The sequence below is a fragment of the Proteus myxofaciens ATCC 19692 genome (genome assembly GCF_001654855.1).
GTDB lineage: Bacteria > Pseudomonadota > Gammaproteobacteria > Enterobacterales > Enterobacteriaceae > Proteus > Proteus myxofaciens.
In genome coordinates this window covers 1-57,671 of the sequence record NZ_LXEN01000125.1, presented here as the reverse complement: position 1 = coordinate 57,671, position 57,671 = coordinate 1, and the positions used below count along the sequence as shown (strand labels likewise).

Here is a 57,671-nt window from a genome sequence, read left to right as displayed (position 1 = left end):
AAAGACTCCCCGTTTCATCGTCTTATTTAACCATCTCTTTATAGAGGATTAAACATCTGTAAAGAAATTATTTTAAAACCTTATAGATAATGGTTTTATTTCCAATAACTTTACCCGTTATTTGTTCAGCTATTTTATCAAAATCATCTATATTGCTGATAATTACTGGGCTTATCATTGATTTGGCATTTGCATTTAAATATTCAAGATCAAGTTCTAAGATAGGTTGACCTAACGTTACCTCAGCACCTTCTTCAACTAAACGTTTAAAGCCTTTACCACTCAGTGCAACAGTATCAATCCCCATATGAACAATGATTTCAACACCGTTGTCAGTTTCAAGACAAAATGCATGGTTTGTCTCAAAAATCTTCACAACAGTACCCGCTGCAGGTGCCATCACAATATTTGATGTTGGTGTAATCGCTAAACCATCACCCACAACACCACTTGAAAAGGCTTCATCTGGAACATCTTTTAATGCTACAACTTCACCATCAAAAGGCGCTACCATTTCAAGAATGACTTTCGCTTGAGCATTTGTCTCTTTTTCTGGTGCTTTTTCTTTTGTTTCTACTGGGGCGTGTTTTCCTTCATAAGCAGCAACAGGCCCTTGCGTTAAAACATCATTCATCGCACTTGCAACTAATTCAGCACGAGTACCGATAATAACTTGAACACTTTGTTTATTTAAACGAATAACGCCGGATGCACCTAAATGTTTCGCATATCCATCATTAACTAATGCGGAATCTTTAACGTTTAAGCGTAAACGTGTGATACAAGCATCAATCCCAGTTAAATTATCAGAGCCACCAATTGCCGCGATATAGTGACGCGCTTCTTGTTGAATTCCTTCTTTACTATTGCTTGGCGCTTTTATATCTTCATCATAGCCATCGGCTGTTTCATCACCAATAACGTCATCTTCACGACCAGGTGTTTTCAGGTTGAATTTGGTGATAGTGAAACGGAAAATACCGTAGTAGATAAAGAAGAACACAATACCCTGAACGATCAGCATATACCAATGGACGGCAAGTGGATTACGTGATGATAAGAACATATCCACTAACCCTGCACTAAAGCCAAATCCTGAAATCCATTCCATACTTGCTGCGATATAAACAGAAATCGCCATTAAGAATGCGTGGATAACATAAAGCACAGGTGCTACAAACATAAATGAGAATTCAAGCGGTTCAGTAATACCAGTGAAGAAAGCAGCAAAAGCACCTGCTAACATAATACCCGCGACTTTCGCTTTATGTTCTTTACGAGCACAGTGATAAATCGCTAACGCGGCACCTGGTAAACCAAACATCATAACAGGGAAGAACCCCGCTTGATAACGACCAGTTATACCTACTGTTGCTAAACCTGAATCAATTGCTTGCTGACCTGCAAGGAAGTTAGGAATATCGTTAATACCTGCCACATCAAACCAGAATACGGAGTTTAAGGCATGGTGTAGACCAACAGGAATTAATAAACGGTTAAAGAATGCGTAAATACCTGCACCCAATGCCCCCATATCTTTAATACTTTCACCAAAGCTGACTAACCCACCATAAATAACAGGCCAGATATACATCAGAATAAAGGCGACGATGATCATTAAGAATGACGTTAAAATAGGAACTAAACGACGCCCGCTAAAGAATGAAAGTGCGCGAGGTAGCTCAACACCGCTAAAGCGATTATATAGCTCAGCAGATAAGACACCCACAAGAATACCTACGAATTGGTTATTAATTTTACCAAATGCAACGGGTACTTCTGCTAGTGGAATACCTTTGATCATTGAAACAGCAGCTGGTGAACAGAGTGTTGTGACGACTAAAAATGCCACAAAACCCGTTAAGGCAGCCGAACCATCTTTGTCTTTCGACATACCATAAGCTACACCTATAGCAAACAAGACTGACATATTGTCGATGATTGCAGCACCAGATTTGATAAGTAGAGCTGCAAGGGCATTATCATTACCCCAGCCCACTGGATCAATCCAGTATCCAATCCCCATCAGAATTGCAGCTGCAGGTAATGTAGCGACAGGCACCATCAGCGCCCGCCCTATCTTCTGCAGATAACTTAAAATATTCACACACTCCCCCTCGGATAGCCCCTAGATTAGGATCTTTTGTATACTCATTTATATTCTATAATAAAATTTATTAGCTAATTAATTATTTCTATTTCAGTCTAAAAAAATTATTTTGTATCGCAAATTAATTAGTCATAATTTGTGACTACAATCACTAATATTGTATATTTTTTGACTAAAACGCTAGCTAAGTCAGAAAGCTTATTTTATGATTAAAAATATCTTTTCGAGAAACGGTTCATTCATTGGCTAAAAATGAAAGGAATTTCATGTTATAGATGAGCGACTGATAACCAGATTTTAATGATAATTCCAATGATTATCAGATTTGTCTTTTTTCTAAGAGGTTACTATGAGGTTAATCCCTTTAGCTACAGCAAAACAAGTTGGCACGTGGTCTGCTAACTATATCGTTGAAAAAATTAATGCCTTTAATCCAACGCCAGAATGTCCTTTCGTTTTAGGTCTGCCTACTGGTGGTACGCCACTTGCAACATATAAAGCGTTAATTGAACTACATCGCGCAGGAAAAGTTAGCTTTGAAAATGTCGTCACTTTCAACATGGATGAATATGTAGGTATTCCTTCTGATCACCCACAAAGCTATCGTACTTTTATGTATGAGAACTTTTTTAACCATATTGATATAAAAGATGAAAATATCAATTTATTAAATGGCAATGCAGCTGATCCTGATGCGGAATGTGCTCGCTATGAGGCCAAAATTAAGTCTTATGGAAAAATAAACTTATTTATGGGTGGTGTAGGTAATGATGGTCATATTGCATTCAATGAACCAGCGTCCTCACTGACTTCTCGTACTCGCATAAAAACGCTCACCGAAGATACCCGTTTGGCAAACTCTCGTTTTTTTGACAATAATGTTAATCAAGTCCCAAAATATGCGCTTACAGTAGGTGTAGGAACATTATTAGATGCTGAAGAATTGATGATTCTAGCAACCGGTATAAATAAAGCTCAGGCAGTACATGCAGCAACAGAAGGCGCTGTTAACCATTTATGGACAATTTCCTGTGTACAGATTCATCCTAAAGCAATTTTAGTTTGTGATGACCCTGCAACTATGGAATTACGCGTTAAAACATTACGTTATTTCCAACAAATTGAAGCGCAAGAGTGCCATAAATATCAAGATTAAGTTTAGTCACTAGTACCCATATATCGCGTGTGGAGGAAAAGATTAAACTCTCTTTAATTATCAGCCAGCCATTACTGGCTGATATCGAATTTTTATCAGGAGACTAAGGTATGTTCGCCTTAACAAATGCTGTTATTTATACAGGTTATGACCGTTTAGAAAATCATGCCATTATTATCAACGGATCCCGTATTGAGCAGGTTTGCCCACAGGACCAACTGCCGAAAGATATTACTATTCGTGATATGAAAGGCGCAATTGTTTCTCCTGGATTTATTGATTTACAAGTTAATGGATGCGGTGGTGTACAGTTTAACGACACGCCAGAAAATGTCACTGTTGACACCTTGGAAACAATGCAAAAAGCAAATGAACGCCTAGGTTGCACCAGTTATTTACCAACATTAATTACTTGTTCTGATGAATTGATGAAAATAGGCATTGAAGCAACTCGCTTATATATGGCCAAGCATAAAAATAAAGTGCTAGGCTTACATTTAGAAGGGCCTTACATCAATATTATTAAAAAAGGTACGCATGATCCGCAATTTATTCGTCAGCCAAGTGCTGAAATGATTGACTATTTGTGCGATAACGCTGACGTCATTGCAAAAATCACATTGGCACCTGAAATGGTTGATGAAAAATATGTTCGCAAATTAATCAATGCAGGTATCACTGTTTCTGCGGGTCATTCAAACTCAACCTATGAAGAAGCACGTAAAGGATTCCGTAACGGTATCTCATTATCAACACACCTTTATAATGCAATGCCGTATATTTCAGGTCGAGGACCGGGTTTAGTTGGTGCTATTTACGATACACCAGAAGTTTATGCTGGTATAATTGCTGACGGTTTACATGTTTCTTGGGCAAATATCCGAAATAGTAAACGTTTAAAAGGTGATAAGTTATTATTAGTTACAGATGCCACAGCACCTGCTGGACTTGATCCAGATAAAAACGAAATGAATAGCTTCGTTTTTGCAGGTAAAACCATATATTATCGTAATGGTCTTTGTGTTGATGCAGATGGCACATTAAGTGGTTCATCTCTCACAATGATTGACGCAATTAAAAATAGCGTTATCCATGTTGGCATTCCATTAGATGAAACACTGAGAATGGCAACACTTTATCCAGCACGCGCAATTCATGCAGATAAAGAACTAGGTACAATTGAAGCGGGTAAAATAGCAAATCTCACTTCATTTGATAAGGACTTCAACCTTTGTACAACTTATGTCAATGGTATTGAAATAACTAATTCATAATAGGTGTCTATGCTGATGAGTCATAACAACACTGAAACGCAAATTGGTAATATCGATCTGGTTAAACAACTTAACAGTGCGATTGTCTATCGACTAATTGATCAACTCGGGCCTATATCCCGCATTCAAATAGCCGAACAGAGCCAGCTTGCACCAGCTAGTGTGACAAAAATTACTCGTCAGTTACTTGAACGCGGATTAATTAAAGAAGTTGATCAACAAGCGTCGACGGGTGGTCGTCGGGCGATTTCTATTGTCGTTGAGCATCGTAATTTTAACACGGTCAGTGTGCGACTGGGACGTAATGACGCCACAGTCGCACTTTATTCACTCAGTGGCAAAGTTATTATCGAACAACACTATCCGCTTGAGCAAAGAACACAACATGAAGTTGAAATGCTTTTAATGAATATGATTGATGATTTTATTAAGCAAAATCAACGTCGCATTCGTGAACTTATCTCTATTTCTGTTATTTTACCTGGCCTTGTTGATCCTTTTAAAGGCATTGTTCGCTATATGCCACATATGAAAGTCAATAACTGGGCATTAGTTGATAACCTAAAAAAACGCTTTCATATTCCTTGCTACGCAGGCCATGATATTCGTAGCTTAGCGCTTGCAGAAAATTACTTTGGTGCAACAAAAGATTGTGAAGATTCGTTATTAGTTAGAATACATCGAGGTGCTGGAGCGGGTGTTATTATTAATAACAAAATTCTACTCAATGAACGTGGTAACTTAGGTGAGATAGGTCATATCCAAATTAATCCGCTTGGTGAACGTTGCCATTGTGGTAATTTTGGTTGCTTAGAAACTATTGCATCAAACCCCGCCATAGAATCAAAAGTACGCCACCAGTTAGAACAAGGCTATCCTAGCCAGTATCTTTCATCGACACAGTGTCAGATTCAAGATATTTGCAAAGCAGCACTTAAAAATGATCCGCTTGCAGTTGAAACTATTAAACAAGTGGGTTTACATTTAGGAAAAGCAATTGCGATCGCAATAAATTTATTTAATCCACAAAAAGTCGTTCTCGCAGGTGAAATCACTGAAGCGGCTGATATTTTGTTGCCATCTATTCAAAGCTGTATTAATTCACAAGTGTTAAAAGAGTTTAGAGAAGGATTACCCGTTGTTACCTCTCAACTTGACCATCGTTCTGCAATTGGTGCTTTTGCATTAATAAAACGTGCCATGCTTAATGGAGAACTTCTTCAACAATTACTAGAAAAATAACAGAACGCTTAGAAAAAAGTCTGTAAGGACTAAAATAGGTCGTTTTCATTATGTTTATCGTAAAATACACTTAAAATTCAAGTGATAAACTTTTTGAATAATTAAACACATCACAATTTTATGATGTGTTTAATTAAGTGTCTAACATTCCTTTTTTAAGAAGCTATTTTTTCTATCTATATTCTATTTATCCTTCTCTTTTTCCTTTTTATTCATCGGTTACGTGCTTATTTAGTTTGATATTTTTTTCAACAACAAGGTTGTTTTTTGGATCTTTTTTCGACAAAATGATTAACCAGCGAGCAAACGAACACTTTTCTCGTAAATTAATGCAAAAAGCAGTTGACGGAATTGTCTGTAATACGCATAATGCGCCCCGCAACGCCGACGAAGGTTATGCAAAAAAAGATGGCTATGTAGCTCAGCTGGTTAGAGCACAACACTCATAATGTTGGGGTCACAGGTTCGAATCCCGTCATAGCCACCATCTTTTTGCGGGAGTGGCGAAATTGGTAGACGCACCAGATTTAGGTTCTGGCGCCGCAAGGTGTGCGAGTTCAAGTCTCGCCTCCCGCACCATTTAACCTCGTCAGATTTTATCAGTTGGGATATCGCCAAGCGGTAAGGCACCAGGTTTTGATCCTGGCATTCCCAGGTTCGAATCCTGGTATCCCAGCCATTTTACTGATAAGATCGATTACGTTGACATTGAATTAGCAGTTGGGATATCGCCAAGCGGTAAGGCACCAGGTTTTGATCCTGGCATTCCCAGGTTCGAATCCTGGTATCCCAGCCATTTTCTGCTAAGTTCAATATGGCTATGTAGCTCAGCTGGTTAGAGCACAACACTCATAATGTTGGGGTCACAGGTTCGAATCCCGTCATAGCCACCATTTTTTGGGATATCGCCAAGCGGTAAGGCACCAGGTTTTGATCCTGGCATTCCCAGGTTCGAATCCTGGTATCCCAGCCATATTTAGAAAGAGAGATTGTAGTTAAGTCTTTTTTTCACAAGGTTGTTGCGGAAGTGGCGAAATTGGTAGACGCACCAGATTTAGGTTCTGGCGCCGCAAGGTGTGCGAGTTCAAGTCTCGCCTTCCGCACCATTGATATATCAGTGCTTATCACTGAATCAGCAAAGAAGACTCGCAAAGCGGGTCTTTTTTGTTTTTGTCTCTCAAGTGGTTTTTTTCGATATAATTATTCTTTTCCCTTAGTTTCACTCAACATTCCATTTTTATTAATTCCTATTTTATTACTACAAATCAGTAATTATTAGTCACTCCGCTCTCTTTTGCGCTCTCTCTGTACAAACATTCATACAAATACTATACTCCCCTATAGTATAAATAAGGATTATGGATATGCCACACTCACCGATAGAAAAAAAAGCCGCATTAACTCGTGTCAGAAAAGTCAAAGGCCAGCTACTTGCTCTTGAGGCAGCTCTTGAAAATGAAGTGGAATGTGGCCAAGTACTACAGCAAATTGCCGCCATACGAGGCGCAATTAATGGACTGATGGCGAGTGTGCTAGAAAGCCATCTACGAGAAGGTTTAATGGATGCTATCGCATCACCAGAAGAGCAAAAGACTTCCGTTGATGATGCTATATCACTGATCCGCACTTACCTGCGTTAATAACAGAAGGAAACATCATGAAATCTCGTGCAGCCGTTGCATTTGGCCCTGGAGAGCCTTTAAAAATTGTTGAAGTGGATGTTATGCCACCAAAAGCGGGTGAAGTTCTGATAAAAGTCAGTCACTCTGGTGTTTGCCACACTGATGCATTTACATTATCAGGCAATGATCCTGAAGGTGTATTCCCTGCAATTTTAGGCCATGAAGGCGCTGGCGTTGTTGTAGAAGTAGGCGAAGGTGTAACCAGTGTTCAACCTGGTGATCACGTTATTCCTCTTTACACAGCGGAATGTGGTGAATGTTTATTTTGTAAATCAGGGAAAACCAACCTCTGTGTTGCAGTAAGAGAAACGCAAGGTAAAGGCTTAATGCCAGATGGTACAACGCGTTTTTCTTACAATGGTGAGCCCATTTATCATTATATGGGATGTTCAACATTCAGCGAATATACTGTTGTTGCAGAAGTTTCTCTCGCAAAAATAAACCCAAAAGCAAATCATGAAGAAGTTTGTTTATTAGGTTGTGGAGTAACAACGGGTATTGGTGCTGTTCACAATACCGCCAAAGTACAAGAAGGTGATTCTGTTGCCGTATTTGGTTTAGGTGGTATTGGTCTTGCTGTGATTCAAGGAGCAAGACAAGCGAAAGCAGGTCGCATTTTTGCCATCGATACCAACCCTGAAAAATTTGAACTAGCACGTCGCTTTGGTGCTACAGATTGTTTAAATCCCAATGACTACGATAAACCCATTCAACAAGTCATTATTGAACTCACTCAATGGGGTGTTGATCATACTTTCGAATGTATTGGTAACGTCAATGTGATGAGAGCAGCTCTAGAAAGCGCACATCGTGGTTGGGGTCAATCCATTGTTATCGGCGTTGCGGGTGCTGGACAAGAAATTTCGACTCGCCCTTTCCAATTAGTCACAGGTCGTTCATGGAGAGGTACTGCTTTTGGTGGCGTTAAAGGCCGTAGCCAATTACCTCAGATGGTTGAAGATGCGATGAAAGGTGATATTGAGCTAACACCATTTGTAACGCATACCTTACCGCTCGATAAAATTAATGATGCTTTTGATTTAATGCATGAGGGTAAATCAATCCGTACTGTTATTCATTTCGATTAATCATTCTCAGGTCTATGTTGATATTGGCATAGGTCTGTCTTTGTTATTTAAGGAGTCAAAATGGAAAGGATTGAACGCCATGCCTGCTTTGGTGGTTGGCAAGAAGTCTATAAGCATCACTCTGACACACTAAATTGTCAGATGAATATTGCTGTTTATCTTCCCCAATTAGAAGCAGCAAAGAAATACCCTGTTTTATACTGGCTATCAGGTTTAACCTGTAATGAGCAAAATTTTATTACTAAAGCGGGTGCTCAACAATTTGCAGCTAAACATAACGTAGTATTAGTTATCCCTGATACAAGCCCTCGTGGTGAAGACATTGCCGATGATAATACCTATGATCTTGGACAAGGTGCGGGATTTTATCTCAACGCAACACAAGCACCATGGTCAACACATTATAAGATGTACGACTATATCGTTAATGAGTTGCCTTCATTAATAGAATCCCACTTTCCTGTAAATGATAAACGCGCTATTAGCGGACATTCTATGGGAGGACATGGGGCGTTAATGATTGCACTGCGTAATTCAGCGCGCTATTGCAGTGTGTCGGCATTTTCACCAATAGTTGCACCCAGCCAAGTACCTTGGGGACAAAAAGCCTTCAGAGCATATTTAGGTGCGAATACCGAGGACTGGAAACAGTATGATACAATTGAATTACTAAAAGAAGCCAAAAACGTATTACCCATACGTATTGATGTTGGTTTAAGTGATCCTTTTTATCAAGAACAGCTCAAGCCTGAATTATTCGCTGAAGTTTGTGATAAAAATCAGCTCTCTTATGCGCTAAATTTACACCAAGGGTATGATCATAGTTACTATTTTGTATCCAGTTTTATTGGTGAACATATTGCTTTTCATGCCAAACATTTAAATGCTTAATCTTCTTGATGCGATGATCAGCCGATCATCGCATCAGCAATGTCTACAATCCTAAAGCATATCGCAGTGCAATTTCTTTTGCTTTACCTGCATTTTGCGCCACCATTAAGCCTAAATTTCTGACCATTTTTAAACCCGGTAAAGGGTGACTAAAAGCATGATAAAAAAGATCCATTCCTGCTTGCATAGCAAGATTATCAGGCATACGGCGACGTTGGTATTTTTTCAATAACGCCAGAGAATTCCAAGGTTCATAATGTTCTTTCGCATTAGCGACTAATTTTAGAAAACAATCAACATCACGATATCCTAAATTAACGCCCTGTCCTGCTAACGGATTTATGGTATGCGCAGCATCACCGAGTAAAATAATCCCTTTATCAACATAACGGCTAGCGTGTTGACGTGTTAATGGAAACGAGCCCGCTGCAATTGGCGTGACTTTCCCTAAACGCTCAGGAAATGCATGTGAAATTTCTTTTTCCAACTGTACCATTGGCATACTTTGTAGCTTTCTAATACGCTCTGGTGAATCATACCAAACTAAGCAAGCCCAATTATCAAAAAGTGGCAAATAAGCGCGAGGACCTGAAGGATAAAAACGTTGCCATGTCCCTTTTTCTGGTGGTAATTCTGTTTTCACTGTAATTAACATACAAGATTGGCGATATTGCCAGCCATTACTGCCAATACCGGCAAGTTGTCTCACTTGTGAATTTGCACCATCAGCACCAACAACTAATTGTGTGCTGATATTACGACCATCAGATAATGTCATATTCCATTGATTATCAGAATAAGACATATTACTTAAGCTATTAGGGCACAAAAGCGTGATATTGCTGTTTTTTTCTATTTCTTTCCATAGTGCCAGTTGTAATATACGGTTTTCGACCATATAACCTAATTCAGGCAATCCTAAACTTTTAGCATCAAAAACAACATGTGTATTTTCTTCTTCCCATGTTTCAAGAGTTAGGTAAGGTGCGCAACGCATGTCTAAAACATGTTGCCAGACACCTAGCTGTTTTAATAAACTTATTGATGCGCAACTAATAGCGGAAATACGAATATCAGGATGAGATGAGGCATTAAAAGGTGCTGGTGATTGTCGTTCAATCATTGCAACACGTAGCCCTTCTTGCGCAAGCCCTAATGCAGCGGCTGCGCCAATCATGCCTCCACCTGCGATGATTGCATCAAAATCGGTTTTTACTTTACTCATCATTGTTATGCCATAACTCATTACTTAGAAAATAATAGATAAGCGCTACTTATATTGAACGCCATAAAGAATTAGCGCCGACTTACTCTAGTCACTGACCACACAAATGACTACAATAACCGTCTTATTGACTTATTACACGCAACGTTTTCCAGTGACTTGCTTATTGTCTCACTGAAAATACCGGATTTACACAATGTCGCCGATAAAAAAACTGTACATCAAAACTTGGGGCTGTCAGATGAATGAGTACGATTCATCCAAAATGGCAGACCTACTCGAAAGCACTCACGGTTACCAGTTAACCGATGTTGCAGAAGAAGCGGACATTCTACTGCTGAATACCTGTTCTATCCGTGAGAAAGCACAAGAAAAAGTGTTTCATCAGCTAGGACGTTGGAAATACTTCAAAGATAGTAGACCCGATATTATTATTGGTGTCGGTGGTTGTGTTGCCTCTCAAGAAGGTGATTATATCCGTCAACGTGCACAATGCGTTGATATTATCTTTGGACCACAAACATTACACCGTTTACCTGAAATGATTAATCAGGTGAAAGGAACGAAAAGTCCTGTTGTCGATATCAGTTTCCCTGAAATCGAAAAATTTGATCGTTTGCCAGAGCCTCGTGCTGAAGGTCCTTCTGCATACGTTTCCATTATGGAAGGCTGTAACAAATACTGTTCATTTTGTGTTGTGCCTTATACTCGCGGTGAGGAAGTCAGTCGCCCTAGTGATGATATTCTTTTCGAAATTGCACAGCTTGCAGCACAAGGTGTTCGTGAAGTTAATCTATTAGGTCAAAACGTTAACGCCTATCGTGGAGCAACATTTGATGGTGAAATTTGTAGCTTTGCCGAATTAATTCGCTTAGTTGCTGCGATTGACGGAATTGATAGAATCCGTTTCACCACCAGCCATCCTATTGAATTTACGGATGATATTATTGCTGTTTATGAAGATACGCCAGAATTAGCCAGCTATCTACATTTACCTGTACAAAGTGGTTCTGATCGCATTCTAACATTGATGAAGCGCAATCATACCGCTCTTGAATTTAAGAGCATCATTCGCAAATTACGTAAAGCACGCCCTGATATTCTGATAAGTTCTGACTTTATCATTGGTTTCCCAGGTGAAACCCAAGACGACTTTGAAAAAACAATGAAACTGATTGCTGATATTAATTTTGATATGAGCTTTAGTTTTATATACTCAGCGCGTCCAGGTACACCAGCCGCTGATTTACCTGATGATGTGACAGAAGAAGAGAAAAAACAGCGTTTACATCTTCTTCAACAACGTATCAATCAGCAAGCAATGAGTTTTAGTCGCGCAATGGTTAATACAGTACAACGTGTTCTTGTTGAAGGCCCTTCACGTAAAAATGTGATGGAACTTTCAGGCCGAACTGATCATAACCGTGTCGTTAACTTTGAAGGTACACCAGATATGATTGGTAAATTTGTTGACGTTGAAATCGTTGATGTTTATGCCAATTCATTACGTGGTAAAGTCGTTAAAACAGAAGCACAAATGAGCTTACGTTCTCATGAATCACCACAATCCGTCATTGCACGTACTCGTAAAGAAGATGAATTAGGTGTTGGTGTTTATCAGCCTTAATTTGTCAGACTTAACAAAGGAGAATCAGTGTCAGTAATAGCACATACACAGGTAGCGACCCAAGAAATTTTCTTAGAACCCGCAGATAATGCCCGTTTAATGAGCCTTTGTGGACCATTTGACGATAATATAAAACAACTTGAACGCCGTTTAGGTATCGAGATAAACCACAGAGACAACCGTTTTAGACTAACGGGTAAATCGTTATGTGTGAATGCGGCAACAGCAATTTTACGTCATCTGTATGTGGAAACCGCACCTATTAAAGGTGCTATCCCTGATATCAACCCTGAACAGATCCATCTTGCAATCCAAGAAAGCCGTGCGTTAGAGCAAAGTGATGAACATGTTCCTGAATATGGTAAAGCAACGAATATTCGTACTAAACGAGGTGTTATTAAACCTCGTACACCTAATCAGGCTCAGTATATTGCAAATATCCAAACACATGACATTACATTTGGTATTGGACCGGCAGGTACAGGGAAAACTTATCTGGCTGTTGCTGCCGCTGTTGATGCTCTTGAGCGTCAAGAAGTACGTCGAATCTTGCTTACACGTCCAGCTGTTGAAGCAGGTGAAAAATTAGGTTTTTTACCGGGTGATCTAAGCCAAAAAGTCGATCCGTATTTAAGACCCCTTTACGATGCGTTATTTGAGATGTTAGGTTTTGAAAAAGTTGAGAAACTGATAGAGCGCAACGTGATTGAAGTAGCACCTCTTGCTTATATGCGAGGCCGTACACTCAATGATGCCTTTATCATTCTCGATGAAAGTCAAAATACGACCATCGAACAAATGAAAATGTTTTTAACGCGTATTGGGTTTAACTCTAAAGCGGTTATCACGGGCGACATTACTCAGATTGATTTACCTAGAGGGAATAAATCAGGTTTACGTCATGCAATTGAAGTATTATCTGATGTTAACGATTTAAGCTTTAATTTTTTCCACAGTGAAGACGTTGTACGTCACCCTGTTGTTGCTAAAATCGTTGTTGCTTATGAGGCGTGGGAAGTCGAAGACCAAAAACGTCGTCAAGCGATTAAAGCAGAAAAAGAAAAGCTTCAGAGAGAAAATCATGAGTGAAGTTATCCTTGATTTACAAATTGTGTCTGAAAATACACAAGGGCTTCCAACAAAAGCCCAATTTATGCAATGGTTAGAAGCCGTTTTGCCACAATTTCAGCCAGTTAGCGAAGTGACTATTCGTATTGTTGATGAAGCTGAAAGCCACGAACTCAATTTAACTTATCGTGGAAAAGACAAACCAACAAATGTGCTTTCTTTCCCATTTGAAGCACCACCTGAAGTTGAATTACCCCTGTTAGGTGACTTAATTATTTGTCGCCAAGTTGTCGAAAAAGAGGCAGCAGAACAGGATAAAACTGTTGAAGAACACTGGGCACACATGGTTATTCATGGATGTTTACATCTTTTAGGCTATGATCATATTGAAGATGATGAAGCAGAAGAGATGGAAGGTTTAGAGACAGAAATTTTACAGAAATTAGGTTATGAAGATCCGTATTTAATCGAAAAAGAGTAACAGTTCTCTTGTTTTTATGATAAATACTATATTTCATTAACGCGACAATTGAGGAAAATAGTTTAAAACGCCATGAGCGACGACCAATCTTCGAGTAACGACAACCCTGGTCCTAAAAAAGGGTTTCTCACACTGCTTAATCAGTGGTTCCACGGTGAGCCTAAAAATCGTAATGAACTGATGGAGCTTATCCGCGATTCTGAACAGAAAGAATTAATTGATCCTGATACCCGCGATATGCTTGAAGGGGTTATGGATATTGCTGAACAACGAGTACGGGATATCATGATCCCTCGCTCTCAAATTGTTACATTAAAACGCAATCAAACACTTGATGAATGCTTAGATGTAATAATTGATTCAGCACATTCCCGTTTCCCTGTTATTAGCGAGGACAAAGATCATATTGAAGGCTTGTTAATGGCAAAAGATTTGCTGCCATTTATGCGTACTGATGCAGAGCCCTTTAGTATGGATAAAGTCCTACGTTCTGCGGTTGTTGTACCTGAAAGTAAACGCGTAGACCGCCTATTAAAAGAGTTCCGCTCTCAACGTTATCATATGGCTATTGTCATTGATGAATTTGGTGGTGTTTCTGGTCTGGTAACGATTGAAGATATTCTTGAGCTCATCGTGGGCGAAATTGAAGATGAGTATGACGACGAGGATGATATCGATATTCGTCCATTAAGCCGTCACGCTTACTCAGTTAGAGCTTTAACCCAGATTGAAGATTTTAATGACGCATTCGGTACACACTTTAGCGATGACGAGGTTGATACTATTGGTGGCTTAGTGATGCAAGCCTTTGGTCATCTTCCTGCTCGTGGTGAAACTATTACTATTGATAACTACCAGTTTAAAGTGGTTATGGCAGACAGCCGTAAAATAATTCAGGTTTATGTACACATCCCCGATGATGCGCCTATCCCTGAATTAGGTAATGATGCATAGGATATCAATGAATAAATTCTCTTTCTTAAACCGCCAGTGGGTTCGTGCCTTTCTGGCGGTTTTTTTCGGTGCAATAGGCACACTTGCTTTTTCTCCATTTGATTTTTGGCCTACGGCATTAATTTCCCTATCAGGTCTATTATTGGTAATCAGTGAGCGTACGACAAAACAAGGTACAGCTCTGGGATTTGCTTGGGGATTTGGATTATTTGGTAGTGGTGTTAACTGGGTTTACGTCAGTATTGCCGATTTTGGTGGTATGCCTTTTGCGGTAAATATTTTTTTAGTCGTACTATTAGCCCTTTATTTATCGCTCTACACGGCTCTTTTTGCCGGTCTCCTTAATAAATTCTTTCCTAAATTAACAATTTGGCGATTTGTCTTTGCAGCACCTGCATTATGGCAAATAACTGAATTTTTAAGAGGCTGGGTATTATCAGGATTTCCTTGGTTACAATTTGGTTATAGTCAAATTGATGGCCCATTAAAAGGAATTGCACCTATCCTTGGTGTGACTGTAATAACGCTACTTTTAACAATAATAAGTGGATTAATTGCCTTTGCTATTGTGAAAAAATCACTTTCTAGCATTATTGTAGCAGCTATTTTATTATTCTTGCCACTGAGCTTAAAATCTATTCAATGGTATCAGCCTTTATCAGATGAAAAGCAAGAAATAGCCTTAATACAAGGTAACATTGCACAATCATTAAAATGGCAACCTGGTACGTTAGAAAAAACATTAGAGACTTATTTAAGCTTAAGTCGCCCTTACCTTGGTCATGCTAACCTTATTATTTGGCCTGAATCGGCTATTCCTGATGTTGAAATTCAACAACAAGGTTTTCTTGAGGCGCTAGATAAACAATTAAGGCAGCAAGATACTCATTTAATGACGGGTATTATTGATGCAAGACCGACATTAGAAGGCTATCGTTTTTATAATAGTGTGATTACCTTAGGTGAACATAATGCTTATAAATATCCAGCCACTGATAGATATAATAAGCATCACCTTGTTCCTTTTGGTGAATATGTACCGCTTGAATCACTACTTCGCCCAATAGCACCTTTCTTTAATTTACCGATGTCATCATTAAGCCAAGGTGAATATATTCAACCTCAATTAACAGTTAATGACACGAAAATTACGGCAGCCATTTGCTATGAAATTATATTAGGTGAACAAGTCCGCGCTAATTTTAAACCCGATACACGTTTTCTATTAACAATATCAAATGATGCGTGGTTTGGTCACTCAATTGGCCCTTGGCAACATTTTCAAATGGCAAGAATGCGTGCTTTAGAGTTAGGAAGACCATTATTGCGTTCAACTAATAATGGAATAACGGCTTTTATTGCAGCGAATGGTGATATTATTTCTCAGCTTCCTCAATTTGAAGAAGGAGCATTAGCGGAAGAGATGACACCAACAACTGGATTAACACCTTATTATAAGTTAGGAAGTTATCCGTTGTGGATAATTGTCGTATTATTGCTTATTTTAGCATTTATTAAACGTCGTCATTAATATAACAACGCCTCAACAACTGCATTATCAATATAACGCAATTGTTGGGGCGTTTATTTTATGGAAATAGCCATGAAACATCATTCTAATGATATTTTAGATATTATTTGGCAACGAGCACAAAAAATCTCATCAAATAATGAAGATAAAAGCTTTCGACAAGATTGTGCGTAACGATTTTAATCAAGGTGATAATCAATATAGTTGGTTTTTATTAAGCGGGTCTGATGACATTAATACTGAGAAAAATAAAACGATTGTTCCCTTACATTGGAAAACGCTCAATAAAATAAAAAGACAGCAAGAAATAGAATGAAACGCAGAAAAGAATCGACAATAATTTAAATGATCATTTTTATTATTGAGCTAATTACCGCTATTCCTCGTGCTATCATTTCATTATTTAATTAATAAGTTAGGAAAAGAATGTCTTATCCTTTTAATAAATACTTTTTTATTAAAAAGACGCCCACCATAATCTTAGTTTTAATCCCCATGATGATGTCCAACCACTTGTAAAGCTGACCATTTCGCCTTTATAGAGAATAACAAAAGAAGGTGTTGCACTTATTCCCCATTGTTGAGAAACCATGCCATTATTATCATTTATAACAGGAAAGCCCCATTGTTTAGCGTTAATGCCACGCAGTAATTTAGCATCATCACCAGAGCGAATAGCGATAGTAGTAACATTATAACCGTCTTGTGCTAGCGTATTAACTGCGGGTGTCGTTGTTTTACAAATGCCACACCACGTTGCCCAAAAATAGACTAATAAGGGCTTTTCTTGGCTTAATGCTATTAAAGAAACAGGCTTGTCTTCAACAGTATAAAGCGCTGGCAATTGTGTTAAAACAGGTGGCGTAGGCTGACGCCACCTGTCCATAGCAAAAGACGCTATAACAAAAATAGCGATAAGAACAATCAGCTCTTTACTCCATTTTCGTAGGCGCTTTAACATTATTTTTTCACTTTTGCTAACTGTTCTTTGATTATCACTTCTAACTGAGAGTAATCGACTGCACCAGGTAGAATAGTATCACCAACAACGGTTGCTGGCGTACCTTGAATACCCAATTTACGAGATAACTCTAAGTTATTTTGTAATGCTTTCAAGCTATCATCTGTAATTTTGATATTGCTAGTATTTGTGCTTTTCATTGCTTCTTCAATACTTGCATTATCTAACATTGTTTTTTTCTGCATCAAACGTTGATGTAATGCTTGGAATGCTTTTGGATCTTCTTTCCATACTGAAAGAACAGCTTGTGATGCTTTAGCAGAACTTTCACCTTTGAAAGGTAAAGGTTTAATAATAACGGCGACATCTGGATATTGTTCAGTAATCTTCTCTAAAAGAGGATCAAAGCGTTTGCAATAAGGGCAGTTATAATCAGTAAAAGAAACTAAGACTAATTTTGCATCTTTAGCACCAATGCGTGGGCTTGACGCATCGTTATATAGTGCATCGTGTTCAGACTCTAAAGCTTTACGAAATTGAGTTTGTTGCTCCTGTGCTTTTTTAGTCTGTAACGCCATGATAGCTTCTTCTAAAATCTCAGGATTATTAATTAACGTATCGCGTACCAGTGTACGAACTTCTTTTTCTTGAGCAGCATTCAAAGCCGCCGCATGCACATTTGCACCAAAAAGTAGTGAGGAAATAACCAGTGCAGAAAGTGTTTTTTTCATTATTCGGCTCCTTTAGCCTCAGAAAGAATTTTAAGTAATAAATCTTTATTTAAAAGAGGAGGTAAAATTTCCCCTTCTTTAATGCCAGGTCCATAAATTTGATTAAAGGGTACAGCAACCTGACCACGTTTTTTCAGGAATTGGGTAATTTCATCAGAAGGCTTAGTCCAATTTCCTCTAAATGCAACAACATCTGGCTCTGATAATGCCTTTTGAACATCTTCACGCAATAATACATTGTATTTGTTTGCTTTGCAGGTTACACACCAATCCGCAGTCACATCAATAAAAATACGTTTATTTTCTGATAATGCCTGTTGAAGAGCTTGCTCTGTCAAGGGTTGCCAATGAACCGTATCTTTACCTGCTAGTGTTTGTGTTTCAGGCTGAGCTACAAAAAAGTAAGTGCTAGCGCCTAGAATAAGCGCGATTAACATTGATATGCTAAGTGCTTTCTTACCATAGTGCTTTCCAATAGCAAAAAGCAGAATAAATCCAATAATGATAAAAATAATGGAGACGGTTATCAGTCCAAAATGGGGAATTAACAGAGTCATTAACCAAATACACGATAGAAGCATCATAAAGCCTAAAATAACTCTAATACTTCCCATCCATTTACCTGGTTTAGGTAATATTCTCGCAATAGCAGGAAAAAGTGCCACTAAAATCCACGGCAAACTCATACCAATACCTAATGCGGTAAAAATCAACCAAAGTTCACTAAGTGGTGCAACTAACGCATAAGCCACCGCAGTACCTAAAAAAGGTGCTGAACACGGCGTCGCTAATAACGTAGCAAATGCCCCTTCCCAAAAATGTCGACTATTTCCTTTGCCACCGGCTGTCGCCATTTTTGTATTGAGATTACTTGATAAGCGTAATTCAAATAAACCAAATAAATTTGCCGTAAATATAGCCGTAATTAATACCATAAAACCGATAAACCAAGGGCTTTGGAATTGAATTCCCCAACCTATCGCTTCCTGGCTATACCGGAGTACGGTCATAAATAAGGCTAATGCCCAAAAAGAGACAATAATTCCAATGACAGATAGTGAAAATTGTTTACGAACTGAGCCAACATCACGCTTTTCTGTATGCAGTATTGAGCCTAATTTCATTGCTAATACCGGCAATACACAAGGCATTAAATTAAGAATTAAGCCACCAAGTAATGCAAAAGAAAGCACAGCCCATAAGCTCATACTATTCTGTGAAGAAGTTGAAATCGCATTAGCCACGTCACCTTCACCAATAATGCCATTGACTTGGCGAGAAAGGCCTTCATCAGTAATGACAACTGAAAGCGGTTTACCTGTAATATCAGCAGATTTTTCACCCCAATCATTTGTTACATCAACTATGACTGATAATTTATCACCTTTATATTGTAATGTTGGAGTTCCAAAAAATGTCTCTGTAGGAGGATCAAGATAAATATTAGGATGTTTCCAATCACCCTGTTCACGATCAACTGTGATAGTGAGTTTACTATTATCATATTGAGATGAAAGAGAAGAAATAAGCCCAGAAGAAACAGGAACGAGTGACATCGCTTGGCTATAATACCAATCAAAATTATCAGGTGCTGGCTCAGCTAAATCTAAGTCAAGTGTGTAATCAGTTAATACACAGACATTACTACAGGTAGGCAGTGTTAAAACGCCACTTAAGTTATCACCTTTCACTGAGCTAAGCTCAATTGGAAAAATAACTTTTTGAGAATATCCTTGAGTATGAATACCCGCTATATCAAATGCTGAAGGTGTTGGCCAATACCATGTCATATTTGAGACATCAGATGACCAATTAATTTCAGGTGCAACACCACCTTCACCCGGTGAACGCCAATACGTTTTCCAGCCTGATGCTAAATCCACTTCAAGTAAAAGCTTTACATCGCCTTCAGGCGATTTCTTTGCCATCGCCATGACTTTAGCATGTGGATTATCCGGTGAAGTTAACCATCCCGTTTGGGCTGCTTGAGATGTGGATAAAGAAAAAAACGTTAACATCAACGCTATAAAAAAAACACGGAACATTGCAACTCCCTAAAAATTATCTAGATAGAAAATCACGCCCAAAAAGCGCCTATTTTTAGTTAAGAAGCCGCTAATTTCGAAGAATACAATAATGGAGATGAAGCCTTACAGGCAAAGGGGGATGATGATGCTTTTTCTGACTACGCTTTCGTGAAACATAAATAGCCGACATGCTTAATAACAATACAACGCCTAGTAAGTAAAAAAAAGGTTCTATTGTTGTTAATGGAGATAATGATAATAATGATTTCGCACTCAACTCACAGCTTGATAATGAAAAAGACGTTTCTTTTTTATTATCATCTTGGCTATTTGTATTCACGGTAATCGCTGATGATAGATGTTGTGCTTGAGCAACAGACATTGCCAAGCGCTCACTAATTACATGAGCACCTATTGAGCGTTGCATTATACAACTTAATATTAACAAAACTGTCATTAACACAAGCCAGCGACCTGACCGCCAAGTTCTCATAAAACTCCCTCTTAAACATCTGTCGTTATCTTAACGGTAATCCGTAGACAAACAACTCATTAAGATAAACTTTACAAATCATCACTTATATTATTTCTTAATATTTCAAAATTAGAGTTATTTTCTCTTTTTTGACAAAAAATTTAATACATTACTTTTCAAGCATTGAAAGCCTCTTCCAAAAAAACTATAAATTATTTTATTGAGAGACAGCTCTCGTATTTTAAAAAATGCACTTCCAACAGTATGTTATTTGATCTATCTATTAACACTATACAAACAAAATAATCACAATTTGAATACAAGCAAATGCAACAAAAAATACGATACCAAAACCACAAACACAAAAATGGGAGTTATTATGAGCATGCGAAAACTTGCATTATCATTAATGATTTTAGGAGCAGCAAGTGCTGTTCAAGCTGAAGAATTGACAGGAAGCTTAAAGAAAATAAATGATAACGATATAATTATCGTCGGACATAGGGAATCCTCTGTTCCCTTCTCTTATTATGATAACCAACAGAAAGTTGTGGGCTATTCTCAAGATTACTCCAATCTTATTGTTGATGCAGTTAAAGAAAAGCTTGGTAAGCCTAATCTTCAAGTACGCCTAATTCCAATTACTTCTCAGAATCGCATTCCATTATTACAAAATGGTACTTTTGATTTTGAATGTGGTTCTACTACCAACAATGAAGCTCGTCAGAAGCAAGCTGATTTCTCAAATACTATTTTTATTGTAGGAACTCGTTTACTGGCCAAAAAAGACGGTGATATTAAAGATTTTGCTGATTTAGCAGGTAAAAATGTCGTTGTGACATCAGGTACCACCTCTGAAGTGTTATTAAATAAACTTAATGACGAGAAAAAAATGAAGATGCGCATTATCAGCGCAAAAGATCATGGCGATTCATTCCGTACATTAGAATCAGGCCGTGCTGTCGCCTTTATGATGGATGATGCTCTGCTTGCCGGTGAACGCGCTAAAGCAAAAAAACCGGGTAATTGGGAAATTGTAGGCACACCGCAATCAGAAGAAGCTTATGGTTGTATGCTACGTAAAGATGATACTCAGTTTAAAGCGTTGATTGATGAAACAATTGCTAAAGCACAGAAATCTGGCGAAGCAGAAAAATCCTTTAACAAATGGTTTAACTCTCCAATTCCACCTAAAAACCTTAATTTAGATTTTACTATTTCTGATGAAATGAAAGCGCTATTTGCTTCACCAAATGATAAAGCGTTGAATTAAAAAACTAATCAGTATAGTGCTCACCACTAAATTGATAACTATAAAGTATCTGTTAGACAAGCAGAACAGTGAAATTCAGGGTAGTCGTTCCCTACCCTATTTTTTTCACCGGAGGTGAAATCATGTCTATTGATTGGGATTGGGGTATTTTTCTCCAAGAAGCTCCCTTTGGGAATACAACGTATTTAGGATGGCTAATTTCAGGTTTCCAAGTCACTGTTGCGTTATCTATCTGCGCTTGGATCATTGCTTTTTTTGTTGGCTCTTTTTTTGGCATTTTGCGTACTGTTCCTAATCGCTGGTTATCGAGTTTAGGTGCAATCTATGTCGAGCTTTTTCGTAATGTTCCCCTGATTGTTCAATTTTTTGCATGGTATTTAGTTGCTCCTGAACTATTACCACAATCTATTGGTGACTGGTTCAAAATGGACTTAGCACCGAATATTCAGTTCTTTTTATCTTCAGTGATATGTTTGGGGTTGTTTACTGCTGCTCGTATGTGTGAACAAGTAAGAGCGGCCATTGAATCACTTCCTAGAGGACAAAAAGCAGCAGGATTAGCATTAGGTTTAACATTACCTCAAACCTACCGCTATATTTTATTACCTAACGCTTATCGCGTTATCATTCCACCAATGACGTCTGAAATACTCAATCTTGTTAAAAACTCAGCAATTGCATCAACAATTGGCTTAATTGATATGGCAGCACAAGCGAATAAGCTACTTGATTATTCAGCAAAAGCTTATGAATCATTTACAGCGATTACACTCGCATATGTGTTGATTAACGTCGTTATTATGATAGTTATGCATTGGCTTGAAAAACGAGTCCGTTTACCTGGCACAGCGGGAGGTCAATAATGTACGATTTTGACTGGAGTTCTGTTGTTCCTAGCTTACCATTTTTAATGGATGGCATGGCTATCACCTTAAAAATTACCATAACCGCTATTATTATTGGTATTTTATGGGGAACTGTACTTGCAGTAATGCGATTATCAAGCTTTAAACCGATTAGTTGGTTTGCTGCGGGATATGTCAATACTTTTCGCTCAATCCCTTTAGTGATGGTTTTACTGTGGTTTTATTTAATCGTGCCTAACATATTACAAAATATTCTAGGGCTTTCACCTAAAAATGATATTCGTTTGATTTCAGCAATGATAGCGTTCTCATTATTTGAAGCAGCTTATTACTCTGAAATAATAAGGGCGGGTATTCAAAGCGTCAGTAAAGGGCAATTTTCAGCATCTTTAGCGTTAGGTATGACTAAGTCACAAACAATGCGTTTAGTGATTTTACCACAAGCCTTCCGTGCTATGATCCCACTATTACTAACTCAAGGTATTGTTTTATTTCAAGATACTTCTTTAGTTTATGTACTGAGCCTTACTGACTTTTTCCGTACTGCTACGAATATTGGTGAACGAGATGGCACACAAGTTGAAATGATTCTTTTTGCTGGATTTGTTTACTTTATTATTTGTTTCTCAGCTTCAATGTTAGTGAATTTTCTTAAAAAAAGGACGACGTAGATGATTTCCCTAAAAGATGTTTCCAAATGGTATGGTCAGTTTCAAGTACTGACTGAGTGCTCCACTGAAGTTAAAAAGGGGGAAGTTGTTGTTGTCTGTGGGCCTTCTGGCTCAGGTAAGTCAACACTGATTAAAACGGTTAATGGTTTAGAGCCAATACAGCAAGGTGAAATCATTGTTGATGGTACAAAAGTCAATGAGAAAAATACTGATCTTGCAAAACTACGTGCAAAAGTTGGTATGGTATTCCAACATTTTGAGCTTTTCCCTCACCTCTCTATTATTGAAAATCTTACGCTTGCACAGGTTAAAGTTCTTAACCGAAATAAAGCAGAAGCGAAAGAAAAAGGATTAAAATTATTAGAGCGTGTTGGGTTATCAAATCATGCTAATAAATATCCGGCTCAGCTTTCTGGTGGTCAGCAACAGCGTGTTGCCATTGCACGAGCACTATGTATGGATCCTATTGCGATGTTATTTGATGAACCGACATCAGCTCTTGATCCTGAAATGATTAATGAGGTGCTTGATGTCATGGTAGAGCTTGCCAATGAAGGTATGACAATGATGGTTGTCACTCATGAAATGGGATTTGCAAAAAAAGTTGCTGACAGAATCATTTTTATGGATGAAGGACGTATTGTTGAAGACAGTCCTAAAAATGAATTCTTTGAAAATGCTAAATCAGATAGAGCAAAAGACTTTCTCGCCAAAATACTGCACTAATATTATCATCTCATTATTTACTGGCGTGCTGTATTTAAGTCCGTCAGTAAATAACACAACTCTTTCTTGCTATCTTTAATATTAATACTCGTTGTTTTCACGCAATTTAAAGTATTTCATAAAGAATAAAATGCATTACTATGTTTAAACATAAGTTTAATCATTAATTAAACCTTGTTTGTAAATTGCGTATTTTCAGCTTAGCTCGCAATACACTTGAAAAAGTTATGCAAACAATGGCTTTCATGAAGATCAATAGTTGTGGCTATAAGACAAAATCAGCTATGCTATGCAAGTCTTAATTTCATTATAACGGCTACCCTTATTGGTAGCCATTAATTCACCATAGGATTATCGGTGCCATGCAAGAACAATATCGTCCCGAAGATATAGAGCAAACTATCCAGCAACACTGGGAAAAGAACAATACATTCAAAGTGACAGAAGATAATAACAAAGAAAAATATTACTGCCTGTCAATGCTACCTTATCCTTCTGGCCGACTACACATGGGACACGTCCGTAACTACACAATTGGTGACGTGATTTCCCGTTATCAACGTATGTTAGGTAAAAACGTATTGCAACCTATTGGTTGGGATGCGTTCGGCCTGCCAGCAGAAGGCGCTGCTGTTAAAAATAATACAGCACCAGCCCCGTGGACTTATGAAAATATCAATTATATGAAAAACCAGTTAAAAAAACTGGGTTTTGGATATGATTGGGATCGCGAAGTCACAACATGTACACCAGAATATTATCGTTGGGAACAATGGTTCTTCACAAAATTATATGAAAAAGGTTTAGTCTATAAGAAAACCTCTGCGGTTAACTGGTGTCCTCATGACCTTACCGTGTTAGCAAATGAACAAGTCATTGATGGCTGTTGCTGGCGTTGTGATACCCCTGTTGAGCGCAAAGAAATCCCTCAGTGGTTTATTAAAATTACTGACTACGCCCAAGAGCTTCTAGATGATTTAGATACATTAGATGAATGGCCAGAACAAGTTAAAACGATGCAACGTAACTGGATTGGTCGTTCTGAAGGTGTTGAAATTACCTTTGAGGTCGCAGACAGCAACGACACCATGACCGTTTATACCACTCGTCCAGATACTTTTATGGGCGTAACGTATGTTGCTGTTGCAGCAGGTCACCCATTAGCACAAAGAGCCGCTAAAAATAATTCTGAGGTTCAACACTTCATTGATGAATGCCGTAACATGAAAATGGCTGAAGCCGATATGGCAACAATGGAGAAAAAAGGGATCGACACTGGCTTATACGCCATTCATCCATTAACAAAAGAGAAAGTCGCCATTTGGGTTGCTAATTTTGTATTAATGGAATACGGCACTGGTGCGGTAATGGCTGTTCCTGGTCACGATGAACGCGACTGGGAATTTGCAACCAAATATAATTTACCGATTAAAGCTGTGATTGCAGATGCTGAAGGTCATCAACCTGATTTATCTGAAGGCGCTTTCACAGAAAAAAATAGCCTGATTAACTCAGGTGAATTTTCAGGTCTTGATAATCTAGCTGGTTTTAATGCGATTGCAGATAAACTAGCACAAATGGGTGTTGGTGAACGTAAAGTTAACTATCGTCTTCGTGATTGGGGTGTTTCTCGTCAACGCTACTGGGGCGCACCAATTCCAATGGCAACATTAGAAGATGGTACCGTTGTTCCTGTTCCTGAAGACCAACTTCCTGTTATTTTACCTGAAGATGTCAAAATGGATGGAATAACAAGCCCAATTAAAGCAGATCCTGAGTGGGCGAAAACAACAATTCATGGTCAACCAGCATTACGCGAAACAGATACTTTTGACACCTTTATGGAATCATCTTGGTATTATGCGCGTTACACTTGCCCTGATTATGACAAAGGAATGTTAGATCCTAAAGCAGCTAACTATTGGTTACCTGTAGACTGGTATATTGGCGGTATTGAACACGCCATAATGCATCTAATGTATTTCCGTTTCTTCCACAAACTGATGCGTGATGCAGGCCTAGTTAATTCTGATGAACCAGCAAAACGTTTACTGTGCCAAGGCATGGTTTTAGCGGATGCATTCTATTATACCGGTGAAGATGGTGCCCGCCATTGGGTGTCTCCTGCTGATGCGATTGTTGAACGTGATGAAAAAAATCGCATCACTAAAGCGACAGACAGTGAAGGTCATGAATTGACTTATGCTGGTATGAGCAAAATGTCTAAGTCTAAAAATAACGGTATCGACCCACAAACTATGGTTGAACGTTATGGTGCTGATACTGTACGTCTGTTTATGATGTTTGCTGCACCACCGGAATTAACATTAGAATGGCAAGAATCAAGTGTCGAAGGAGCTAACCGTTTCTTACGTCGTTTATGGCGTTTAGTTCATGAGCACACTCAAAAAGGTGCAATACAGCCATTAGATATTGCAACATTAACTGAAGCACAAAAAGACTTACGACGCGATTTACATAAAACTATCGCTAAAGTATCTGACGATATTGGTCGCCGTTTAGCTTTCAATACTGCTATCGCTGCCATCATGGAGTTAATGAACAAATTAACTCGTGCACCACAAGAAACTGAACAAGATAGAGCATTAATGCAAGAGGCGTTATCTGCTATTGTTCGTATGCTTTCACCTATTATTCCTCATGCTTGTTTTGTTATGTGGCAAGCGCTTGATGGTAAAGTAGATGTAGATGTGGCGCCGTGGCCTGTTGCTGATGAAGAAGCAATGATTGATGACACTAAACTCATTATTGTTCAAGTAAATGGTAAAGTACGTGGACGTGTTACAGTTCCTGCTAATTCAGAAAAAGATTATGTTCAGGAAATGGCAACAAAAGAGTACAGTGTAGCTAAATACTTGGAAGATGTGACTATTCGCAAAGTTATTTATGTTCCTGGTAAATTACTGAACATCGTTGTTGGCTGATAAGGAGGCCTAGTGCGATATCTATTTTCGCTATTTTTTGGTTTGGCGGTGTTACTCACCGCCGGCTGTGGTTTTCATCTTCAAGGGAAAACACAAGTTCCGGCTGAGTTAAAAACACTTTACTTAAGCTCTGGCGATCCTTATGGGCCATTAGCGCGTGTAATGCGTCAACAATTAAGATTAAGTGGTGTTCAGCTTGTTGAAAATCCAACAGCAGATATTCCTATTCTTAAAATAGTCGGTAGCTCTGAGAATGAAGATACCGTATCTGTTTATCAAGATGGTAAAGCAGCTGAGCGTCAATTAACATTTGTGCTTGATACTCAAGTGATTATGCCTGATGGTACGATTTATCCTATTTCATCGCAGGTTTCACGTCCTTTCTTTGATAACCCATTAGAAGCACTTGCTAAAGATGCTGAAAATGACATGATCAAACAAGAAATGCGTGAGCAAGCAACAGCAATGTTAGTGCGTAAATTATTGGTTGTTCATAATGCTGAGCGTCAAAAATTATCACAAGCAGCTGAAGCAAAACAGATAATTTATCCAGCTAAATGATCCGTCTATATCCAGAACAACTTAATGCGCAACTCCAAGAGGGGTTGCGCCAAAGTTATCTACTGTGGGGTAATGAGCCTTTATTACTCCAAGAATCTCAAGATGCCATACAATCTATGGCTAAAGCACAAGGCTTTGATGAGCATTATCAGTTTACGCTTGATAACCATACTGATTGGAATGAAATTTACTCATTATGCCACTCTCTGAGCTTGTTCTCTCAGCGTCAATCATTACTGCTACATCTTCCTGAAAGTGGCCCTAATGCAGCCATGGCAGAAAAGCTAACTCGCTTATCTAAAGAGTTACACCAAGATTTACTATTGATTATTCGAGGCAACAAACTCACTAAAGCCCAAGAAAACAGTGAATGGTTTAAGAGCTTAGTTCAACACGGTACATTTGTTTCATGCCTAACGCCTGAATTTGATAAATTACCTCATTGGGTAGCTAGGAGAGCAAAACAAAAAAATATTGCACTTGATGAGCAGGCTAATCATTTACTTTGCTACTGTTATGAAGGAAATTTATTAGCACTCTCACAAGCCATTGAGCGACTATCTTTGCTCTATCCTGATGGTAAGCTGACTCTTCCTAGAGTTGAGTCTGCGGTTAATGATGCTTCACATTTTACACCTTATCATTGGGTTGATGCCTTGCTTGCAGGTAAAACACAACGTGCATGGCATATATTGCAGCAACTCAAAAGAGAAGATATTGAGCCTGTTATTCTATTAAGAACATTACAACGAGAGTTGATGCAACTTATTACGTTATATCGTGAATCTAAAACAGCAGCATTAAAAACTATTTTTGATAAACACCGTATTTGGCAAAACCGCCGACCTATTTTTACGGCAGCTTTACAACGTTTATCAGAGCATCAGCTACTATCAGCACTGCAATTACTCGCCCATATTGAAATAACAATAAAACAAGAATATGGACAGACCGTTTGGCCTGATCTTAATGCACTTAGTTTATTATTGTGTGGAAAAGAATTACCAGAAGGATTGATTAATTATGTCTAAAACAACATCATTAACACCCATAATTAATCAAGCCATTGCATTATATGGTGGAACTTTTGATCCTATTCATTATGGGCATTTACGTCCAGTTGAGGCACTTTCAAGATTAATTGGCTTAAAAGAAGTTGTTTGGTTACCAAACAATATTCCGCCTCATCGACCTCAACCAGAAGCATCTTCACAACAGCGCCTTGAAATGGTGCGTCTTGCTATTCAACCTTTTCGTTCTTTTCGCGTTGATACAAGAGAAATAGAAAAAGCGGCACCGTCTTATTCTATTGAAACATTAAGTGATTTCAGAAAAGAAATTGGCAACAAACAATCACTTGCTTTTATTATTGGTCAAGATTCTCTGCTATCAATAAATACATGGCATAAATGGGAAGAATTGCTAGATGTTTGCCATCTATTAGTTTGTGCTCGCCCTGGTTACCAAACAACATTTTCATCTAAAGAGATGCAATCGTGGCTTGAACAACATCAAACCACGCAATATGAAGATATTCATCGCTTACCCGCAGGTAAAGTTTTTCTCGCTGATACACCTTTATATAATATTTCAGCTACAGATATTCGAGCACGCCATAAAGCGGGGCTTAATTGTCACGACTTACTGCCTACAGCGGTTGAAGATTATATTAATCAACAACAACTCTATCTATAATAATACGATAAAGCCTAAAACTGCGTTCTTAATTCATCAAAACAGCTAGGATAAGGTGAGAAATAGCGTTGCTCTGCTAAATACTCATCAGGACATAGACTTAAGCCACGCTGTAATAAATTAAAAGGCTCAGAAAACGCGATATTTCCCTGGCGATATTGTAAAATGGCTTGCGAAAGCTGCTGTTTTTGCTCTGAATTTAACCCTCGCTTAAAATATCCTGCCATATGCATTAATGCATTAGTATGTCCTTCTCTCGTTGGCTCATAGCTTAACGCTTGGAATAATTTATCTCGATAATCTAACGTAAATTGTGTAAATATTGGCTCGTTAGGAATATTCGCCATATAACGACCTAATTCTCGATAAGTGGTTTGCGAGTACGCCATCAGTAAATATTTATATCGACTATGAAATTTAACTAACGCTCCTTTGGTTAATTTAGTCATGACTTGTTGCTGGAAATCAATTAATGCAAAGAATTGAGTAAGAAAATGATCGAGTGATTGAGGTCGTAAAAATTGATCACTGGCTAATTGAGGAATAATAGGCGATAAATCAGTAGGTAACGATTCGTCACCTTCCTTAATAATACCATAAATCAATGAGTTGTTTTTTTTATCAATATTATCAAGTGAAATAATTTGTATTCCTTCATTTTCAAATTCACGGAAAAATTTATCAAACGACACTTGCAATGGCTGAGGTGTGTTACTCATTAATTTGGAAGAAACGCCAAGAAATATTTCTTTTTTTTCCATTATTTTTCCTCTTAGCAAAAACTCTTGTTTTTTCATCGTATAATAGTGCCACGACAAACTACAGAACGCTATAAATAGGTACTTCATGAGCATTGACAGTCTAGGTTTAGCTGTTATTCTCCCCCACTGAAAACCTTAAGGGAACTGTAAGGTAAAACTGTCGTCTAACTGGGAAGTTCTTATTTGCCCTTTTGCTATTTATTTTTGCTTAGTAAATGGACATATATGTATTTCTCTATTGCATATCGAAAACAAGAGTGTTGAGTTGTTATTCTTGCTATCGATAATTGAAATTAATCATCGAGTAAAATAGATTTCTTGACATAAATTCCTTTAAAATGGTGGTTTATGATTTTCTCGATAGAATTAACTAATTAAATAAAAGGTGACCCTGTTGCAAGGCTCAGAATTACAGCAATTTATTATTGATAAACTTGAGGATTCTAAAGCTCAAGACATTATTGCAATTGATGTTCGTGGTAAATCAAGTGTAACTGATTACATGATTATTTGTACGGGTACTTCAAGCAGACACCTTATGTCTGTTGCAGATAATCTCGTTGATGATTGTCGTGAAGCGGGTTTACAACCATTAGGCGTTGAAGGACAAGGTGTTTCTGATTGGATTGTTGTTGATCTTGGCGAAGCCATGATACACGTTATGCAAGAAGATAGTCGCCGTATGTATGAACTCGAAAAGCTCTGGAGCTGAGTTTGAAATTACAGCTCATCGCAGTAGGTAAAAAAATGCCGGACTGGATACAGACCGGCTTTATGGATTACCTTAACCGTTTTCCTAAAGACATGCCTTTAGAACTTATTGAAATTTCTGCCGGAAAACGGGGAAAAAATGCAGATATCAAACGTATTCTAGAAAAAGAAGGCGAGCAAATGCTAGCTGCTGTAGGCAAAGGAAATCGCATTGTCACTCTTGATATTCCTGGTGCTCGTTGGGATACACCCAAACTTGCTGAACAACTTGATAGCTGGAAGCTTGATGGCAGAAATGTCAGCTTACTTATTGGTGGCCCTGAAGGATTAGCTCCAGCATGTAAAGCAGTTGCTGAACAAAGTTGGTCTTTATCGCCTTTAACAATGCCTCATCCTCTTGTTCGAGTGGTCGTAGCCGAAAGTTTATATCGGGCATGGAGCATAACGACAAATCATCCTTATCATCGAGAATAATCAATTGGCGGGTCAGTAAGTGAAGTCAACTAATGGGATGAAGAAAAAAAAGCGTACCCCGTTTCGAGATTATACGGCAGAATCAAAACTGTTTATTCGTCGTGTTCTCGTCGCTTTTACTGTGATCATAATCTTAAGTGGCATACTCGTTTTTAATCTTCATCATTTACAAATTGCTCGCCATGATGATTATCAAACGCGTTCTAATGATAATCGGATAAAGCTCGTCCCAATCCCACCAAGCCGTGGCATCATATATGATAGAAAAGGCGCTCCACTCGCACTTAATCAAACTATCTATCAATTAGAAATCATGCCTGAAAAAGTCGCTAATTTACAAGAGACTCTTGATAGTTTGCGTGATGTTATTGATTTAACAGATGATGATATTGCCGCATTTGAAAAAGAGCGTAAACGCTCACGACGTTTTACCTCAATAGCGTTAAAGACAGATTTAAATCAAGTACAAGTGGCGCGTTTTGCGATTAACCAATATCGCTATCCTGGTTTAGAAATCAAAGGGTTTCAGCGCCGTTATTACCCTTATGGTTCTGCCTTAACCCACGTTATTGGTTATGTTGCAAAAATAAATGATAAAGACGTCGAGCGTTTAGAAAAAGAAGGTATTTATGCTAACTACGCGGCGACTCATGATATTGGTAAGCTAGGTATTGAACGTTATTATGAGCCAATATTACATGGTAAGACGGGTTATGAAGAGGTCGAGGTTAATAGTCGTGGCCGTGTTATTCGTCAACTTCATGAACAACCACCTCAAGCGGGTAAAGATATCTATCTGACTATCGATCTTGAGTTGCAAACCTATATCGAAACGCTACTTACAACAAGTCGTGCTGCCGTTATCGTGACTGACCCACGTAGTGGTGAAATTTTAGCATTAGTTTCAAACCCAAGTTATGATCCTAACCTCTTTGTAGGTGGTATCTCAAATAAAGACTATCAAGGCCTACTGAATAACCCAGATAGACCATTGATAAATCGTGCGACTCAAGGGCTTTATCCTCCTGCCTCAACTGTAAAACCTTTTATGGCAGTTTCTGCGCTTAGTGAAGGCGTTATCAACGCAAATACCACAATTAACGATCCTGGTTGGTGGCAACTTCCTGGCTCTGAAAAACGTTATCGTGACTGGAAGCGTTGGGGACATGGCAAACTTAATGTCACTAAATCTATTATTGAATCAGCTGATACTTTCTTTTACCAAGTCGCTTATGATATGGGGATTGATCGTATATCGACTTGGATGAGTCGTTTTGGTTATGGTGAATATACAGGTATTGACCTCTCTGAAGAGCGTAACGGCATTATGCCAACTCGGGAATGGAAACAACAACGCTATAAAAAACCTTGGTATCAAGGTGATACTATCCCAGTAGGAATTGGCCAGGGTTATTGGACTGCAACCCCAATTCAAATGGCTAAAGCCTTAATGACATTGATCAATGATGGACAAGTGAAAACACCGCATCTACTTTATGGTACAAAATTAGGTAATGAGATGTTACCTTATGTAGATAATGAAACACGCCAAATCGGTGATATAAACTCTGGTTATTGGGAATTAGCAAAACACGGCATGTATGGTGTTGCAAATCTACCTAATGGTACTGGTCGTCGTAGTTTCGCTGATGCGCCTTATAAAGTCGCTGCAAAATCAGGTACAGCCCAAGTATTTAGTTATGAAACTTATAATGCTAGCCAATTAGCAGAGCATCTTCGTGATCATAAATTAATGATTGCTTTTGCCCCTTATGATAATCCAACAGTAGCTATTTCAATTATTTTAGAAAATGGCGGAGCTGGGCCTTCTGTTGGTGATCTCACTCGTCAAATATTTGATCATATTCTACTTGGAGATAACAACACGGATTTACCCGTTTCTCCTCCTTCACCACGGGGCTCAGAGGAGTAATCTCAATGACAGATAATAATAAGAAAAAATCTCTCTGGACTCGAATCCATCTCGATCCGCTACTATTGCTATGTATTATTGGATTGCTTGGCTATAGCGCATTTATTATGTGGAGTGCAAGCGGCCAAGATCCTGACATGATGGAACGTAAATTAGGGCAAATTGCGACCGGCTTTATGGTCATGATTGTTATGGCGCAAATTCCACCTAGAGTTTACGAAAGCTGGGCACCTCATTTATACTTTTTCTGTATTATTTTACTTATTTTTGTTGATGCCTTTGGGCAAATAAGTAAAGGGGCTCAACGTTGGCTTGATCTAGGTATTATTCGTTTTCAGCCTTCAGAAATTGCTAAAATTGCCGTCCCATTAATGGTTGCTCGATTTATGAATCGAGATATTTGCCCTCCTACTTTGCGTAATACTGCAATTGCCTTAGTCATCATTTTTGTCCCGACTTTATTAGTTGCAGCGCAACCCGATTTAGGCACGTCAATTCTTGTTGCTGCTTCGGGATTATTTGTGCTGTTTCTTGCTGGCATGAGTTGGCGATTAATTACAGTTGCATTTGTGCTTATTGCTGCATTTATTCCTATACTTTGGTTTTTCTTAATGCACGATTACCAAAGAGCCCGCGTCATGATGCTACTTGATCCTGAAACAGACCCATTGGGCGCAGGATATCATATTATCCAATCTAAAATTGCAATAGGCTCTGGTGGATTACATGGTAAAGGTTGGTTACAAGGTACTCAATCTCAATTAGAATTCTTACCAGAGCGCCATACTGACTTTATTTTTGCAGTACTTGCTGAAGAATTAGGATTAATAGGTGTTTTAATACTGTTAACTCTCTATATTCTTTTAATTGCGAGAGGACTTTATCTTGCGACTAAAGCACAAAATACATTTGGTCGAGTAATGATTGGCGGATTAATGCTGATATTGTTTGTTTATGTTTTTGTCAATATCGGCATGGTGAGTGGGATCTTACCTGTGGTAGGTGTTCCATTGCCACTGATAAGCTATGGTGGTTCTGCTCTCATTGTATTAATGGCGGGTTTTGGTATTGTTATGTCAATTCATACACACCGAAAACTATTATCAAAAAGTTTATAATGAGGTTTCTATGCGTTTGCAATGGGGTTTGATTGGTATCAGTGCATTGCTACTTTCAGGGTGTGTTGATAAACCCGTAAATAATACTAAGCCGACACCAACATTACCGAATGTTAGGACTGAACGTGTGTTAGGTGCTGAACCTCGTTATGAACCTTATCACCCAACCGCTAATCAAGATTACCGTAAAAATGGTACGATTTATCGTATTGTCAAAAATCCAGGTAATTTCAGTGAACGTGGACAGGCTGTTGTGTATGATGGTTTAGCCATGAGCCGTTTAACAACAATTGGTGAGCGTGTAAACCCTTATGAATTTGCAGCGGCTCATCCAACATTGCCTATCCCTAGCTATGTAAAAATTACTAACTTAGCTAATGGTCGCGCTATGGTTGTGCGCATTAATGATCGTGGTCCTTATACTGATAATAAACAAATACAAGTGACGCCTGCGGTATATGATAGCTTACGACTGATGCCAACAACTCCAATTGTTATTGAAGGCATTGTTGTTGACCAAAATGGTCAAATGAGCGGTATTGGAACTCATGGTGCGCAAATTGAGAAAAAAACGACAGCGTTACCTCAACCACCTGATTTTAAAAATACTCAATCATCGGTGACACCGAGCACCAATACGGTGATTCAATCTCCATCTCTTGACGTTTCAAATTCAGCTCCAGCTCCAGCTCCAGCTCCAGCTCCAGCTCCAGCTCCAGCTCCAGCTCCAGCTCCAGCTCCAGCTCCAGCTCCAGCTCCAGCTCCAGCTCCAAAGCCAGTATCATCCTCTAATACGATAACACAAGGTTATTATGTACAAGTTGGAGCATTGAGTAGTGAAAATAATGCACAAACATGGCTAAATGACTTATCCTCTGCAATAAATACTAAAGGGATAATTAATAAAAGCGATGGATTATATAAAGTTCAACTTGGCCCATATACTTCAAAAGTACAAGCCGACGAGATAAGAAACAGACTGAAACAAGCTAAAGATATTAATGCCTTTATTATTAGTCAATAAAGATAATATTTGCATAAATTTTTTTTATGCCAGCAAACTAAGTCACATCATTTACTTAGTTTGCTGATGTCTTATTTATCAGCCACCCCTTTCCACTGAAATTTCGGAATGCAGAAATCGAATGAAACAGACACTTCCAGCAAAATTACTAAGAACAAGTTTAATTAGCACAACTCTGGCTCTGCTTACTTTTAGTCATTACAGCCTCGCTGATGATTCACTAAAAACAATGATACCTTCTGCTCCTAGTATTGAAGCAGAATCTTATATTCTTATTGATTATAATTCTGGAAAAGTTCTGGCTGAAATGAATCCAGATGTACGTCGTGATCCTGCTAGCTTAACGAAAATGATGACAAGCTACGTAATTGGTCAATCTCTTCGTTCAGGAAAAATTACTGAAAATGACGTTGTGCCTATCGGTGAAGATGCTTGGGCAACAGGAAACCCGGTTTTTCGTGGCTCTTCTTTAATGTTTTTAAAACCAGGAGATAGAGTTACCGTTTCTCAACTAACTCGTGGTATTAACTTACAATCAGGTAATGATGCCTGCGTTGCAATGGCTTCTTATATTGCAGGAAGTCAAGACACATTTGTCACATTGATGAATGACTATGTTAAACGTCTAGGTTTACAAAACACTCAATTCCAAACAGTGCATGGTCTTGATGCTCCTGGTCAATATAGTACAGCGCGTGATATGGCTCAAATCGGGGCAGCGCTTATCCGTGATGTCCCTAACGAATATGCAATTTATAAAGAAAAAGAATTTACCTACAATAATATTCGTCAGACTAATCGTAATGGCTTATTGTGGGATAAAAGCTTAAATGTTGATGGCATTAAAACAGGCCATACTGACGCTGCGGGTTATAATCTAGTTGCTTCAGCAACAGAAGGCGATATGAGACTTATCTCTGCTGTGATGGGAGCTCATTCTTCAAAAGGTCGTGATAATGAAAGTAAAAAATTACTGACATGGGGTTTTCGCTTTTTTGAAACAGTAAAACCACTGCAAGTGGGTAAAGAGTTTGCAGCAGAGCCTATCTGGTATGGTGATACAGATAAAGTCCAATTAGGTGTTGATAAAGATGTTTATCTTACAATCCCTCGTGGTCGCCTTAAAGATTTAAAAGCAAGCTATGTGTTAGATAACGTTGAATTACATGCACCTATTGCTAAAAACCAAGTTGTAGGAACGATTAATTTTCAACTTGATGGGCAAGTCATTGAACAGCGCCCTCTTGTTGTGATGAAAGAAGTTAAAGAAGGTGGCTTCTTCAGTCGTATTATTGACTACATTAAATTATTATTTTCACATTGGTTTGGCTAAGACTTGAAATGGCTAAATGTGGTCATATATAACTAACATATAGATATTGGCATATATACATTTACCATCCTGATATTTAACCTCATCACCAATATCGCATCCTTTTACTAAAGGGATGCGGTTTTTATTTTGCTATCATGCTATCAATAGATAACTAAAGCACAAAGAGTGATGATTGAAGCAACATCTGTTGCCAAAAGGAATAACGATGAATACAAAATTAAACGAACTATTAGAATTCCCTTGTTCATTTACTTATAAAGTCATGGGACACGCAAAGCCTGAATTAGTTGATCAAGTTGTTGAAGTGATCCAACGTCATGCACCTGGTGACTATACTCCGTCAGTTAAGCCAAGTAGCAAAGGCAACTATCACTCTGTCTCTGTGACAATTAACGCGACACATATTGAACAAGTTGAAACGCTATATAAAGAATTAGGTGAACTTGAGCTGGTACGCATGGTGTTATAATTCTATTTCATCTTAACCTATTTCAATTACCTCGCCCTAAAAAGCGAGGTAATTTTTTATTAAACCAACTATTATCTATCGCTTTATTTATCTCGATGAATAATTATTTTTAATTGTTACAAAATATAACGCCTTCACAGTATAAATAAGCCTATTCTTCTCTTTTCTCAACGTCCATTTATATTTTTATAACATTGATTATATAAGGATATTTCTCATTAAAAAAAATAATTATAATAATAAAAATTTTATAATATATATATACTCTTAATAATTGTAATATTTGGTTGCAATTAAATAAATCTATTAAAAACTATAAAGCAATATAAAACGCTCTCACTTAATTTATTTTTAGATCATTAATCTAAAAAGTTAACATCTAATGAATAAAAAAATAAACAAAAGCTAAATGAATGAACATTAATAATATTATCAACGCTAATAATGAGTATAAGATACTCGCTATTAGCGTATGGATAGCTATCAGTTTTATAGCATTGCTATTTTTTCATCTTTATTTTTCTTTAATTATTTAAGTGAAGAACATGAATAATACTTTTTTAGAGAATTTGCGTAGGAAAAAACCTATTTCTTACTTAGTCATACTTTCTCAGTTTTTATTTCCCGTAGCTTTATCCCTAACTCCAGCAATACAAGCTTATGCATCAACAAACGAAAAACAAACTGTCGATAATGAACGCTGGTTAGCACAACAAGCAAGCCAAGCAGGAACTATTTTATCTAGTGATAATAGTAAAAATGCGGCCTCTCAATATTTATTGAATCAAGCAAATAATAAAGTGAATCAAGAGATTGAACATTGGTTAAATAAATATGGTAAGGCACAAATAAACTTAGGTGTTGATAAAGATTTCACGCTTAAAAATACAGAAGCTAAAATAATTGTTCCTTTATATGAAAATGAGAATTATCTTTTATTTAATCAAACTGCATTTCACCGTAGTTATGATAGGAACCAAGGTAATTTAGGTTTTGGGATACGTAAATTTGATGAAACACAACTTGTTGGTTTCAATACTCATTTCGACCATGATTTTTCAGGTAATAATAGTCGAGTAGGTTTTGGTCTTGAGTACCGTCGAGATTATTTTTCAATTAGTTCAAACTACTATAATCGTTTAACTGGTTGGAAAAATTCAGATATTGTTAAAGGTTATAATGAACGTCCTGCTAATGGATGGGATATTAGAACACAAAGCTATCTTCCCGCTTATCCTCAGTTAGGGTTAAAAGCGAATTTCGAGCAATATTATGGTGATAATGTTGACTTGTTTAATAACACATCAAAACTAACAAAAGATCCTTATGCAGTCACAGCAGGCCTTGATTATACTCCATTCCCATTATTGACTTTAAACGCACAGCATAAATTAGGTAAAAGTGGTGATAATGATACTCAAATTGGTATTTCTTTAAATTACCAATTTGGTACGCCAATTAAAGCACAATTAGACTCAAGCAATATAAAAGCATTACGTTTACTTGAAAATAGCAAATATGATTTTGTTGATAGAAACAACAATATTGTTTTTGAATATCAAGAACAATCTTACTTATCCTTAAAAACGCCTGATTTAATTGAAGGATATAGTAATGAACAAAAAGCAATTAATATTAGTATAGAATCTAGTGCAGGGCTTGATTACATCGACCTAAATGCCAATGATTTTATCGCTAATGGAGGTAAGGTCATTCAGCAAAGCCAGAATAATTATTTACTCTACCTTCCTTACTATAATTCTCAAAAAGGCGCTCTAAATACCTATAATATTATTGCAACAGCATATGATAAAAAGGGTAAAGCCTCTTCACCAGAAGCCACTAAAGTTGTCGTACTAAATGATAGTGCGATAGAAAAAGCCACGATAGCCGCTTCACCTCAAAAAATAGGTATTGATGCGTCTTCAGTAGTAACTTTAAATATTACAAATAGTGCTGGCGATCCTATTGAAATAGATGATGCTAACATCATTCTGAAAGACAATACACAAGGGGTACTTTCAGACACTCATTACAATGCTAAAGAAAAAGCTTATCAAGCCAATTTTATTAGTACAGCGCCTGGTAAAGCCATTTTCTACGCTTATTTTAACAATACACTTCATCAAGATATCTCAACGACTGTCACTGTAGATAAACAAATCTCTAGTTATGATAATTTAACGCTAAAAGCTGATAAAAATGATATTACTTTAGGGAATTCAACTGATTTACGATTGACATTCTTTGATAAAAATAACAAACCAATAAAACTAGATAACGCCAATATCGTTTTAATCAATAGCGAGAAAGGGAGTATATCGAAAACAACTTATGATGATTCAACGCAACAATATATCGCAACCTTTACAAGTAAAGATATTGGTGACGCTGTTTTTCAACCTTCAATTAATAACGAAATTGTTAATGAAACAAAAGAAACCGTAAAAATCTCGACATTTAAAACGGTTAAATTAACAGCTAATAATCAAATGTATGTCGGTGATACATCAAAACTCGTCATGAAAGTGTTAGATGATGCAGATAATCCGATGGCGGTAGATAATGCTAAAATTCAAATCGTTAACATTGATAATCAAACGGGTGATGGGATTATTACAGAGACAACCTTTAATCCAACAGATAAGAGTTATACTGCTGATTTTACAGCAACCAATTTAGGTAAAATCACCTTCTATCCTTATATTGCCAATGTGCCTTATGCTGATAGCAAAGCCGATACAACGATTATTTCACTTAACGATAAATATAAGATTATTTCGCTCAATGCTAACCCTGAAAAAATCTTACAGAATGAAACGTCCATTATTACTACCGAACTACAAGATAACCAAGGTAAACCAGTCACCGATGTCCCTGTTGAAATTACATTAAATACCGCAGCAGGAACAATCAGTAATACAACGGCAGTATCAGGAAAACCAGGATATTATCAAGCAACTTATACGGGAACGCAGCCAACAACTGCACTATTTGGTGTCAATATTCATGGTCAACAAGATAATGATGCACAAACAAAAGTGGTTGTTTTAGGTGCTAATGATCTTAAAGCAACATTAGCAACAAATAAATCCCAGTTAGATTTAAATGAAAGTAATCACAGAGCTCAATTAACATTGACCTTGACTGACCAAGAGGGGAATCCGTTAACTAACGATAACGTAATGATTTATCAAGAAAATCCTACTCATGGTTCGCTTTCAATCACTAAAAAAATCAGTGCGACACAATATACAGCAGGTTTTGATGCAACAAATACAGGAACAGCTAAATTTTTTGCAACACTAGAAGGTATTCCTTTAACTACATCAGTAGATATTGCCATTATTGATAGCGCACCAGTTATCAATTTAAATAGTGCCACAATAGATGCCGATCCTACACATTTATATGGTTCTTCTGCAGAACAAAACCAAAATACACGTAGTGCAAATGGTGATTGGAGAAAAGCGAATATTACATTAGATATCAAAGATCAGTACGGGAATTTATTTCACCCTGATGTTCCTATTGATATTGTCATTAAAAATACACTTAACGGGAAAGTTTCTGAAGTTGTAGAGGTAAAACCCGGAGAATATCAAGTTGTTTATACGCCAACTGAACGTAACCGTCCATTTACTGCGACATTCTATGCAGTAATCGATAATGTCAGACAAAAATCTATTTCGACGCAAATCATTGTTGATCCATTAAAACATGACTTCGTAACTGGTGGTAACTTAATAGCAACGCCTACCAATATTGAAGTGGGTGATAGCTCTGAGCTGACTGCTATATTCTATAATGATCAGAACAAGCCGTTTATACCTAAAGAACAAGTTGAAATACGTTTAGCAAGTGCATCATCATCATTAGGTAAAATAAGTGATACCACTCTAAAAGATAAAACGTATACAGCCATATTCAACAGTAAGCAAATTGGTAGCGCAGATTTTGAAGTTTATCTCGATAATCAGCGTTATAACGACGGTAATACAACAGCACAAGTTATTATCACCGATAGATATAATGCGACATTAAATGCAACACCTGAAAAAATTCGTCTTAATCAGCAATCAACACTTAATCTACAAATAAGAAATCATGATGATAAGCTTATTAATGCAGGTAGTGATGTGCAAATTATTATGAAAAGTGCCTCAGGAACTCTTAGCACGACAACCTATAATGACAGCACGAAGACTTATTCTGCGATATTCACGGGTAAAAAGGTAGGAGATGTCGAGTTTATTCCTGTTATCAATGGCCAAGCTCATAGTGAAATTGTTGCTAATGTGATGGTTGAAGAGTTATTTACTTCTGCCAATATGGATAGAGAAGCGTCACCAATTACATTAAATAAACAATCAGATGTCTATTTGAGCTTTAAAGATGCAAGTGGTACAAATATCAACGTTGATAATGCGAATATTATATTAAGCACTCCAACACTAGGTAATTTAACCGCGACAACATGGGATAATACCAATAAACGTTTTGTTGCTACCTTTACAGGTACTGCGATGGGCACTGCAACATTTAGTGCTACTGTAGATAATAAAACTATAGATAATATTAATACATCTATTGTAATTAAAGATAACCCTGATGCGTTTTATCATCCTGAGTTAACACCTTCACCTAGCACCATTAAGGTAGATAACACATCAGAAATAGCACTATCAATTCAAGATGTTGACGGTAATTTAACAAAAGGAAACAGTGCAACCATTATTTTAGAAACGCCAACATTAGGTACGTTATCTGAAACAACATGGGATGGCGAAAATAATGTATATAAAGCAATCTTTACCGGTAGCAATGTAGGTAAAGCCCAATTCTCAGCAACTATCAATAATAAAGTTAGACAAGCTAAAACATCAGTACAAATTAATGAGGCTTATTCTCTCGCTAAATTAACGCCAAACCCTAGTACCATCAAAATTGGCAATACATCTAACTTAATATTAGCGCTGTCTGATGAGACGGGAAATCCTGTTAGAATCAATAATGATAATGTGAGTATTAATCTTAATACCCCAAAATTGGGTACATTAGGAAAAACAACATTTGATACAAGCGAGAAAGTCTATAAAGCAACATTTAATGGTACAACAGAAGGTACAGCACAATTTAATGTATCTATCAATGGAACCGTTCGTAATGATATACACGCAAATGTCATTGTTGAGAAAATCTATGACAGTGCAACATTGGTAGCGTCCCCTTCGACTATTTATACTGGCAAAAAATCGACATTAACGCTGACATTTAAAGATGCTTCAAATAATCCGATAGAGGTAAACGACGCCAATATCGTTTTACAAGATGCTGATATAGGTCAGTTAACGAATACCACTTACGATAAAACACAAAAAGCCTACATCGCCACCTTTACAGGTACATTATCAGGTAATGCTAAATTTAATGCTGCCATTAACAATAATATTGAAGAATCCATTAATACTACAGTAATCGTGAAAGAGGTGTCTGAAGATGATTTTATTTATCAACTGACTAGCTCTCCAGATTCTATCTATATTAATGATAAGTCAATACTGCAATTCACAATAAAGGATAACAGTGGTAAGGATGTTTATATCAATGATCTTAGTATCGCGATAAATGCTAATACGCCTTATGGCGAATTAGGGAAAACGACTTATGACAAAAATACAGGAGTTTATTCGGCAACCTTTACAGGTAAAAATGAAGGCATTGCAACGTTTTATGTTATCGCTCAGCAACAAGTGTTGAATAATGCAACAGCGTCTGTGACCGTGAATAAAGTTGTACCTATCACCGATATTGCATATATCAATTCTAACAATTATTCGTTTGCATTAGATGAAGGTTTTCCAAAAACTGGATACCGTAATGTGACATTTAATTTTGTCATGAAGAATGACACTAAAGCGAGCGATTATACATGGTCATCTAATCAATCATGGGTTACCGTTGGTAAAAATAATGGTGAAGTGAAATTATCAGGAAAACCAACAAGCGCAAATAAAACGGTAACAATAACGGCAAAACCGAATGTTGAAGGTAAAGGCACTGCATTTACTTATACATTTACTCTTGAGCATTGGTTTACCTTCTACGGTGGAGAACCAATGGCAGCACCTTATGCATGGCAAAGATGTGAACAAAATGGACTTGATACAACACCTGCAAATCTACTGACTTTAGGCCTGAATAAACGTGGTGTAGGGACTGTTTACTCAGAATGGGGTAAAGGTGGTGCCGTATTCCAAGTATGGTCTTCTGATACAGAGGGCTCTAATGTTGCTTATGTCAATTTAACTAATGGACTTATACAATATGCCGGTGGATTCCATCAGTTTGATCCGGTATGCAAAACAGATTTATAACAAAGTACGCTTAATATCATAATTTAAAAAAATTTCTAGCAGGCCTAATTTCGGTTAATTACCGCAATTGGGCCTTTTACTTTCTTTTAATAGATAGATTTTAGTATCTTCCGCTTTCTCAATTATGTTATTTTCCCCTCATACTCTTTAAATCTGTAATATAAACTTAAGCAATAATCATCATCTCAATCTGGTAGTTCATTTACTTGAGAGTTATACTGCTATTTACAATTACGCTACAAATGAAGATTTTCACGGTGCAAGACAAAACAATCATTATTCGCCAATTAGGAATGCAACCCTATTTACCGGTTTCTGATTCGATGCATCAGTTTACGGAAAAACGGGAAAGTCATACACCTGATGAACTTTGGCTCGTTCAACATGAACAAGTTTTTACTCAAGGCCAAGCAGGTAAAGCTGAACATTTATTAAATACAGGGCCTATTCCTGTTATTCAGTCTGATCGTGGTGGGCAAGTGACTTATCATGGGCCTGGTCAGCAAGTTATGTATGTTCTACTCGACTTAAAACGCAATCATATTGGTGTTCGACAATTAGTCACAGCACTGGAAAATACGGTTATTGACACACTGGCTGAATTTGATGTTGAGGCTTATGCCCGCTCTGATGCACCCGGTGTTTATGTTAAAGGCGACAAAATTTGTTCATTGGGGTTACGTATTCGTAAAGGATGCTCTTTTCATGGCTTAGCCTTAAATATTGATATGGATTTATCACCCTTTACGCGTATCAATCCATGTGGTTATTCTGATCTTAAAATGACCCAACTTACTAATTTTGTACCCAATAGCACAACAGAACAGGTTGCACCTCTCTTAGTTAATCATTTTTGTACGCAACTAGGATTCCAACCACAGCAATAAAAATGCTATAATTTTTTTAACATTTGTCATTTTTTTTTAAAACCCTGATTACCTCAATCACATCGTGTTAATCAATATAGATAACTGGAACTGGCACAATTATGAGTAAACCTATTCAGATGGAACGCGGCGTTAAATATCGCGACGCCGATAAAATGGCATTAATTCCTGTTAAAACCGTCGTTACAGAACGTGAAGAACTGCTACGTAAACCTGAGTGGATGAAAATAAAGCTACCCGCAGATTCAAGTAAAATTCAGGGTATCAAAGCTGCAATGCGTAAAAATGGTCTTCACTCAGTCTGTGAAGAAGCATCCTGTCCTAACCTTGCAGAATGCTTTAACCACGGAACAGCGACATTTATGATCTTAGGCGCAATTTGTACGCGTCGTTGTCCATTTTGTGACGTGGCACATGGTCGTCCTAATGCACCAGATGCTAATGAACCAGTAAAACTTGCACAAACGATTAAAGACATGGGTTTACGCTATGTTGTTATCACCTCTGTAGACCGTGATGACCTGCGTGATGGTGGCGCGCAACATTTTGCTGATTGTATTGCGGCTATTCGTGAAAAAAATCCAACAATTCGCATTGAAACATTAGTTCCTGACTTTCGTGGGCGTATGGATAAGGCATTAGAGATTTTGACTGAAACTCCACCAGATGTCTTTAATCATAACTTAGAAAACGTACCACGTGTTTATCGTCAAGTTCGTCCTGGTGCTAACTATCAATGGTCATTAACACTGTTAGAGCGTTTTAAAGAAGCCCATCCTAATATTCCTACAAAATCAGGTTTAATGGTGGGATTAGGTGAGACTAACGAAGAAATTATTGACGTAATGCGTGATCTGCGCAAACATGGGGTAACGATGTTGACATTGGGGCAATATCTGCAACCAAGCCGTCATCATCTTCCTGTTCAACGTTATGTCAGTCCTGACGAGTTTGAATATATGAAAGAACAAGCACTTGCTATGGGCTTTACACATGCTGCTTGCGGGCCTTTCGTACGCTCTTCTTATCACGCAGATCTTCAAGCTCAAGGGATTGAGGTTAAATAAAATAAACTCTCTGATATGCTTAATATTGCAATAGCTGTATTTATAGGTGGTGGTTTAGGAAGCGTTTTACGCTGGCTAATAAGCTACCGCCTAAACTCTCTACTCCCTCATTTTGCAACCGGTACTTTCGTTGCTAACTGTCTTGGTGCTTTTATTATCGCTTTTGGTATTGCATGGTTTAATAAAGCGCCCAATATTGATCCTATCTGGAAAATTATGCTAACCACTGGCTTTTGTGGTGGATTAACCACATTTTCAACCTTTTCAGTGGAAGTTGTTGCATTAATGACAGAAGGGAAAATAGGCTGGGCTTTTGGTACAATGGCCGCTAATTTAGCGGGATCATTTCTTATGACTGCCTTTGCATTTTGGATCTTAAGAGAAGTGTAATTCCCAATAATATAAAAACCCGTTATAGAACGGGCTTTTATATTTCTGAAAGAAGTCGTTAATTAGATAGCGACAACGTTTGCAGCAGATGGCCCTTTCGCGCCGTCAGTAACTTCAAACTCTACCTTTTGACCTTCAGCAAGTGTTTTAAAACCTTCTGAACTAATAGCGGAAAAGTGGACAAACACATCTTTACTGCCATCTTCTGGAGTGATAAAACCAAAACCTTTAGTTTCGTTAAACCACTTAACGTTACCTTTTAATTTAGACATCAAGTTTACCTTTAAAAATAGAAAATAAACGCAAGCGTTTTGCGTTGACTATAGTAAAACAAAAATTATGATTCCCTGTCCACAGTCTAGATCACGAAACTCACAATTTTTTACTACTAAATGATTAATATTCAGACAAATCCCATAAGTCTACTCATTATTCATACAAGTAATAACATTTAATTATTGCCGTATGAACTATTCCTCAATATCCACTTTCTCATAGTGCAGTAGCCAACGTTTAATATCTAAACCGCCAGTATAACCAACAAGTTTACCGTTATGCCCAATGACACGATGGCAAGGAATAATTAAAGAGATAGGATTTCGTGAGTTCGCCATTCCTACCGCTCTGCAATAATTGACCGAACCTAATGTAAGTGCAAGTTTTTTATAACTCCAAACTTCACCATGAGGAATGGTTTGTAAGGTTTTCCACACTCTTTTTTGAAATTCAGTCCCTTCTGGTACCAGAGGTACTGAGAATGTGACTCGTTTTCCAGCAAAATATTCTTTTAATTGTTTAATACATTGATTAATTATCGTACTGGAATTAATCGCATTTTCTTTTTCGTTAACAAAATAGAGACTCGTGATCCCTTCTTCATTTGCCGTTACCGAAATATAGGGTTTAGGGAAACCTTTTGGTGTATCGAGATAATCTTGGTACATAATGTTTTCTCTGTGATTTGCCTGTAATCATAAGATTAGATCACGCCTGATTGATAAAGCAATCATCTAATTACTTTTATACCTAACAAAAATTGCGCAATAAAAAAATCATAAAAATAAAATAATCCGCTAACTATTTAATTTTAATAATAATCATTATCAAATACGGAAATCACCATATATTGTGTGGTTGAAAAATTATAACTCTATATATAGTATTTAGGTACTTTTCATTATGAGTGTGTATGCAGACACACTCATATTTTTATAAGGGCTAATCTCTATGTCTGTGATTCTCTATACCAAACCGAATTGCGTTCAATGTAGTGCAACTGAACGAGCACTTAAACAAAAAAATATTCCGTTTGTCGCTGTAGATCTCACGCAGGATGCGCAAGCATTAGCACGCATTGTTTCTATGGGTTATCGCCAAGTTCCTGTTGTTGTTCACGGTGAACAACATTGGTCTGGTTTTTGTCCTGATAAAATCAGCCAAATCACACTGTAAAGGAACCTCTAATGCAAACTGCACCTTTAATTTATTTTTCAAGTCGCTCTGAAAATTGTCATCGCTTTGTACAAAAATTAAATATGCAGGCGACAAGACTTAATGAAAATGAACCACTACATGCCACACAACCTTTTGTGTTGCTTTGCCCTACTTACGGTGGCGGTGGTGCTAAAGGCGCAGTTCCTAAAACGGTAATTCAGTTTTTAAATATTCCTGAAAATCGTCAATTAATACGCGGTGTCATCGCTTCTGGTAATACTAATTTTGGTGCAGCCTATGGATTAGCTGGCGATGTTATCGCTCAGAAGTGTCAAATCCCTTTTCTGTATCGTTTTGAACTCTTAGGTACACCAGAAGACGTTAAACGCGTAAAAAACGGATTAAGTGCGTTTTGGTCAACAATTAATGAACACTGCGCAATGAGATAAATAACCATGACACAACCGATAGAACAACGTGATTATCATGCACTCAATGCCATGCTCAATCTTTATGATGAGCAAGGTAATATTCAATTTGATAAAGACAAATTAGCAACCCACCATTTTTTTCGTCAGCATGTAAACCAAAATACGGTTTTTTTTCATGATTTAAAAGAGAAACTCGATTTTCTTGTTGAACAACATTATTACGAAGCGCATGTTTTAGAGCAGTATGACTTTACATTTATCAAACAGTTATTCAAACATGCCTATAGTAAGAAATTTCGCTTTCAATCTTTTCTAGGCGCATTTAAATACTATACCAGCTATACGTTAAAGACATTTGATGGCGAGCGTTATCTTGAACGTTATGAAGACCGTGTATGTATGGTTGCGCTGACATTAGCACAAGGTAATACTGAACTCGCGACACATATTGTCGATGAAGTGATTAGTGGCCGTTTTCAACCAGCCACACCCACCTTTTTAAATTGTGGTAAACAACAACGTGGCGAATTAGTTTCCTGCTTCTTATTACGTATAGAAGATAATATGGAATCTATTGGTCGTTCAGTGAATTCAGCATTACAGCTTTCTAAACGCGGTGGTGGAGTTGCTTTCTTGCTCACTAACTTACGCGAAGCTGGCGCTCCAATTAAGCGGATAGAAAATCAATCATCAGGCGTTGTTCCTATCATGAAGATGCTAGAAGATGCGTTTTCTTATGCTAATCAATTAGGAGCAAGGCAAGGCGCTGGCGCAGTTTATCTTCATGCTCATCATCCTGATATCTATCATTTTCTAGATACTAAACGTGAAAATGCGGATGAAAAAGTCAGAATCAAAACTCTCTCATTAGGTGTTGTTATTCCCGATATTACGTTTGAATTAGCTAAACGTAATGAAGATATGTACCTTTTCTCACCTTATGATGTTGAACGTGTTTATGGCGTTCCTATGTCTGAAATTAGTGTGAGTGAAAAATACGCTGAAATGGTTAATAACGGTGAAATACGTAAAAAGAAAATTAAGGCTAGAGAGTTTTTCCAAACATTAGCAGAAATACAATTTGAATCAGGTTATCCCTATATCATGTTTGAGGATGCAGTAAACCGCGCTAATCCTATTGCTGGTAGAATTAATATGAGCAATTTATGTTCTGAAATATTACAAGTAAATAGTGCAAGTGAATATCATCCTGATCTTAGCTATCAACATATCGGTCATGATATTAGTTGTAACTTAGGTTCAATGAATATAGCAATGGCAATGGATTCTCCTGACTTTGCACATACTATTAATACAGCAATAAGAGCGCTGAGTAGTGTTGCAGAGATGACAAAGATTGAATCTGTCCCTTCTATTGAAAAAGGAAATCAGGCTTCTCATGCTATTGGTTTAGGCCAAATGAATCTACATGGCTATTTAGCGCGTGAAGGTATTTATTATGGTTCAGAAGAAGCGCTAGATTTTACCAATATCTATTTTTACACAGTAACCTATTACGCTTTATTAGCATCAAATCAATTAGCAATTGAGAAAAAACAAACTTTTAAAGGTTTTGAACATTCAAAATATGCCAGTGGTGAATATTTTGATAAATACGTTTCTCAAGAGTGGCTACCGAAAACACAAAAAGTCCACCAGCTATTTAGCCAGTCTAATGTGCATATTCCAACACAAGAAGATTGGGAAAAACTAAAACAGTCAATTATGGCGAATGGTATTTATAATCAAAATTTACAAGCCATTCCACCTACTGGCTCTATTTCTTATATAAATAACTCTACATCAAGCATTCATCCTATTGCTGCGCCTATTGAAATAAGAAAAGAAGGCAAAATTGGTCGTGTTTATTATCCTGCCCCTTTTATGACCAATGAAAATCGCCAATATTATCAAGATGCCTATGAAATTGGCGCTGAGAAAATTATCGATACTTATGCACAAGCGACACAGCATATCGACCAAGGTCTATCGCTCACCCTATTCTTTTCTGATGAAGCAACCACCAGAGATATTAATAAAGCGCAAATTTATGCTTGGCGTAAAGGTATTAAAACCTTGTATTACATCCGTATTAGACAAACAGCGTTAGCGGGTACTGAAATTAAAGGTTGTGTGTCTTGTGCACTGTAATTATCAAAAGGAAGATATGATATGTCTGCACCTTATTTAAATCGAGTCAATGCAATTAACTGGAACCGCATTGAAGACGAAAAAGATTTAGAGGTTTGGAATCGTTTAACTATGAATTTCTGGTTACCTGAAAAAATTCCACTCTCTAACGATATTCCTTCATGGAATACGCTAACACAAGCCGAAAAACAGCTGACTATTCGTGTTTTTACCGGCTTAACACTGTTAGATACGATTCAAAATACAGTTGGTGCACCTACGCTAATGCCAGATGCACTCACACCTCATGAAGAAGCCGTTTTATCTAATATCTGTTTTATGGAAGCGGTTCATGCTCGTTCTTATAGCTCGATATTTTCAACTCTTTGTCTTACTACAGATGTTGATGATGCATATCGTTGGAGTGAAGAAGATCCTTTCTTACAAAAGAAAGCAGAGATTATTCTGCACTATTATCAAGATGCAGATCCATTAAAGAAAAAAATAGCGAGTGTATTCTTAGAATCATTCTTATTCTATTCTGGTTTCTATTTACCGATGTATTGGTCAAGCCGAGGTAAATTAACAAATACAGCCGATCTCATTCGGCTTATTATTCGTGATGAAGCCGTTCACGGTTATTATATTGGTTATAAATTTCAGAACCAATTATTAAATAAATCAGAATCAGAAAAACAAGAAATTAAAGATTTTGCTTTTTCTTTATTATTAGACTTATATGATAATGAAGTGAAATATACTGAAAATCTTTATGATAATGTTGGATGGACTGAAGATGTGAAAAAGTTTCTTCATTATAATGCTAATAAAGCATTAATGAATTTAGGCTATGAAGCATTATTCCCTGATGAATTAACCGACGTAAGTCCTGCTATTCTTTCATCATTATCACCTGATGCAAATGAAAATCATGATTTCTTTTCTGGCTCGGGCTCTTCATATGTTATTGGTAAAACAATTAATACTGAGGATGATGATTGGGATTTTTAACATACCATTAACTCGCTGTTTTCTTTTTAAAAGCGCCAAGATACATTCAATTTAATTATGTATCTCAAGCGACACATAACGCACTGAAAAATAATAATTATTTTTTGGTGCGTTTTTATTTGCTTAAAAAAGTAGCTAATTATATGATTATTACCGTTCAATCAGGTCAAATAATCAATTTTTTACGAATGATTTTCTCGGTTTTCTCTTATTTCATCACTATTTTAAAGATAAATCATTAAAATAACTAATGACTATTAAATTTTATTGGTTTTTCTTTGTTTCTTTTTTCTTTTATTCATTCTCTTTTATCAAGCCTTTTATTGAGATCATAATTAAAATACTTCTCTGTATAAAAATAATGTTATTTCAGTCAGTTAGATGCGTTATTACGTTTAAATAAAATTTATTTATTTCACTTTATTTATTTATTAATTACTGAAAAACGATAAAAAAATGAACCCAATTATTTGTTTAATTATAGTGAACATAGGGTTGTCAGCTCTTATTATTATGTTAGGGTAATCCACTTACTAAAAATCTAATCTAGGAAAAAACGAAATCATTTAATTAACAATTTATTTATTCCTTTCAATATTTAAATAGGAAAATATATATTGCATGGCAATCAAACTCGAAGTTAAAAATCTCTATAAGGTATTTGGTGAGCACCCTAAGCGGGCCTTTGAATTATTAGAATCTGGTATGAATAAAGATCAGATTTTTGATAAAACAGGGCTAACAGTCGGTGTTCAAGATGCAAATCTGGCCATTGAAGAAGGCGAAATATTTGTGATCATGGGCTTATCAGGTTCTGGTAAATCCACCTTAGTACGCCTTCTCAATCGTCTGATAGACCCAACAAAGGGTGAAGTCCTTATTGATGGTGAAAATATCACCAAAATGTCTGATAAAGATCTACGTGAAGTTCGTCGTAAAAAAATCAGTATGGTGTTCCAATCATTTGCACTAATGCCACATATGAATGTGCTTGATAATACCGCTTTTGGTATGGATCTTGCGGGTATTAGTAAAGAGGAACGCATTAAGAAGGCAATGGCGGCCCTTGAGCAAGTCAACCTAGGCCATCATGCCAATTCTTGGCCTGATGAATTATCAGGTGGTATGCGTCAACGTATCGGTTTAGCGCGTGCATTAGCTAATGACCCCGATATTTTATTAATGGATGAAGCATTTTCTGCACTCGATCCATTAATTCGTACTGAAATGCAAGACGAGCTTTTAAGCTTACAAGGTGACAAACAACGCACTATCGTCTTTATTTCTCATGATCTTGATGAAGCAATGCGTATTGGTGACAGAATAGCCATTATGCAAGGTGGTGTTGTTGTGCAAATTGGTACACCTGATGAAATACTCAATAATCCAGCAAATGATTATGTGCGTACTTTCTTCCGTGGTGTTGATATCAGCCATGTATTTAGTGCAAAAGATATTGCAAAACGTCGTCCAGAAACCTTGTTACACGTAGCACCTGGTTTTGGTCCACGCTCTGCATTGAAAGTGCTAGAAGATGAAGACCGTAACTTTGGTTATCTCATTGAACGAGGTAGAAAATTTATCGGTATTGTTTCTCTTACCTCACTTGAAGAAGCACTGAAAAATAAACAACCTATCGAATCCGCTATCTTATCTGAACCTAGCGCGATTGATGGTGATACGCCGTTAAATGAGCTGATTTCAACTGTTGCACAATCTCCCTGTGCAATTCCTGTTATTGATGAGAAAAATCGTTATATCGGCTTAATCTCTAAAGGAATGTTATTACAAGCACTGGATAAGGAGACACCTAATGAGTAATACAACTAATCAAGCCAATCCTTGGGATACAGAAACCCAAGATGTGGCAACAGATAATACAACTCAAACGGTACCTCAAGATAATTCAGTAGAGAGTGATCCGTGGAGCACCTCTGACAGTTCAACAACGGATGCAGATCCTTGGGGTGGCAGTGCTGGTACTGATAACATCGACACGTCTTCTACAGGTGGTACTGATTGGTTAGATTCAGTGCCAACTGATGTTACCCCCGATCACTTTAATATTATGGATCCATTTCATAATACATTGATCCCTTTGGATTCATGGGTAACAGAAGCAATTGACTGGGTTGTTCTTCATTTTCGACCTGTCTTCCAAGGTATCCGTGTTCCAGTTGACTTTGTGTTAAGCGGATTTGAAAACTTTTTAACAGCCATGCCTTCACCTGTTGCGATTATTTTATTTTCATTAATCGCATGGCAGTTATCAGGCAAAGTAATGGGAATAACCTCATTTATCTCACTGATCTTAATTGGTGCGATAGGTGCTTGGTCTGAAGCCATGGTTACTCTTGCTTTAGTGTTAACCTCTTTACTGTTCTGTTTAATTATAGGGCTTCCTCTTGGAATATGGCTTGCCCATAGCAATAGGGCATCAAAAATTATTAGGCCGCTATTAGATGCGATGCAGACAACACCTGCATTCGTTTATTTAGTCCCTATCGTGATGCTTTTTGGTATTGGTAATGTTCCTGGTGTTGTCGTCACCATCATATTCGCTTTACCACCAATAGTGAGGTTGACCATCTTAGGGATAAAACAAGTTCCTGAGGATTTAATAGAAGCAGCACAATCATTTGGCGCTAATCCTCGTCAAATGCTGTTTAAAGTTCAGTTACCACTTGCAATGCCTACGATTATGGCCGGTGTAAACCAAACATTGATGTTAGCGTTGTCAATGGTAGTTATTGCATCAATGATTGCCGTTGGTGGTTTAGGTCAAATGGTATTACGTGGTATTGGTCGTCTTGATATGGGACTGGCGGCTGTTGGGGGTGCGGGTATCGTGATCCTCGCCATTATTCTTGACCGATTAACACAATCACTAGGTCAAAATAGCCGACTGAAAGGCAATAGAAGTTGGTATATGACAGGTCCTGTAGGCTTAGTTTACCGTCTTTTTGCGAAAAAAGCATAATCGCCAACTCCGCAAATAAATAACAAACATTGAATTTCATCGATAGAAAAATAGTCGATATAAAAACAATCAATATATGAAATAACTGGCGGTAGTTCGCTACCGCTTGCTATCTCTTATCATAAAACAGAAGGAACAACTATGCGTAATCCAGTTCTCTGGGCAACAGTTTTGTCTGCCACACTGCTAAGCACTCAGTTATCCGCTGCTGATTTACCTGGTAAAGGAATTTCGGTTCAACCTGTACAAAGTACAATTTCTGAAGAAACATTTCAGACATTAATAGTAAATAAAGCACTAGAAAAATTAGGTTATACCGTTGAACCTACTAAAGAAGTTGACTACAACGTTGCTTACTCTTCTATCGCAAACGGTGATGCAACATTTATGGCAGTAAGCTGGGTGCCATTACATAACTCTCAGTATGAGGCTGCTGGTGGTGATGACGTATTCTACCGTAAAGGTGATTATGTTATTAATGCTGCACAAGGCTATCTTATTGATAAGAAAACAGCACAAGAATATAAGATTACCAACATTGAGCAATTAAAAGATCCTAAAATTGCGAAAATCTTCGACAATGATGGTGATGGCAAAGCAGATTTAACTGGTTGTAACCCAGGTTGGGGTTGTGAAGAATCTATTAATAATCACTTAAAAGCCTATGATTTAGAAAAAACAGTAACACATAAACAAGGTAACTATGCGGCAATGATGGCAGATACCATTACCCGTTATAAAGAAGGTAAACCTATTCTTTATTACACATGGACACCTTATTGGATAAGTGATGTATTAAAACCAGGTAAAGATGTTGTATGGTTACAAGTACCATTCTCTTCATTGCCAGATGATAATAAAACCGATACTACATTACCAAATGGTAAAAACTACGGTTTCCCACCAAGTACAATGCATATCGCTGCGAATAAAAAATGGGCTGAAGCAAACCCAGCAGCCGCTAAATTATTTGAAGTGATGAAAGTCTCTGTAAATGATATTAACGCACAGAACTTACGTATGCATAACGGTCAGAAATCACAAGCTGATATCGAACGCCATGCAAATGCGTGGATCAAAGCTCATCAAAAAACCTTTGATGGTTGGATAGATGAAGCACGTAAAGCGGCTAATTAATTAGTCACTTTCTAATATCACGCCTAAAAAAACAGGCCACTCAGTGGCCTGTTTTTTTTTACTTAAATTATACTGATATCACTTAGAAACGCTTAACAACGGTAAATCTAAAGTCACGCCCCACACCAGAAACAGATTCACCTAAATAAGGATAATAATCTCGATTAAAGAGGTTAGCCACAGTGAAACGGATATCGGTATTATCAATAAATGAAGGCTCCCAATTGGCAAATAATCCATGAATGGCATAGCCTTTACTTTTTGGTAGTGCCCAATAAGCTGCTTGAGGATCGGCATCTGTCGGCGAACGACGTTGTGCACCAATAAAATCACCCGTCCATCCCATATTGACATTAATTTGCGGTAATTTTACCCCAATCGTGGCATGTAAAGCGTCAGGCTGTATTTCTGCAATCCATGTTTTTTGACCAAACCAAGGGTCACGTGGTGACTGATCACGTTTTCCTTTCATTGTAGAATACGCTAAACGACCAAATACATTAGGACTATCATAAAAAGCTTCAATCTCTAGTCCTTGAATTCGATATCCCGGTAAGTTACGGTAATTACCAATAGAAGGTGCACAACCACTATTATCACCATCTACTTTATAGCTTTGGCAATAAACACCTCGACGACGGAATATTTCATTTTTACCACGATTATCAAATAATGTTGTTCTTAATTGAACTTGGTCTTCTTGTTGGAAAACATCTTCAAAATCAGCAATTGCACCAACACGTATCGCTCTAATTGTTTCTTTATCTAAATGACGACTCGTTCCCGTTAAGCTTGAAATGCTTGATTGCACTTCATACTGTTCATCAATAATGGGTGCGCGCCATGTATAGGTGAGATCGCCAAAGAAGCGGAAGTTTTGATTCATTTTCCACAATAAACCAAGATGAGGAGTCGCACCACGGTAGGTTACATCTGAATAATCATGGCCAAAATAAGGGTTTGGATCTTGATAAACCTTAGCTCGACTGCCCTTTCCTTGGTTTTTAACAATATCATAGCGAACGCCAGGAGTTATCGTAAAATTACGATAACTCATCGAGTCTTCGATATAGAAACTGGTCGTTGTTTGCGTACCTTCTGGCATATAAGGCGGTGCATAATATCCATAGTTATAATCAGGATTTTTTGCTTTATCGCGCGTAAACATTAAAACGCTACGATCATTTTTATGCCAACGTGTTCCTACAAGAATTTGGTGTTCGACTGAACCCCACATCACTGAGCTTTCATTTTTTAATTCTACTTGATGATTTTTATAATCAACCCAGCTTTGATTTCCCATACTGCCACTAAAGAAAGAGCTTGCGGTATCAGGGCGAGTATCATTTTGTTTCGTTTTAGAATAGCCGTAAATGAGTGTTAGATTGACTAAATCAGACTCGATAGGATTAAAATTCCATTTTGCACTAAAAGTGTCATCTTTTTGGTCACGATAGACTAACTTACGCTTCATTGCGCCATCAAAACCATATTTATCCACTTCTGATTGTGATGGTTTCGGTAAATCATCACGCTTTGCAGCCCATGGCGTCCATCCATCACTTTCAGAGCGTGAAGCCGATAACGTTAATGTATTTTCATCATTTAAATAAAAATTCGATTTAATTAGAAATGAATCTTGGTCTGATTGAGAATATCCAAATTTAGTACCATCAGGTCTACGTAAATCATCACTTTCGCGACGATTAAAATAAAAAAGACCATCAGCAAAACCATCAAGTGTTTTTCCATAAATCGCACCACTATAACGATTTTGTTTATCATTTGTGTGGTGACCATATTTTAAAAATAAACCAATATGTTGATCAGGAAGTAATAAATCATCAGGGTCTTTAGTTTCAATTCTAACTGAACCACCAAATCCACCATTACCTTCTGTAATATTATGCGGACCTTTATCAACATCAATACGACGAATTAATTCAGGATCAATAAAAATAGATCCCTGACGATATTTTTCAAAACTTTTAGGCGTGCCATCAAACGTTATTTTAATATCTTCAGGATTACCCATTCCCCAAATATTTAATGTTTGCCCACCAGGCCTTGGCGAGCCTGATGAGGAAATACCCGGTAATTTATCCACCAGCTCAGCAATATTATTTGGCTGTATTCTATCGATATCTTTTAGCGTCAGAACAGTACTTCCTGCCTCTACGCTAGAATTAAGCTCACCTGCGACATAAATCGGTTCAATCACAATTTTATCATGTTTATCTGATGACGCTGTTATCGCTGTTTTTGGCAATGCCTTTATTTCTGATTTTATATCTTCAGAAGCATAGCTATTTAAAGAAGAGAATGACGTTAATAATAATGCAATTGCTGAGGATGAAAATGAAAATACACCTATACCCTGATGATAGGCATCATTCTTTGCTAAAAAATGGATCATAATAGTCGTATCTTTTATATGGTTATTAATTTAAGTAAGATTTAAATCGCATAAAACAATACTTAACAAGCAAATTATGATAATGATAATAATTATCATTATCTAGTTTTTTTCACTCATTGTTTTAATACAGATAATAACGCCAAATATAATCCATTATTGGATATTAATTTTTAATTAATTTAAATTTTTAAATAATATTTCTAAAAAGCATTATTTTTATATGGCTATTATTTTTATAAAAAAGATGAAAATTCGTTAAATTGATATCGGATATAGGCTATTTTTATTTAAATTGATAAGCATTAATTAATAATTCATTGTT

General features: G+C 37.3%; 48 protein-coding genes and 7 tRNA genes. 45 read left to right on the top strand and 10 right to left on the bottom strand.

The genetic code is table 11. The annotated features are described in order from the left end of the window. Nucleotides 1-67: 67 nt before the first annotated feature. Complete coding sequence (gene nagE / locus M983_RS13155; protein ID WP_066751676.1) at nucleotides 68-2,107, bottom strand: N-acetylglucosamine-specific PTS transporter subunit IIBC; 2,040 nt, start codon at nucleotides 2,105-2,107, stop codon at nucleotides 68-70. Between the two features lie 352 nt (nucleotides 2,108-2,459). Between nagE and nagB the strand changes: the two genes are divergently transcribed. The 13 genes from nagB (at nucleotide 2,460) to fghA (ending at nucleotide 9,443) form a co-directional block, all read left to right on the top strand. Continuing rightward, entirely contained in the window at nucleotides 2,460-3,266 is an 807-nt protein-coding gene (nagB, locus tag M983_RS13150) for a glucosamine-6-phosphate deaminase (RefSeq protein WP_066751673.1), read from the top strand. A gap of 110 nt (nucleotides 3,267-3,376) precedes the next feature. Then, nucleotides 3,377-4,540, top strand: a complete 1,164-nt coding sequence (nagA, locus tag M983_RS13145; RefSeq protein WP_066751670.1) for an N-acetylglucosamine-6-phosphate deacetylase — start codon at nucleotides 3,377-3,379, stop codon at nucleotides 4,538-4,540. A 9-nt stretch (nucleotides 4,541-4,549) separates the two neighbouring features. Then, on the top strand, nucleotides 4,550-5,782 hold the full coding sequence (gene nagC, locus M983_RS13140) for a DNA-binding transcriptional regulator NagC (RefSeq protein ID WP_083954604.1): 1,233 nt from the start codon (nucleotides 4,550-4,552) through the stop codon (nucleotides 5,780-5,782). Between the two features lie 410 nt (nucleotides 5,783-6,192). Continuing rightward, a tRNA-Met gene (locus tag M983_RS13135) sits at nucleotides 6,193-6,269 on the top strand. Nucleotides 6,270-6,276: 7 nt separating this feature from the next. Next, a tRNA-Leu gene (locus M983_RS13130) sits at nucleotides 6,277-6,361 on the top strand. 25 nt (nucleotides 6,362-6,386) lie between these two features. Next, nucleotides 6,387-6,461 (top strand) — tRNA-Gln (locus M983_RS13125). Nucleotides 6,462-6,503: 42 nt separating this feature from the next. Then, nucleotides 6,504-6,578 (top strand) — tRNA-Gln (locus tag M983_RS13120). Nucleotides 6,579-6,598: 20 nt separating this feature from the next. Then, nucleotides 6,599-6,675 (top strand) — tRNA-Met (locus M983_RS13115). A gap of 5 nt (nucleotides 6,676-6,680) precedes the next feature. Next, nucleotides 6,681-6,755: transfer RNA gene (locus tag M983_RS13110), tRNA-Gln, on the top strand. 48 nt (nucleotides 6,756-6,803) lie between these two features. Then, nucleotides 6,804-6,888: transfer RNA gene (locus tag M983_RS13105), tRNA-Leu, on the top strand. A gap of 258 nt (nucleotides 6,889-7,146) precedes the next feature. Beyond that, entirely contained in the window at nucleotides 7,147-7,422 is a 276-nt protein-coding gene (locus M983_RS13100) for a metal-sensing transcriptional repressor (protein WP_066751665.1), read from the top strand. 17 nt (nucleotides 7,423-7,439) lie between these two features. Continuing rightward, entirely contained in the window at nucleotides 7,440-8,552 is a 1,113-nt protein-coding gene (locus M983_RS13095; protein ID WP_066751663.1) for an S-(hydroxymethyl)glutathione dehydrogenase/class III alcohol dehydrogenase, read from the top strand. A gap of 60 nt (nucleotides 8,553-8,612) precedes the next feature. Then, a complete protein-coding gene (fghA, locus tag M983_RS13090; protein ID WP_066751661.1) occupies nucleotides 8,613-9,443 on the top strand; it encodes an S-formylglutathione hydrolase in 831 nt (276 codons plus the stop codon). 43 nt (nucleotides 9,444-9,486) lie between these two features. On the opposite strand, the gene ubiF is transcribed toward fghA, so the two are convergent. After that, complete coding sequence (gene ubiF / locus M983_RS13085) at nucleotides 9,487-10,671, bottom strand: 3-demethoxyubiquinol 3-hydroxylase (RefSeq protein WP_210433249.1); 1,185 nt, start codon at nucleotides 10,669-10,671, stop codon at nucleotides 9,487-9,489. 193 nt (nucleotides 10,672-10,864) lie between these two features. On the opposite strand from ubiF, the gene miaB reads away from it, so the two are divergent. From miaB to M983_RS17430, 6 genes are all read left to right on the top strand, one after another. Further along, nucleotides 10,865-12,295, top strand: coding sequence for a tRNA (N6-isopentenyl adenosine(37)-C2)-methylthiotransferase MiaB (gene miaB, locus M983_RS13080; protein WP_066751658.1), 1,431 nt, complete (start codon nucleotides 10,865-10,867; stop codon nucleotides 12,293-12,295). A 27-nt stretch (nucleotides 12,296-12,322) separates the two neighbouring features. Further along, the gene (locus M983_RS13075; RefSeq protein WP_066751655.1) at nucleotides 12,323-13,384 is read left to right on the top strand and encodes a PhoH family protein; all 1,062 of its coding nucleotides are present in this window, start codon (nucleotides 12,323-12,325) and stop codon (nucleotides 13,382-13,384) included. Then, entirely contained in the window at nucleotides 13,377-13,844 is a 468-nt protein-coding gene (gene ybeY / locus M983_RS13070; protein ID WP_066751652.1) for an rRNA maturation RNase YbeY, read from the top strand. The genes M983_RS13075 and ybeY overlap by 8 nt, the downstream gene beginning before the upstream one ends. A gap of 72 nt (nucleotides 13,845-13,916) precedes the next feature. Then, nucleotides 13,917-14,798 (top strand): CNNM family magnesium/cobalt transport protein CorC, encoded by an 882-nt coding sequence (gene corC / locus M983_RS13065; protein ID WP_066751648.1) that lies wholly within the window; start codon nucleotides 13,917-13,919, stop codon nucleotides 14,796-14,798. Between the two features lie 7 nt (nucleotides 14,799-14,805). Next, on the top strand, nucleotides 14,806-16,329 hold the full coding sequence (gene lnt, locus M983_RS13060) for an apolipoprotein N-acyltransferase (protein ID WP_066751646.1): 1,524 nt from the start codon (nucleotides 14,806-14,808) through the stop codon (nucleotides 16,327-16,329). A gap of 166 nt (nucleotides 16,330-16,495) precedes the next feature. Then, nucleotides 16,496-16,645 (top strand): hypothetical protein, encoded by a 150-nt coding sequence (locus M983_RS17430; RefSeq protein ID WP_157091963.1) that lies wholly within the window; start codon nucleotides 16,496-16,498, stop codon nucleotides 16,643-16,645. 141 nt (nucleotides 16,646-16,786) lie between these two features. Here M983_RS17430 and M983_RS13055 read toward each other — a convergent pair whose 3' ends face one another. The 4 genes from M983_RS13055 to M983_RS13040 form a co-directional block, all read right to left on the bottom strand. Next, on the bottom strand, nucleotides 16,787-17,290 hold the full coding sequence (locus M983_RS13055; protein WP_066751644.1) for a protein disulfide oxidoreductase: 504 nt from the start codon (nucleotides 17,288-17,290) through the stop codon (nucleotides 16,787-16,789). Then, entirely contained in the window at nucleotides 17,290-18,021 is a 732-nt protein-coding gene (locus M983_RS13050; RefSeq protein WP_066751641.1) for a DsbA family protein, read from the bottom strand. The genes M983_RS13055 and M983_RS13050 overlap by 1 nt, the downstream gene beginning before the upstream one ends. Then, complete coding sequence (locus M983_RS13045; RefSeq protein ID WP_066751639.1) at nucleotides 18,021-20,066, bottom strand: protein-disulfide reductase DsbD family protein; 2,046 nt, start codon at nucleotides 20,064-20,066, stop codon at nucleotides 18,021-18,023. Before M983_RS13045 ends, M983_RS13050 begins: the two co-directional genes overlap by 1 nt. Nucleotides 20,067-20,136: 70 nt before the next feature. Continuing rightward, nucleotides 20,137-20,541, bottom strand: coding sequence for a metal resistance protein (locus M983_RS13040; RefSeq protein ID WP_066751637.1), 405 nt, complete (start codon nucleotides 20,539-20,541; stop codon nucleotides 20,137-20,139). Between the two features lie 361 nt (nucleotides 20,542-20,902). On the opposite strand from M983_RS13040, the gene M983_RS13035 reads away from it, so the two are divergent. The 8 genes from M983_RS13035 to nadD all read left to right on the top strand — a co-directional run bounded on the left by M983_RS13035 (nucleotide 20,903) and on the right by nadD (nucleotide 29,260). Next, nucleotides 20,903-21,796, top strand: a complete 894-nt coding sequence (locus M983_RS13035) for an amino acid ABC transporter substrate-binding protein (RefSeq protein ID WP_066751635.1) — start codon at nucleotides 20,903-20,905, stop codon at nucleotides 21,794-21,796. 122 nt (nucleotides 21,797-21,918) lie between these two features. Beyond that, complete coding sequence (locus M983_RS13030; protein ID WP_066751633.1) at nucleotides 21,919-22,659, top strand: amino acid ABC transporter permease; 741 nt, start codon at nucleotides 21,919-21,921, stop codon at nucleotides 22,657-22,659. Beyond that, nucleotides 22,659-23,333, top strand: a complete 675-nt coding sequence (gltK, locus tag M983_RS17425) for a glutamate/aspartate ABC transporter permease GltK (RefSeq protein WP_066751630.1) — start codon at nucleotides 22,659-22,661, stop codon at nucleotides 23,331-23,333. Before M983_RS13030 ends, gltK begins: the two co-directional genes overlap by 1 nt. Beyond that, nucleotides 23,334-24,059: an amino acid ABC transporter ATP-binding protein gene (locus M983_RS17420; protein ID WP_066751627.1), complete on the top strand. Its 726-nt coding sequence runs from the start codon at nucleotides 23,334-23,336 to the stop codon at nucleotides 24,057-24,059. 362 nt (nucleotides 24,060-24,421) lie between these two features. Further along, entirely contained in the window at nucleotides 24,422-27,004 is a 2,583-nt protein-coding gene (gene leuS, locus M983_RS13015; RefSeq protein WP_066751626.1) for a leucine--tRNA ligase, read from the top strand. Nucleotides 27,005-27,016: 12 nt separating this feature from the next. Next, entirely contained in the window at nucleotides 27,017-27,565 is a 549-nt protein-coding gene (gene lptE, locus M983_RS13010; protein ID WP_066751624.1) for an LPS assembly lipoprotein LptE, read from the top strand. After that, nucleotides 27,562-28,596 carry a DNA polymerase III subunit delta gene (gene holA / locus M983_RS13005; protein WP_066751621.1) on the top strand — a complete coding sequence of 345 codons (1,035 nt, stop codon included), beginning with the start codon at nucleotides 27,562-27,564 and terminating at the stop codon, nucleotides 28,594-28,596. Before lptE ends, holA begins: the two co-directional genes overlap by 4 nt. After that, nucleotides 28,589-29,260 (top strand): nicotinate-nucleotide adenylyltransferase, encoded by a 672-nt coding sequence (nadD, locus tag M983_RS13000; protein WP_066751618.1) that lies wholly within the window; start codon nucleotides 28,589-28,591, stop codon nucleotides 29,258-29,260. Before holA ends, nadD begins: the two co-directional genes overlap by 8 nt. 14 nt (nucleotides 29,261-29,274) lie before the next feature. Here the strand turns inward: nadD and M983_RS12995 are convergent, their stop codons facing one another. Further along, complete coding sequence (locus tag M983_RS12995; protein WP_066751615.1) at nucleotides 29,275-30,021, bottom strand: YbgA family protein; 747 nt, start codon at nucleotides 30,019-30,021, stop codon at nucleotides 29,275-29,277. A gap of 385 nt (nucleotides 30,022-30,406) precedes the next feature. On the opposite strand from M983_RS12995, the gene rsfS reads away from it, so the two are divergent. The 11 genes from rsfS (at nucleotide 30,407) to crcB (ending at nucleotide 45,807) form a co-directional block, all read left to right on the top strand. Continuing rightward, nucleotides 30,407-30,733, top strand: coding sequence for a ribosome silencing factor (rsfS, locus tag M983_RS12990; protein ID WP_074388174.1), 327 nt, complete (start codon nucleotides 30,407-30,409; stop codon nucleotides 30,731-30,733). A 2-nt stretch (nucleotides 30,734-30,735) separates the two neighbouring features. Further along, nucleotides 30,736-31,206, top strand: a complete 471-nt coding sequence (gene rlmH, locus M983_RS12985) for a 23S rRNA (pseudouridine(1915)-N(3))-methyltransferase RlmH (RefSeq protein WP_066751610.1) — start codon at nucleotides 30,736-30,738, stop codon at nucleotides 31,204-31,206. A 37-nt stretch (nucleotides 31,207-31,243) separates the two neighbouring features. Next, nucleotides 31,244-33,139, top strand: coding sequence for a peptidoglycan DD-transpeptidase MrdA (gene mrdA / locus M983_RS12980; protein WP_066751606.1), 1,896 nt, complete (start codon nucleotides 31,244-31,246; stop codon nucleotides 33,137-33,139). Between the two features lie 5 nt (nucleotides 33,140-33,144). After that, on the top strand, nucleotides 33,145-34,257 hold the full coding sequence (gene mrdB, locus M983_RS12975; protein WP_066751604.1) for a peptidoglycan glycosyltransferase MrdB: 1,113 nt from the start codon (nucleotides 33,145-33,147) through the stop codon (nucleotides 34,255-34,257). Nucleotides 34,258-34,267: 10 nt separating this feature from the next. Then, nucleotides 34,268-35,281, top strand: a complete 1,014-nt coding sequence (gene rlpA, locus M983_RS12970; protein ID WP_066751601.1) for an endolytic peptidoglycan transglycosylase RlpA — start codon at nucleotides 34,268-34,270, stop codon at nucleotides 35,279-35,281. 121 nt (nucleotides 35,282-35,402) lie between these two features. Continuing rightward, on the top strand, nucleotides 35,403-36,614 hold the full coding sequence (dacA, locus tag M983_RS12965) for a D-alanyl-D-alanine carboxypeptidase DacA (protein ID WP_066751598.1): 1,212 nt from the start codon (nucleotides 35,403-35,405) through the stop codon (nucleotides 36,612-36,614). Nucleotides 36,615-36,822: 208 nt separating this feature from the next. Continuing rightward, nucleotides 36,823-37,086, top strand: coding sequence for a DUF493 family protein YbeD (ybeD, locus tag M983_RS12960; protein ID WP_066751596.1), 264 nt, complete (start codon nucleotides 36,823-36,825; stop codon nucleotides 37,084-37,086). A gap of 545 nt (nucleotides 37,087-37,631) precedes the next feature. After that, on the top strand, nucleotides 37,632-43,463 hold the full coding sequence (locus tag M983_RS12955) for an inverse autotransporter beta domain-containing protein (protein WP_066751593.1): 5,832 nt from the start codon (nucleotides 37,632-37,634) through the stop codon (nucleotides 43,461-43,463). Between the two features lie 242 nt (nucleotides 43,464-43,705). Then, the gene (lipB, locus tag M983_RS12950) at nucleotides 43,706-44,350 is read left to right on the top strand and encodes a lipoyl(octanoyl) transferase LipB (protein WP_066751590.1); all 645 of its coding nucleotides are present in this window, start codon (nucleotides 43,706-43,708) and stop codon (nucleotides 44,348-44,350) included. A 101-nt stretch (nucleotides 44,351-44,451) separates the two neighbouring features. Continuing rightward, the gene (gene lipA / locus M983_RS12945; protein WP_066751587.1) at nucleotides 44,452-45,417 is read left to right on the top strand and encodes a lipoyl synthase; all 966 of its coding nucleotides are present in this window, start codon (nucleotides 44,452-44,454) and stop codon (nucleotides 45,415-45,417) included. Between the two features lie 15 nt (nucleotides 45,418-45,432). Next, entirely contained in the window at nucleotides 45,433-45,807 is a 375-nt protein-coding gene (crcB, locus tag M983_RS12940) for a fluoride efflux transporter CrcB (RefSeq protein WP_066751584.1), read from the top strand. Between the two features lie 62 nt (nucleotides 45,808-45,869). Here crcB and cspE read toward each other — a convergent pair whose 3' ends face one another. Further along, nucleotides 45,870-46,079, bottom strand: coding sequence for a transcription antiterminator/RNA stability regulator CspE (gene cspE, locus M983_RS12935; RefSeq protein ID WP_064719291.1), 210 nt, complete (start codon nucleotides 46,077-46,079; stop codon nucleotides 45,870-45,872). Between the two features lie 198 nt (nucleotides 46,080-46,277). Then, nucleotides 46,278-46,751, bottom strand: a complete 474-nt coding sequence (locus M983_RS12930; protein ID WP_066751581.1) for a methylated-DNA--[protein]-cysteine S-methyltransferase — start codon at nucleotides 46,749-46,751, stop codon at nucleotides 46,278-46,280. A 283-nt stretch (nucleotides 46,752-47,034) separates the two neighbouring features. Here M983_RS12930 and M983_RS12925 point away from each other — a divergent pair, with 283 nt between their 5' ends. From M983_RS12925 to proX, 7 genes are all read left to right on the top strand, one after another. Then, nucleotides 47,035-47,259 (top strand): glutaredoxin family protein, encoded by a 225-nt coding sequence (locus M983_RS12925; RefSeq protein ID WP_066751578.1) that lies wholly within the window; start codon nucleotides 47,035-47,037, stop codon nucleotides 47,257-47,259. A gap of 11 nt (nucleotides 47,260-47,270) precedes the next feature. After that, a complete protein-coding gene (gene nrdI / locus M983_RS12920; RefSeq protein WP_066751575.1) occupies nucleotides 47,271-47,690 on the top strand; it encodes a class Ib ribonucleoside-diphosphate reductase assembly flavoprotein NrdI in 420 nt (139 codons plus the stop codon). A gap of 6 nt (nucleotides 47,691-47,696) precedes the next feature. After that, complete coding sequence (nrdE, locus tag M983_RS12915) at nucleotides 47,697-49,823, top strand: class 1b ribonucleoside-diphosphate reductase subunit alpha (RefSeq protein WP_066751571.1); 2,127 nt, start codon at nucleotides 47,697-47,699, stop codon at nucleotides 49,821-49,823. A 21-nt stretch (nucleotides 49,824-49,844) separates the two neighbouring features. Continuing rightward, complete coding sequence (gene nrdF / locus M983_RS12910; RefSeq protein ID WP_066751569.1) at nucleotides 49,845-50,813, top strand: class 1b ribonucleoside-diphosphate reductase subunit beta; 969 nt, start codon at nucleotides 49,845-49,847, stop codon at nucleotides 50,811-50,813. A 621-nt stretch (nucleotides 50,814-51,434) separates the two neighbouring features. After that, the gene (proV, locus tag M983_RS12905) at nucleotides 51,435-52,634 is read left to right on the top strand and encodes a glycine betaine/L-proline ABC transporter ATP-binding protein ProV (protein WP_066751567.1); all 1,200 of its coding nucleotides are present in this window, start codon (nucleotides 51,435-51,437) and stop codon (nucleotides 52,632-52,634) included. Beyond that, entirely contained in the window at nucleotides 52,627-53,793 is a 1,167-nt protein-coding gene (gene proW, locus M983_RS12900) for a glycine betaine/L-proline ABC transporter permease ProW (protein ID WP_066751564.1), read from the top strand. Before proV ends, proW begins: the two co-directional genes overlap by 8 nt. Before the next feature lie 141 nt (nucleotides 53,794-53,934). Then, nucleotides 53,935-54,930, top strand: coding sequence for a glycine betaine/L-proline ABC transporter substrate-binding protein ProX (gene proX, locus M983_RS12895; RefSeq protein ID WP_066751562.1), 996 nt, complete (start codon nucleotides 53,935-53,937; stop codon nucleotides 54,928-54,930). A gap of 82 nt (nucleotides 54,931-55,012) precedes the next feature. On the opposite strand, the gene M983_RS12890 is transcribed toward proX, so the two are convergent. Beyond that, entirely contained in the window at nucleotides 55,013-57,346 is a 2,334-nt protein-coding gene (locus M983_RS12890) for a TonB-dependent hemoglobin/transferrin/lactoferrin family receptor (protein WP_157091962.1), read from the bottom strand. Between the last annotated feature and the right edge of the window lie 325 nt (nucleotides 57,347-57,671).

What these genes read in the sequence shown, in the direction of transcription:
- nagB (WP_066751673.1), top strand. Translation starts at nt 2,460, where the DNA reads ATGAGGTTAATCCCTTTAGCTACAGCAAAACAAGTTGGCACGTGGTCT.
- nagA (WP_066751670.1), top strand. Translation starts at nt 3,377, where the DNA reads ATGTTCGCCTTAACAAATGCTGTTATTTATACAGGTTATGACCGTTTA.
- nagC (WP_083954604.1), top strand. Translation starts at nt 4,550, where the DNA reads ATGCTGATGAGTCATAACAACACTGAAACGCAAATTGGTAATATCGAT.
- M983_RS13100 (WP_066751665.1), top strand. Translation starts at nt 7,147, where the DNA reads ATGCCACACTCACCGATAGAAAAAAAAGCCGCATTAACTCGTGTCAGA.
- M983_RS13095 (WP_066751663.1), top strand. Translation starts at nt 7,440, where the DNA reads ATGAAATCTCGTGCAGCCGTTGCATTTGGCCCTGGAGAGCCTTTAAAA.
- fghA (WP_066751661.1), top strand. Translation starts at nt 8,613, where the DNA reads ATGGAAAGGATTGAACGCCATGCCTGCTTTGGTGGTTGGCAAGAAGTC.
- ubiF (WP_210433249.1), bottom strand. Translation starts at nt 10,671, where the DNA reads ATGATGAGTAAAGTAAAAACCGATTTTGATGCAATCATCGCAGGTGGA.
- miaB (WP_066751658.1), top strand. Translation starts at nt 10,865, where the DNA reads ATGTCGCCGATAAAAAAACTGTACATCAAAACTTGGGGCTGTCAGATG.
- ybeY (WP_066751652.1), top strand. Translation starts at nt 13,377, where the DNA reads ATGAGTGAAGTTATCCTTGATTTACAAATTGTGTCTGAAAATACACAA.
- corC (WP_066751648.1), top strand. Translation starts at nt 13,917, where the DNA reads ATGAGCGACGACCAATCTTCGAGTAACGACAACCCTGGTCCTAAAAAA.
- lnt (WP_066751646.1), top strand. Translation starts at nt 14,806, where the DNA reads ATGAATAAATTCTCTTTCTTAAACCGCCAGTGGGTTCGTGCCTTTCTG.
- M983_RS13055 (WP_066751644.1), bottom strand. Translation starts at nt 17,290, where the DNA reads ATGTTAAAGCGCCTACGAAAATGGAGTAAAGAGCTGATTGTTCTTATC.
- M983_RS13050 (WP_066751641.1), bottom strand. Translation starts at nt 18,021, where the DNA reads ATGAAAAAAACACTTTCTGCACTGGTTATTTCCTCACTACTTTTTGGT.
- M983_RS13045 (WP_066751639.1), bottom strand. Translation starts at nt 20,066, where the DNA reads ATGTTCCGTGTTTTTTTTATAGCGTTGATGTTAACGTTTTTTTCTTTA.
- M983_RS13040 (WP_066751637.1), bottom strand. Translation starts at nt 20,541, where the DNA reads ATGAGAACTTGGCGGTCAGGTCGCTGGCTTGTGTTAATGACAGTTTTG.
- M983_RS13035 (WP_066751635.1), top strand. Translation starts at nt 20,903, where the DNA reads ATGAGCATGCGAAAACTTGCATTATCATTAATGATTTTAGGAGCAGCA.
- M983_RS13030 (WP_066751633.1), top strand. Translation starts at nt 21,919, where the DNA reads ATGTCTATTGATTGGGATTGGGGTATTTTTCTCCAAGAAGCTCCCTTT.
- gltK (WP_066751630.1), top strand. Translation starts at nt 22,659, where the DNA reads ATGTACGATTTTGACTGGAGTTCTGTTGTTCCTAGCTTACCATTTTTA.
- M983_RS17420 (WP_066751627.1), top strand. Translation starts at nt 23,334, where the DNA reads ATGATTTCCCTAAAAGATGTTTCCAAATGGTATGGTCAGTTTCAAGTA.
- leuS (WP_066751626.1), top strand. Translation starts at nt 24,422, where the DNA reads ATGCAAGAACAATATCGTCCCGAAGATATAGAGCAAACTATCCAGCAA.
- holA (WP_066751621.1), top strand. Translation starts at nt 27,562, where the DNA reads ATGATCCGTCTATATCCAGAACAACTTAATGCGCAACTCCAAGAGGGG.
- nadD (WP_066751618.1), top strand. Translation starts at nt 28,589, where the DNA reads ATGTCTAAAACAACATCATTAACACCCATAATTAATCAAGCCATTGCA.
- M983_RS12995 (WP_066751615.1), bottom strand. Translation starts at nt 30,021, where the DNA reads ATGGAAAAAAAAGAAATATTTCTTGGCGTTTCTTCCAAATTAATGAGT.
- mrdA (WP_066751606.1), top strand. Translation starts at nt 31,244, where the DNA reads ATGAAGAAAAAAAAGCGTACCCCGTTTCGAGATTATACGGCAGAATCA.
- mrdB (WP_066751604.1), top strand. Translation starts at nt 33,145, where the DNA reads ATGACAGATAATAATAAGAAAAAATCTCTCTGGACTCGAATCCATCTC.
- rlpA (WP_066751601.1), top strand. Translation starts at nt 34,268, where the DNA reads ATGCGTTTGCAATGGGGTTTGATTGGTATCAGTGCATTGCTACTTTCA.
- dacA (WP_066751598.1), top strand. Translation starts at nt 35,403, where the DNA reads ATGAAACAGACACTTCCAGCAAAATTACTAAGAACAAGTTTAATTAGC.
- ybeD (WP_066751596.1), top strand. Translation starts at nt 36,823, where the DNA reads ATGAATACAAAATTAAACGAACTATTAGAATTCCCTTGTTCATTTACT.
- M983_RS12955 (WP_066751593.1), top strand. Translation starts at nt 37,632, where the DNA reads ATGAATAATACTTTTTTAGAGAATTTGCGTAGGAAAAAACCTATTTCT.
- lipB (WP_066751590.1), top strand. Translation starts at nt 43,706, where the DNA reads ATGAAGATTTTCACGGTGCAAGACAAAACAATCATTATTCGCCAATTA.
- lipA (WP_066751587.1), top strand. Translation starts at nt 44,452, where the DNA reads ATGAGTAAACCTATTCAGATGGAACGCGGCGTTAAATATCGCGACGCC.
- crcB (WP_066751584.1), top strand. Translation starts at nt 45,433, where the DNA reads ATGCTTAATATTGCAATAGCTGTATTTATAGGTGGTGGTTTAGGAAGC.
- cspE (WP_064719291.1), bottom strand. Translation starts at nt 46,079, where the DNA reads ATGTCTAAATTAAAAGGTAACGTTAAGTGGTTTAACGAAACTAAAGGT.
- M983_RS12930 (WP_066751581.1), bottom strand. Translation starts at nt 46,751, where the DNA reads ATGTACCAAGATTATCTCGATACACCAAAAGGTTTCCCTAAACCCTAT.
- M983_RS12925 (WP_066751578.1), top strand. Translation starts at nt 47,035, where the DNA reads ATGTCTGTGATTCTCTATACCAAACCGAATTGCGTTCAATGTAGTGCA.
- nrdI (WP_066751575.1), top strand. Translation starts at nt 47,271, where the DNA reads ATGCAAACTGCACCTTTAATTTATTTTTCAAGTCGCTCTGAAAATTGT.
- nrdE (WP_066751571.1), top strand. Translation starts at nt 47,697, where the DNA reads ATGACACAACCGATAGAACAACGTGATTATCATGCACTCAATGCCATG.
- nrdF (WP_066751569.1), top strand. Translation starts at nt 49,845, where the DNA reads ATGTCTGCACCTTATTTAAATCGAGTCAATGCAATTAACTGGAACCGC.
- proV (WP_066751567.1), top strand. Translation starts at nt 51,435, where the DNA reads ATGGCAATCAAACTCGAAGTTAAAAATCTCTATAAGGTATTTGGTGAG.
- proW (WP_066751564.1), top strand. Translation starts at nt 52,627, where the DNA reads ATGAGTAATACAACTAATCAAGCCAATCCTTGGGATACAGAAACCCAA.
- proX (WP_066751562.1), top strand. Translation starts at nt 53,935, where the DNA reads ATGCGTAATCCAGTTCTCTGGGCAACAGTTTTGTCTGCCACACTGCTA.
- M983_RS12890 (WP_157091962.1), bottom strand. Translation starts at nt 57,346, where the DNA reads ATGATCCATTTTTTAGCAAAGAATGATGCCTATCATCAGGGTATAGGT.